The 56,012-nt window shown below is 65.1% G+C and carries 50 protein-coding genes and 1 riboswitch (1 of these 51 cut by a window edge); of the genes, 28 read left to right on the top strand and 22 right to left on the bottom strand.

All coding sequences use genetic code 11. From position 1 onward, the window contains the following. Positions 1–316: 316 nt before the first annotated feature. From QM470_RS09840 to QM470_RS09830, 3 genes are read right to left on the bottom strand one after another with little or no spacing between them, the layout of a single operon-like run. Positions 317–745, bottom strand: coding sequence for a VOC family protein (locus QM470_RS09840; RefSeq protein WP_283339132.1), 429 nt, complete (start codon positions 743–745; stop codon positions 317–319). Between the two features lie 22 nt (positions 746–767). Further along, on the bottom strand, positions 768–1,556 hold the full coding sequence (locus QM470_RS09835; RefSeq protein ID WP_502846823.1) for a carboxymuconolactone decarboxylase family protein: 789 nt from the start codon (positions 1,554–1,556) through the stop codon (positions 768–770). Next, on the bottom strand, positions 1,553–2,128 hold the full coding sequence (locus tag QM470_RS09830; RefSeq protein ID WP_283339131.1) for a (R)-mandelonitrile lyase: 576 nt from the start codon (positions 2,126–2,128) through the stop codon (positions 1,553–1,555). Before QM470_RS09830 ends, QM470_RS09835 begins: the two co-directional genes overlap by 4 nt. 124 nt (positions 2,129–2,252) lie before the next feature. Between QM470_RS09830 and QM470_RS09825 the strand changes: the two genes are divergently transcribed. Continuing rightward, positions 2,253–3,149 (top strand): LysR family transcriptional regulator, encoded by an 897-nt coding sequence (locus QM470_RS09825; protein WP_283339130.1) that lies wholly within the window; start codon positions 2,253–2,255, stop codon positions 3,147–3,149. A 72-nt stretch (positions 3,150–3,221) separates the two neighbouring features. Here the strand turns inward: QM470_RS09825 and QM470_RS09820 are convergent, their stop codons facing one another. Continuing rightward, the gene (locus QM470_RS09820) at positions 3,222–3,860 is read right to left on the bottom strand and encodes a CDGSH iron-sulfur domain-containing protein (protein WP_218332523.1); all 639 of its coding nucleotides are present in this window, start codon (positions 3,858–3,860) and stop codon (positions 3,222–3,224) included. Between the two features lie 327 nt (positions 3,861–4,187). On the opposite strand from QM470_RS09820, the gene QM470_RS09815 reads away from it, so the two are divergent. Both QM470_RS09815 and QM470_RS09810 read left to right on the top strand, forming a co-directional pair. Next, positions 4,188–4,709: a DsbA family protein gene (locus QM470_RS09815; protein WP_283339129.1), complete on the top strand. Its 522-nt coding sequence runs from the start codon at positions 4,188–4,190 to the stop codon at positions 4,707–4,709. 236 nt (positions 4,710–4,945) lie between these two features. Further along, positions 4,946–5,542: a hypothetical protein gene (locus QM470_RS09810; RefSeq protein ID WP_218332521.1), complete on the top strand. Its 597-nt coding sequence runs from the start codon at positions 4,946–4,948 to the stop codon at positions 5,540–5,542. 179 nt (positions 5,543–5,721) lie between these two features. Here QM470_RS09810 and QM470_RS09805 read toward each other — a convergent pair whose 3' ends face one another. Beyond that, the gene (locus QM470_RS09805) at positions 5,722–6,342 is read right to left on the bottom strand and encodes a flavin reductase family protein (RefSeq protein WP_283339128.1); all 621 of its coding nucleotides are present in this window, start codon (positions 6,340–6,342) and stop codon (positions 5,722–5,724) included. Between the two features lie 639 nt (positions 6,343–6,981). Here QM470_RS09805 and QM470_RS09800 point away from each other — a divergent pair. Then, on the top strand, positions 6,982–7,212 hold the full coding sequence (locus QM470_RS09800) for a hypothetical protein (protein WP_283339127.1): 231 nt from the start codon (positions 6,982–6,984) through the stop codon (positions 7,210–7,212). 70 nt (positions 7,213–7,282) lie between these two features. Here the strand turns inward: QM470_RS09800 and QM470_RS09795 are convergent, their stop codons facing one another. Continuing rightward, positions 7,283–8,488: a voltage-gated chloride channel family protein gene (locus QM470_RS09795; RefSeq protein ID WP_283339126.1), complete on the bottom strand. Its 1,206-nt coding sequence runs from the start codon at positions 8,486–8,488 to the stop codon at positions 7,283–7,285. A 121-nt stretch (positions 8,489–8,609) separates the two neighbouring features. Further along, positions 8,610–8,675: riboswitch (Fluoride riboswitch) on the bottom strand. Positions 8,676–8,729: 54 nt separating this feature from the next. Then, positions 8,730–9,212 carry a methyltransferase family protein gene (locus QM470_RS09790; RefSeq protein ID WP_283339125.1) on the bottom strand — a complete coding sequence of 161 codons (483 nt, stop codon included), beginning with the start codon at positions 9,210–9,212 and terminating at the stop codon, positions 8,730–8,732. 274 nt (positions 9,213–9,486) lie between these two features. Between QM470_RS09790 and QM470_RS09785 the strand changes: the two genes are divergently transcribed. The 5 genes from QM470_RS09785 to QM470_RS09765 all read left to right on the top strand — a co-directional run bounded on the left by QM470_RS09785 (position 9,487) and on the right by QM470_RS09765 (position 13,868). Then, positions 9,487–10,947, top strand: coding sequence for a cryptochrome/photolyase family protein (locus QM470_RS09785; protein ID WP_283339124.1), 1,461 nt, complete (start codon positions 9,487–9,489; stop codon positions 10,945–10,947). A gap of 186 nt (positions 10,948–11,133) precedes the next feature. Beyond that, on the top strand, positions 11,134–11,562 hold the full coding sequence (locus QM470_RS09780) for a sigma factor (protein ID WP_283339123.1): 429 nt from the start codon (positions 11,134–11,136) through the stop codon (positions 11,560–11,562). Then, on the top strand, positions 11,559–11,861 hold the full coding sequence (locus tag QM470_RS09775; RefSeq protein WP_283339122.1) for an iron uptake protein: 303 nt from the start codon (positions 11,559–11,561) through the stop codon (positions 11,859–11,861). The genes QM470_RS09780 and QM470_RS09775 overlap by 4 nt, the downstream gene beginning before the upstream one ends. An 11-nt stretch (positions 11,862–11,872) precedes the next feature. Continuing rightward, a complete protein-coding gene (locus tag QM470_RS09770; RefSeq protein ID WP_283339121.1) occupies positions 11,873–13,546 on the top strand; it encodes a PepSY-associated TM helix domain-containing protein in 1,674 nt (557 codons plus the stop codon). After that, positions 13,539–13,868 (top strand): DUF3325 domain-containing protein, encoded by a 330-nt coding sequence (locus tag QM470_RS09765; protein WP_283339120.1) that lies wholly within the window; start codon positions 13,539–13,541, stop codon positions 13,866–13,868. Before QM470_RS09770 ends, QM470_RS09765 begins: the two co-directional genes overlap by 8 nt. 320 nt (positions 13,869–14,188) lie before the next feature. Here the strand turns inward: QM470_RS09765 and QM470_RS09760 are convergent, their stop codons facing one another. Together QM470_RS09760 and QM470_RS09755 are read right to left on the bottom strand one after the other, a co-directional pair. Beyond that, positions 14,189–14,884: an aspartate/glutamate racemase family protein gene (locus QM470_RS09760; protein WP_283339119.1), complete on the bottom strand. Its 696-nt coding sequence runs from the start codon at positions 14,882–14,884 to the stop codon at positions 14,189–14,191. After that, entirely contained in the window at positions 14,881–15,735 is an 855-nt protein-coding gene (locus QM470_RS09755; protein ID WP_283339118.1) for a glutamine amidotransferase, read from the bottom strand. The genes QM470_RS09760 and QM470_RS09755 overlap by 4 nt, the downstream gene beginning before the upstream one ends. Positions 15,736–15,769: 34 nt before the next feature. Between QM470_RS09755 and QM470_RS09750 the strand changes: the two genes are divergently transcribed. Continuing rightward, positions 15,770–16,654 (top strand): LysR family transcriptional regulator, encoded by an 885-nt coding sequence (locus QM470_RS09750; RefSeq protein WP_283339117.1) that lies wholly within the window; start codon positions 15,770–15,772, stop codon positions 16,652–16,654. A 109-nt stretch (positions 16,655–16,763) separates the two neighbouring features. On the opposite strand, the gene QM470_RS09745 is transcribed toward QM470_RS09750, so the two are convergent. Next, entirely contained in the window at positions 16,764–17,210 is a 447-nt protein-coding gene (locus tag QM470_RS09745) for a winged helix-turn-helix transcriptional regulator (protein ID WP_283339116.1), read from the bottom strand. Between the two features lie 110 nt (positions 17,211–17,320). Here QM470_RS09745 and QM470_RS09740 point away from each other — a divergent pair, with 110 nt between their 5' ends. Next, positions 17,321–18,607, top strand: coding sequence for an MFS transporter (locus tag QM470_RS09740; RefSeq protein ID WP_283339115.1), 1,287 nt, complete (start codon positions 17,321–17,323; stop codon positions 18,605–18,607). A 33-nt stretch (positions 18,608–18,640) separates the two neighbouring features. Beyond that, positions 18,641–19,999 carry a pyridoxal phosphate-dependent decarboxylase family protein gene (locus QM470_RS09735; protein ID WP_283339114.1) on the top strand — a complete coding sequence of 453 codons (1,359 nt, stop codon included), beginning with the start codon at positions 18,641–18,643 and terminating at the stop codon, positions 19,997–19,999. A gap of 84 nt (positions 20,000–20,083) precedes the next feature. Here QM470_RS09735 and QM470_RS09730 read toward each other — a convergent pair whose 3' ends face one another. Together QM470_RS09730 and map are read right to left on the bottom strand one after the other, a co-directional pair. Beyond that, entirely contained in the window at positions 20,084–22,699 is a 2,616-nt protein-coding gene (locus QM470_RS09730; protein WP_283339113.1) for a [protein-PII] uridylyltransferase, read from the bottom strand. 207 nt (positions 22,700–22,906) lie between these two features. Then, the gene (map, locus tag QM470_RS09725; protein ID WP_283339112.1) at positions 22,907–23,719 is read right to left on the bottom strand and encodes a type I methionyl aminopeptidase; all 813 of its coding nucleotides are present in this window, start codon (positions 23,717–23,719) and stop codon (positions 22,907–22,909) included. Between the two features lie 178 nt (positions 23,720–23,897). On the opposite strand from map, the gene purL reads away from it, so the two are divergent. Beyond that, on the top strand, positions 23,898–27,908 hold the full coding sequence (gene purL, locus QM470_RS09720; RefSeq protein WP_283339111.1) for a phosphoribosylformylglycinamidine synthase: 4,011 nt from the start codon (positions 23,898–23,900) through the stop codon (positions 27,906–27,908). A 128-nt stretch (positions 27,909–28,036) separates the two neighbouring features. On the opposite strand, the gene QM470_RS09715 is transcribed toward purL, so the two are convergent. Continuing rightward, the gene (locus QM470_RS09715) at positions 28,037–28,822 is read right to left on the bottom strand and encodes a class I SAM-dependent methyltransferase (protein WP_283339110.1); all 786 of its coding nucleotides are present in this window, start codon (positions 28,820–28,822) and stop codon (positions 28,037–28,039) included. Between the two features lie 441 nt (positions 28,823–29,263). On the opposite strand from QM470_RS09715, the gene QM470_RS09710 reads away from it, so the two are divergent. The 4 genes from QM470_RS09710 (at position 29,264) to QM470_RS09695 (ending at position 33,763) form a co-directional block, all read left to right on the top strand. Further along, positions 29,264–30,136 (top strand): MurR/RpiR family transcriptional regulator, encoded by an 873-nt coding sequence (locus QM470_RS09710; protein ID WP_283339109.1) that lies wholly within the window; start codon positions 29,264–29,266, stop codon positions 30,134–30,136. A gap of 275 nt (positions 30,137–30,411) precedes the next feature. Beyond that, a complete protein-coding gene (locus tag QM470_RS09705; RefSeq protein ID WP_283339107.1) occupies positions 30,412–31,851 on the top strand; it encodes an MFS transporter in 1,440 nt (479 codons plus the stop codon). 62 nt (positions 31,852–31,913) lie between these two features. Further along, positions 31,914–32,594, top strand: a complete 681-nt coding sequence (locus tag QM470_RS09700; RefSeq protein ID WP_283339106.1) for an aspartate/glutamate racemase family protein — start codon at positions 31,914–31,916, stop codon at positions 32,592–32,594. Between the two features lie 125 nt (positions 32,595–32,719). Beyond that, positions 32,720–33,763 (top strand): porin, encoded by a 1,044-nt coding sequence (locus QM470_RS09695; protein WP_283339105.1) that lies wholly within the window; start codon positions 32,720–32,722, stop codon positions 33,761–33,763. A gap of 159 nt (positions 33,764–33,922) precedes the next feature. Here the strand turns inward: QM470_RS09695 and QM470_RS09690 are convergent, their stop codons facing one another. After that, a complete protein-coding gene (locus QM470_RS09690; RefSeq protein ID WP_283339104.1) occupies positions 33,923–34,144 on the bottom strand; it encodes a hypothetical protein in 222 nt (73 codons plus the stop codon). 141 nt (positions 34,145–34,285) lie between these two features. Between QM470_RS09690 and QM470_RS09685 the strand changes: the two genes are divergently transcribed. Next, on the top strand, positions 34,286–35,299 hold the full coding sequence (locus QM470_RS09685; RefSeq protein WP_283339103.1) for a DUF808 domain-containing protein: 1,014 nt from the start codon (positions 34,286–34,288) through the stop codon (positions 35,297–35,299). Positions 35,300–35,511: 212 nt separating this feature from the next. Then, positions 35,512–36,120 carry an OmpW/AlkL family protein gene (locus QM470_RS09680; protein WP_283339102.1) on the top strand — a complete coding sequence of 203 codons (609 nt, stop codon included), beginning with the start codon at positions 35,512–35,514 and terminating at the stop codon, positions 36,118–36,120. A 210-nt stretch (positions 36,121–36,330) separates the two neighbouring features. On the opposite strand, the gene QM470_RS09675 is transcribed toward QM470_RS09680, so the two are convergent. From QM470_RS09675 to QM470_RS09665, 3 genes are read right to left on the bottom strand one after another with little or no spacing between them, the layout of a single operon-like run. Next, complete coding sequence (locus tag QM470_RS09675; RefSeq protein WP_283339101.1) at positions 36,331–37,074, bottom strand: sulfite exporter TauE/SafE family protein; 744 nt, start codon at positions 37,072–37,074, stop codon at positions 36,331–36,333. After that, on the bottom strand, positions 37,074–38,627 hold the full coding sequence (locus QM470_RS09670; protein WP_283339100.1) for a M81 family metallopeptidase: 1,554 nt from the start codon (positions 38,625–38,627) through the stop codon (positions 37,074–37,076). The genes QM470_RS09675 and QM470_RS09670 overlap by 1 nt, the downstream gene beginning before the upstream one ends. A 15-nt stretch (positions 38,628–38,642) precedes the next feature. After that, the gene (locus tag QM470_RS09665) at positions 38,643–39,635 is read right to left on the bottom strand and encodes a Bug family tripartite tricarboxylate transporter substrate binding protein (RefSeq protein ID WP_283339099.1); all 993 of its coding nucleotides are present in this window, start codon (positions 39,633–39,635) and stop codon (positions 38,643–38,645) included. A gap of 115 nt (positions 39,636–39,750) precedes the next feature. Between QM470_RS09665 and QM470_RS09660 the strand changes: the two genes are divergently transcribed. After that, the gene (locus QM470_RS09660) at positions 39,751–40,653 is read left to right on the top strand and encodes a LysR family transcriptional regulator (protein WP_283339098.1); all 903 of its coding nucleotides are present in this window, start codon (positions 39,751–39,753) and stop codon (positions 40,651–40,653) included. 114 nt (positions 40,654–40,767) lie between these two features. Here the strand turns inward: QM470_RS09660 and QM470_RS09655 are convergent, their stop codons facing one another. Next, positions 40,768–41,460: a Bax inhibitor-1/YccA family protein gene (locus QM470_RS09655; protein ID WP_283339097.1), complete on the bottom strand. Its 693-nt coding sequence runs from the start codon at positions 41,458–41,460 to the stop codon at positions 40,768–40,770. Between the two features lie 211 nt (positions 41,461–41,671). On the opposite strand from QM470_RS09655, the gene QM470_RS09650 reads away from it, so the two are divergent. Beyond that, positions 41,672–42,079: a GlcG/HbpS family heme-binding protein gene (locus QM470_RS09650; RefSeq protein ID WP_066534622.1), complete on the top strand. Its 408-nt coding sequence runs from the start codon at positions 41,672–41,674 to the stop codon at positions 42,077–42,079. A gap of 336 nt (positions 42,080–42,415) precedes the next feature. On the opposite strand, the gene QM470_RS09645 is transcribed toward QM470_RS09650, so the two are convergent. After that, positions 42,416–43,693, bottom strand: coding sequence for an O-acetylhomoserine aminocarboxypropyltransferase/cysteine synthase family protein (locus QM470_RS09645; RefSeq protein ID WP_283339096.1), 1,278 nt, complete (start codon positions 43,691–43,693; stop codon positions 42,416–42,418). 237 nt (positions 43,694–43,930) lie between these two features. Between QM470_RS09645 and QM470_RS09640 the strand changes: the two genes are divergently transcribed. Next, on the top strand, positions 43,931–45,121 hold the full coding sequence (locus QM470_RS09640; RefSeq protein WP_283339095.1) for a GGDEF domain-containing protein: 1,191 nt from the start codon (positions 43,931–43,933) through the stop codon (positions 45,119–45,121). Between the two features lie 283 nt (positions 45,122–45,404). Continuing rightward, positions 45,405–46,613, top strand: a complete 1,209-nt coding sequence (locus tag QM470_RS09635; RefSeq protein WP_280011569.1) for a GGDEF domain-containing protein — start codon at positions 45,405–45,407, stop codon at positions 46,611–46,613. A 92-nt stretch (positions 46,614–46,705) separates the two neighbouring features. On the opposite strand, the gene QM470_RS09630 is transcribed toward QM470_RS09635, so the two are convergent. Together QM470_RS09630 and QM470_RS09625 are read right to left on the bottom strand one after the other, a co-directional pair. Further along, positions 46,706–47,533, bottom strand: a complete 828-nt coding sequence (locus tag QM470_RS09630) for a 3'-5' exonuclease (RefSeq protein WP_283339094.1) — start codon at positions 47,531–47,533, stop codon at positions 46,706–46,708. A gap of 135 nt (positions 47,534–47,668) precedes the next feature. Then, positions 47,669–49,681 carry a peptidase U32 family protein gene (locus tag QM470_RS09625; protein ID WP_283339093.1) on the bottom strand — a complete coding sequence of 671 codons (2,013 nt, stop codon included), beginning with the start codon at positions 49,679–49,681 and terminating at the stop codon, positions 47,669–47,671. 398 nt (positions 49,682–50,079) lie between these two features. On the opposite strand from QM470_RS09625, the gene tadA reads away from it, so the two are divergent. The 4 genes from tadA to QM470_RS09605 all read left to right on the top strand — a co-directional run bounded on the left by tadA (position 50,080) and on the right by QM470_RS09605 (position 54,151). Further along, positions 50,080–51,498, top strand: coding sequence for a tRNA adenosine(34) deaminase TadA (gene tadA / locus QM470_RS09620; RefSeq protein ID WP_283339092.1), 1,419 nt, complete (start codon positions 50,080–50,082; stop codon positions 51,496–51,498). A 241-nt stretch (positions 51,499–51,739) separates the two neighbouring features. Then, entirely contained in the window at positions 51,740–52,804 is a 1,065-nt protein-coding gene (locus tag QM470_RS09615) for an LD-carboxypeptidase (RefSeq protein ID WP_283339181.1), read from the top strand. A gap of 88 nt (positions 52,805–52,892) precedes the next feature. Next, on the top strand, positions 52,893–53,627 hold the full coding sequence (locus QM470_RS09610) for a sterol desaturase family protein (RefSeq protein WP_280011265.1): 735 nt from the start codon (positions 52,893–52,895) through the stop codon (positions 53,625–53,627). A 65-nt stretch (positions 53,628–53,692) separates the two neighbouring features. Continuing rightward, positions 53,693–54,151 carry a hypothetical protein gene (locus QM470_RS09605; protein WP_283339091.1) on the top strand — a complete coding sequence of 153 codons (459 nt, stop codon included), beginning with the start codon at positions 53,693–53,695 and terminating at the stop codon, positions 54,149–54,151. Positions 54,152–54,216: 65 nt separating this feature from the next. On the opposite strand, the gene QM470_RS09600 is transcribed toward QM470_RS09605, so the two are convergent. After that, positions 54,217–55,176 (bottom strand): DMT family transporter, encoded by a 960-nt coding sequence (locus QM470_RS09600; RefSeq protein WP_283339090.1) that lies wholly within the window; start codon positions 55,174–55,176, stop codon positions 54,217–54,219. An 87-nt stretch (positions 55,177–55,263) separates the two neighbouring features. On the opposite strand from QM470_RS09600, the gene QM470_RS09595 reads away from it, so the two are divergent. Continuing rightward, positions 55,264–56,012 carry the 5' portion of a LysR family transcriptional regulator gene (locus QM470_RS09595; protein ID WP_283339089.1) on the top strand. Its footprint extends 124 nt past the window's final position, so the window shows 749 of its 873 coding nt (coding positions 1–749); it begins with the start codon at positions 55,264–55,266; its stop codon lies off the right edge, out of view.

Below are 56,012 nucleotides of genomic sequence, written 5' to 3'. Positions count from 1 at the left end.
CAACGGCTCCTGTGAACCCTCCGCACTGACTCGGCCAGAGTTGTGCAGCTGGTTCAACGCTCCTGTTTCCATCAGCACCGCAGTCTTGATGCTTCGTTGGCGCTACGTCGAACAGATGGCCTGGCCTTTGGCGAGCCAATCCAATCCGGAAAGCAAGCGCGCCGTTGGCAATCGCTGGCCGCATGGCCCGCGCCGAGCATCACCGGGGCGTGGTGGTGCCAGTGGATGGCCGTTTCAGCGCGCGCAGACGCGGTCACCGGTACCGCCATGGTGGCGGGTGGATTGAAGCGCTGGAATGGGCCTTTACGGGTCCGCGCTAGAAATCGATGACCACCGATGGTGCGCTGCGCCGTGCCTCGCCGTGGTACACGGCTTCGATGTTGTTGCCATCGGGGTCCAGCACAAAGGCCGCGTAGTACCCGGGGTGGTAGGGCCGCTCGCCTGGAGGGCCGTTGTCGCGTCCCCCATGCGCCAGCGCCGCTCGGTGAAAGGCCTCCACCATGGCCTTGTCTCTGGCCTGGAAAGCCAGGTGGCAGCGCCCCGTCAGCACCCCCAGCGCGGCCGGGCTGCCGGCCGAGGACACCACCAGTTCGTCCGCCCAGAAGAAATCATCACTGGTGCCGATGATGGGGATCTCCAGCACAGCCAGGACAGCGGTGTAGAAATCCTGGCTGGCTTTGAGGTCGCTCACCACCAACTGGATGTGGTCGATGAGGCGTCCGCGGTGCAGCTGGTTGGTTTCCATGGTCATCCTTTCACATTCAAGGTCAGGGTTGCACGCGCAGTTGCCGGACCAGCGCCGCCTGTGCGCGCGCGCCGGATGCGGCATCGACCTGGCTGGTCAGCACCTGCACCACCTGCTGCAGCTGGCTGGGCGTCAGTCCGGTGTTCAGGCTGATGCGCATATGGGCCTGCAATTGGCTGTCGACACCGGGCATGGTCGCCAGCATGCCGACGGTGGCGATTTCGCGGCTTTGCCAGTCGAGGTTGTCACGCGCAAAGATGTCGCCGAACAGGTGTGATTTTAGGAACACATCGATGGCCGGTGCAAAGTCAAACAGCGGGCCGGTGACCGGGCTTCCGGCAAGCCGGGTCTGGTTGGCGGTGCCCAGAGCCAGCAGGGCGTCGCCCGTGGGGACCGCTCCGGGCTCTTGGCCCGCGGCGTCTTGCACGCCGCGCTGCCTGCGGGCATCAACCAGCTGCATCAGCTCACCCAGGGCGTTCAGACTGCGTGGAAAGCCGGCATAGGCATAGACCTGCACCAGCAGTTCCTTGGCTTCCTGGATCGACATGCCGGCATCCAGCGCCTGCTCCAGTGCGGTGCGAAGTCGGGGCATGTCGCCCACTGCCGCCCAGGCGGTGACAGGCGCTATGGCCAACTGGCGGGCCGTCAGGCTGGTGCTGGGGGGCGCGTGCTGGGTGGTGGTTGGTTGCATGGAGGTCTCCTGTGCGTGGGAGGGGCTGGCCGATAGCGCCAGCACGGTGTCCAGCGCTACGACCAGCGCCATCACCAGCGGGGCTGCATGCAGGCGGGGGATGGGGTGGCGGCGCTTCATGGTGCAGCGGTGCCGTGGTTTGTGCCAGCAGGGGCATCGGCAATGGTGTCGGCACTCTGGTGCGTCTGTGCTTCTCGGTACTGTGCGTCGGTGACGTGCTCCATCCAGTCCACATTTTTGCCGTTGCTGTCGGCCGGAGTGACGGCCAGGTGCGTGAGCGCCGTGAACAGGCCCGCACCATGCCAGTGTTTGATGCCCGGCGGGCACCACACCACATCGCCCGGCTGGATGCGCTGGGCGGGCTTGCCCCATTCCTGGGTCAGTCCCACGCCGCCTGTCACCACCAGGTACTGGCCCTTGGGATGGGTGTGCCATGCCGAGCGGGCTCCGGGCTCGAAGGTGACGTAGGCACCGGAAGCGTTGACCTGTTCGTTGGCGGCATACAGGGGGTCAATGCGTGCCCGGCCCGTAAAGAACTGGGCAGGCCCTGCCATGGCGTGCTGGCTGCCCGCTGCTGCAATGCGCTGGGCCGCCGGCAGGACGGCGGAGGTGGCAGCGGCGGCCGGCGCGGGCTCTGCGCTGGCCAGTGTGCTCAGGCCGGTGGCCAGCAAGGCGGTGGCAATGGGTTTCATGGAGCGTTCCTTTCTCAGTGCGGTCTGCGTGCAAACCTTGAACATCGTGCGATTCACTGTAGAAGGTGCTGACTTGATTGAATAGACGGCAAAATCTGCATGAACTAGTGAAACTGGCTCAACAATGATGTCCGAGAACCTGAATGACCTGCAGGCCTTTGTGGCCGTGGCGCGCGCGCAGAGCTTTACCAAGGCGGCGGCGCAGATGGGACTGTCGCGTTCCGCGCTGAGCCACAGCATGCGGACGCTGGAAGAGCGGCTGGGGGTGCGCCTGCTCACCCGCACCACACGCAGTGTGTCGGTCACGGAGGCGGGCGAGCGTCTGCTGCACACGCTGGCGCCCCGGCTGGACGACATCGATGCCGAGCTGGCCGCGCTGGCGGCATGGCGTGACAAGCCGGCGGGCACGGTGCGGATCTCCACCCACGACCACGCCATCACCACCGTGCTCTGGCCCAGGTTGCTGCCGCTGTTGCATGCCTATCCCGATATCCAGGTGGAGTTTGCGGTGGACTACGCCATGACCGATATCGTGGCCGAGCGCTTTGATGCCGGGGTGCGCTCCGGCAACCAACTGGACAAGGACATGATTGCCGTGCGCATCAGCCCGGACCTGCGCATGGCGGTGGCGGCATCGCCGGCCTATCTGGAAGGCCGCCAACTGCCACTCAGTCCCGCTGATCTGACCGGGCACCGCTGCATCAATCTGCGCCTGCCCACCTACGGAGGGCTGTACGCCTGGGAGTTTGAAAAAGGGGGCCAGGCACTGAATGTGCGGGTGACGGGGCAGGTCACGGTGAACAACACATTCTGGCTGCTGCGCGCCGCACTGGATGGCATGGGGCTGGCCTATGTGCCACTGGATCTGCTGCAGCCCCATTTTGAGCAGGGTACCCTGGTGCCGGTGCTGCAGGACTGGTGGCCCAGCTTCCCGGGCTACCACCTGTATTACGCCAACCGCAGGCAACCCTCCCCGGCGCTGACGCTGGTGATCGAGGCGCTGCGGATGGAGAGCCGTTGACCCCATCCCGGATCCAGCCTGGGCACGTCATCGCTTCGGGCTGCCGGGGCATGCCGGCCGGGCCGCGCCTGTTCAATCCCCGCTGACAAATCCCGCCTTCGCATGACTGCCGTCACAAAACGGCTTGTTCGCGGAGTGCCCGCAGCGGCACAGCCAGGTGTCGGTCACCCGGGTGATGGTGCGGCCTGTGCCGCTGACCACTTCGAGCGGGCCGCTCACCTGCAGCGGGCCGTTGGTGGTGGGGTCTATCTGCAACGGACCGTTGCGTCGGGGCAGCGGGTTGGATTCCTGTGTGGACGGCTCCCCCGTGGCGGTGAAGCCGGCGGCAGTGTGGCTGCCGTCACAGTAGGGCTTGAGCTGCGACGCGCCGCAGCGGCACAGTGTGGCGCGCAGGCCGTCGGGTCGGCCGGCCACCACCAGTTCCGCATGGAAGGCCAGCGGCCCGTTCTCGCGCACGCGCACGGTGTTGACCAGCGGCGGCAGCTCCATGGCCGTGCCGTCCGGGTGCTGGCACTGGATGGCTCCGGAGGGGCAGTTGTGTGCCAGCTCCAGCACTTCATCTGGGGTGGCACGTTCGGGGTGGATCCAGGCGCCCTTGACATTGGGCACAAACACGTCCGGGCGGTCCAGCACGCAGTGGCGCGAGTGGATGCAGCGCTGGCCGTCGAAGGTGACGGTGACGTTGGTGGAGGAAACGGTTTCGCGGCCCATGGTGAGCTCCTGTTCTGGTCGTGGGGTGTGCGCTGCCGGCCCGTCCCGCGCCATGTCGCCCGGGCAGGCGCGAGTGCACCTGTCCATCGTAGGCAGGCACGCGCTGCAGCAGGCGTAGGCCTGTGCCGCAGCGTGCAGCCCGATGTGGCACCAGCCTGCACCGGCCTGCAGCGGTGGCAGACGGATGGCGGACGGGAGTGAGGGGAAGTCCCCAAGCTCTGTGGGTGCCCGCCCATGCCAGCATGGCGGCTGTGCGGCAGGTGGGGCCTGTTGTGTTCTGCCCTGTCCCATTTTTTCCTGCTGCCGCTGTGATGGAGGAGCTGGTTCATGTCTGCACTGCAAGTCCCTGTTTCGGCCCATGACCATGTCCATGGCCCGCGTGATGCCGCCGTGGTGCTGGTGGTCTATGGCGATTACCAGTGCCCGTACTGCGGCATGGCGGAGCCGTCCTTGCAGCGCATTCGCCAGGAGCTGGGGGACCGGGTGGCGGTGGTGTTCCGCAACTTTCCACTGCCTATGCACGCCCAGGCGCTGCCGGCGGCCTTGGTGGCGGAGTTCGCGGGCCAGTACGACAGCTTCTGGAAGGCGCACGACTGGCTCTACAGCCACCAGGCGACCCTGGGGCCGCCGCTGTACGGGCGCTTGCTGCAGACGCTGCAACTGAATGCGGAGGAACTGGGGCCGGCCATGGCCGGCGGGCACCTGGAAGCACGCATCCGTGCCGATATCGACGGCGGGGAGCGCAGCGGGGTGGATGGCACGCCGGCCTTTTTTCTGAACGGCGAAGCCATTCATATCCAGCACAGCCATGATGAGCTGTACGAGCTGGTCTTGCGCGCACTGCGCTAGGGGAGCAGGTTACGCACGCAGCCTGGTGCCAGGAGCCACACGCAGTGTCTGGCAGTGTCTGACATTGCCTGGCCGTATGGAGCGCGCCGCGGGCGGAAGATGGCTTCGTCTCTGGCGCCCCACATGGACCGGTTCCGAGGTCAAGACGCCTGCCGTGGACAGGGCTGCACTGTGGCTTTTGCCCTGGGGGCTGTCAGGCATGGCACCATGCGGGTTTTGGATCTGGAGTGAGCGATATGAAGTTCTGGCTGGCAGGGGTGCTGGGTGCCCTGGTGGTGGCAGGGTGTGCAAGCAAGCAGGCACTGGTGCCGCAGGTGCAGCAGGGTGTGGATGCCAAGGGCGTCAAGACCGTGACCGTGGCCCCCGAGAAGGTGCAATGCAGCCGCCCGCAATGCCCCACGCTGGCGGCATCCTGGACCGCCGCCAAGAAGGGGCAGGCCGTGCTGAGCATTGGTTTGCCCAACCAGCAGGCTGCAGTGACGGGGGCGGATTTCCACTTTGGCAGCGGCGAAGTGCTGCGCGTGCGTTCGCGCTCGCAGACTGCAGCCATGCAGCAAGGCTATCCGGCCACGGCGTTTGACGTACCGCTGCGCACCATGGAGCGCCTGGCCTATTCGCCACGTACCTGGGTGCGCGTCTATACCGAAGGCGGCAATGTGGATGAAACCATCAACAGCGGCGAAGAAACCAGCCGCGCCTTCACGGCCATGAACTATTTCATGGGCGGCGTGGAGGCAGCTACCGGCCAGGGCCCCAGCGCCGATGTGAACACGGGAGGGCTGATGGACCGTCTGGGCCTGGGTGAAGACAAGGACAAAGAGCGCAACCGCTGAGCGGTGCCGCCTTCCGCTGCGGTACAAAAACATGGCGCCCTGTGTGGGCGCTGTGTGTTTCTGGAGGGTGGTTGTGCCAACTGAAGCGATTGCCCTCACTTCAACGGCCATGACAATGGCAATGGCACCGGGGAAGCCACTGCGCATGGCCCGCAGGGGCGACCCGCAGCCGCCGCGCCTTACTCCGGCATGCTGCTGGGCAGTTGCAGGCTGTCGCCGGTGACATAGAACTGGCCGCCCGCCACATAGTGCAGGGTGCGCAGATCGTCCGGCGCGGTGTCGAATTTCCAGCGGCCCTGCTGGAACACGCGTTCATCGGCCCAGGCGGCCGTCACTTCGCCAATGAACAGGTCGTAGGCCTGCTGGTTGTGCGGCTCGGGAATGAGGCGACACACCAGCCAGCCGGCGCAGCCGGCCACCAGCGGGGCGCCGGGTGCGGCGGGCGCGCGGAACAGCTCCACGCCGTGGCGCTGCAGCTTGTCCGGGTGCTGCAGGGCGCTGTCGGTGCCCACATCCAGTGTCAGCCGGGCCTGGGCGCGGGTGGGCAACTGCAGCACGAACTGGCCGCTGGCCTCCACCAATGCCCGGGTGCGGGTCTGCTTGTCCAGCACCACCGTTACCTTGGGTGGAGCAAAGTCCAGCGCGCAGGCCCAGGCAGCGGCCATCACATTCGCTTCGCCAGCGTGCGCAGCCGACACCAGCACCGTGGGCCCGTGGTTCAGCAGGCGGTAGCACTTGTCCAGTGGCACGCTCTGGCAGTGGGTGGGCAGGTGCAGCGGGAGATCGGCAAAGGAAGTCATGGCGGTGCAGGAAAAGGTGACAAAGCCAGCAGTGTAGGCGGCTGCCCCTGGTGTGCTGAGGGGGGCGGGCAGGTGCTGGAGAAGAGGCGGTCTGTCAGACCGGCAGCACAGCGCACTGGCGCATGGAGCGCAATGGCAGGCACCATGCGGGAATACTCCATGGTGGCGTAGCCCGTTCGGAGCGGCTATCCCTCATATTCAGGAGAAGCAGGGTGTGGGGGAGACTATGCTGATGCCCATATTCATAGGGCTGCACGGTGCCTGATCACCTGCGGGTTCTGATGCACCACGAGAATCTGCATGGGGCTGTGAAATTTTCCGGTAAATCCGCAAACCGTGTCGTTTCGCCACACCCGAATACCTTGCGCCTCGCTCCAAGTTGCGCACGTTATAGTGCTTTCACAGGTTCATGCTCGGACCTTTTTCTTCCCTGTGGTGTGCCATATAGGAGAGCGGATAGATCTTCAGCTTGAAAATGGCCCCGTATGGGGTGCCGTGTTTGGCATTGCACACCGGCAGCGAAACCAGGAAGTCAGCCCGTTGCGGTATCTGGACGGCGCACAGGACGAGTTTGAGCGTGGCATGATTTCATGGCGCTAGATTTTTTATTTTGAAGACCCATATTCAAGGAAAAGTATTTTGGATACGTCCATTTCGCACACACTCATCAGCCTGATTCCCATGATGCTGATTCAGGGGATTTATGCCATCTTTGCAGCGCAGGTTGCAAAAAGAACCCAAAGAAGCGTACCGCTGTTTGTCATTCTCACCCTGATTCCCTTTTTGGGCATGCTCCTGTTTGTTTACGTCATCTGGTCTACGACTTTGTACGTACTGGATTCAATCAACGAGCTCAAAGAAAAATCGTGAATGTGCTGGCATGCGGTCTTGGAGGGGCCAAGATCGCATGCCTTGGCAGAACCGGGGTGCCCACAGGTGCTCATGGCTGCCCGGCTTGCCGGTGCAGGCGGTGCTTGCTGCGCCCGATGCGCTGCGCCTGGTAGATGCCGGCATGCCCGGAGCACAGATAGGCTGCCACACAGGCGATGGCGGCAAATGGACCGATCTGCGGGCCGAACAGCTCCAGCGCCATCAGGATGGTGGCGATGGGGGTATTCGCCGCCCCCGCAAACACGGCGACAAAACCGAGGCCAGCCATCATCGCCAGCGGCATGTGCAGCAGCGGGGCCAGCGCATTCCCCAGCGTGGCGCCGATGTAGAACAGCGGCGTGACTTCACCGCCCTTGAACCCGCTGCCGACGGATGTGGCTGTGAACAGCAGCTTGCCCAGGAAGTCCCACGGCCGGACGGGGGCGTGGAATGCCTGCAGGATGTCGGGGATGCCCAGGCCGATGTAGCGGTAGGCATCCAGCCCCCACACGGCTGTTGCAATGGCGATGCCGCTGATGAAGGGGCGCAGCGGCGCATACGGCACGCGGTGTTTCATGAAGGCGCCGATTGCGCGGGTGGTCTTTGCAAACAGCATGCCGACGAGCCCGAAGAGGACCCCGGCGATGGCAACGGCCAGCACGCTCCACCAGCCCACAGGCACGACGTCCAGCACCGCATAGTGGGTATGGTGGATGCCCCAGGCAAGCCCCACCTGGTCGGCCAGAATGGCAGCGACCACGCACGGGAACAGCGCGTCGTAACGCATGCGCCCCATCGTCAGCACCTCCAGGCCAAAGACGGCGCCCGCCAGCGGTGTGCCGAAGACCGAGGCAAAGCCTGCGCTCATCCCTGCCATGAGCAGGATGCGCCGGTCGTGCGGTGCCAGCCGGAAAACAGTGGTCAGCTGGTCGGCGAGTGCGGCGCCCATCTGGACGGCGGTTCCCTCGCGGCCTACTGAGGCGCCGAACCCATGGGACACCACCGTGCTGGCCAGCACCAATGGCACCATGCGCAGCGGCACCACTTTTTTCGGCGTGTGGATCTCATCGAGGATGAGGTTGAGGCCACCATCGACCGACTGGCCCACCTGGCGGTAGAGCATGCCCACCGCCAAGCCGGCGAATGGCAGCAGCCATACCACCCCACGGTGGGCATCACGCCAGGTGGTGGCATGGTCGAGTGCAAAAAGAAAAAAGGCGGAGGCGGTGCCGGCAAGTGCGGCCACCACGCTGGCCAGGGCGAGCCACATCCCCATGCGGGGCAGCAGTGCGAAGGAGACGGTTGGGAAGAGTTTGGGCATTGGTCAACAGCTCGAAGGAATCGGCCTGACCAATGGGGGACGTATACGCGAACGCCTACAGCCCCGACCCAGGTCAGGTTCTGTAGACGTCATTAGCTGCATGCCGCAGCGGTTGAGGAGGAACGTCATCTCCTTGACCGCCAGTATAGCGGTGCCAGCGGTGTGTGCTGGCTGTCGTTTTTTTGAGGTCACTGGCTCACAGCCAGCGGCGCACCTGCTGGCAATAGCGATCGAACGCGGGGCCGAAACGCGCGCGCAGCGCGGCTTCTTCAGGGCGAATCTGGAAATGCTGCAGGTAGGCCATGAACACTGTGACTGCAAGCAGCCCGGACAGCTTGCCCAGCCCTAGGGCAAAAGCCAGCAGCAGCAACGCAAAGCCCAGGTACATGGGGTTGCGTGTCAGGCGATAGACCCCGCGCACCACCAGTGCTGAAGATGAGGCTGGGTTGACCGGGTTGACAGTAGTCCGTGCACGGCGGAATTCCAGCACGCCAGCCAGGCAGAAGCCTCCGCCCACGGCTGCCAGCACGGCGGCGACCATCCCGGCGCCAGGCAGCCGGATGGGCAGCAGGTCGGGCAGCAGCCAGATGGCAGCGGCGAACAGCGCAAACAGTGCCAAAGGTGGCACGCGCAGAGAGAGCCAAGAGGACGGCTGGGGTGAGGGAGGGCGGGTGGGCATGGGGGAGTCGACGAAGTGGTGGTGAAGTCTTTATGGTGCAAGCGTAAAGATTAAAGTCACTTCAATGTCAACGGACGTGATGACTACACAAACCTGGGGGGAAGCCCTGGAACGGGCATGGTCGCCAGAGCATGCGCAGCTGAGGCCGGCGTGCTGGGCATGCAAGCCTTCACCAGGATGAAGCCAGGCGCACGGCGGCGCTGTCGTGGACTTTGGCTGCAGCCCGCGCCCTGTTGTGCTTCAATGCTCAGCCCAGCTTTCGTTTTCTTCTGCCATGGCGAATTCCTGCGCCCTGGTGTGGCTGCGGCGCGATCTGCGCTGCGATGACCATGCCGCGCTTTATCACGCGTTGCGCCGCTTCGAGCGGGTGTATTGCGCCTTTGTCTTCGACACCGACATCCTGGACGCGCTCCCCCGCAAGCAGGACCGGCGCGTGGAGTTCATCCACGCCAGCGTGCTGCAGTTGCACGGTGCGCTGCAGGCCTTGTCTGCCGGTGCGGGCGTCCCGGGTGGCGGGCTGATCGTGCGGCATGGCAGCGCTGCTCAATGCATTGTGCAACTGGCCCGCAGCCTGGGCGTGCAGGAAGTGCTGGCCAACCGCGACTATGAGCCTGAGGCCATTGCACGGGACCAGCGGGTGGCCCAGGACCTGGGGGGAGTGGGCATCGCTTTCAGCGACTACAAGGACCAGGTGTTGCTGGACCGGGACGAGGTGCTGACGCAGCAAGGCCAGCCCTACAGCGTGTTCACGCCCTACAAGCGGGCATGGCTGCAAAAGCTGGACGCCTTTCAGCTCAAGCCCTACCCGGTAGCGCGCTACGCCCACCATCTGGCCCCGATCCCTGCGGAGGAACGCTTGCCGGCGCTGGAGCAGCTGGGGTTTGAACGCACCAATCTGCAGACCTTGCCCATGCCGGCGGGCATGGACGGTGCGCAGCAGCTGTTGCAGGATTTTCTGCCGCGCATGCATGCCTACCAGGAGGCACGGGACTTTCCCGGCCGCAAGGGCGTGTCCTATCTATCCGTGCACCTGCGCTTTGGCACGGTGTCCATCCGGGCGCTGGCAGGTCTAGCCCTGGAGCGTGCCGTGCAAGGGGATGAGGGCGCGCAGACCTGGCTGTCCGAGCTGGCCTGGCGTGATTTCTACTTCATGATTCTGTGGCACCACCCGCATGTGGTCACCCAGTCCTTCCGCCCGGAATACGAGCGCGTGCTGTGGGACGACGCGCCGCAGCTGTGGCAGGCATGGTGCGAGGCCCGCACCGGCTACCCTTTGGTGGATGCTGCCATGCGCCAGCTGCACCAGACCGGCTATATGCACAACCGCTTGCGCATGGTGGTGGCCAGCTTTCTGACCAAGGACCTGGGCATCGATTGGCGCCGGGGCGAGCGGCACTTTGCCGAACACCTGAACGACTATGACCTGTCGGCCAACAATGGCGGCTGGCAGTGGGCGGCGTCCACTGGCTGCGATGCGCAGCCCTGGTTCCGCATCTTCAACCCTGTCACGCAGTCACAGCGGTTTGACCCGGATGGCCGCTTCATCCGCCGTTACGTGCCGGAGTTGGCCAGGCTGCCGGACAAGCACATCCATTTCCCGGCGGGAATGAAGCCGCTGGAGCTCCAGGCCTGCGGCGTGCAGCTGGGCGTGGACTATCCGCACCCTGTGGTGGACCATGCCAGCGCCCGGCAGCGGACGCTGATGCGCTTTCATTTTCTGCAAAGCGATCGGTAAGGCGAACGCGAACCCTGCGCAGAGGGAGCGTCAGTGCGCCGCGGCGGTGAAACAAGATGCAAAACAAATCTTATACAATGAGATTAATTCTCATTAACTATTTGTACGTGGCAGATCTTGGATCACAGCTGCGCGAAGGGCATTGTGGGTACCGCAGAGTTCACGCTTCAAGAGCAGGTCAAGACCTTGTACACCGACCACCATGGTTGGTTGCACGGCTGGCTGCGCTATCGCCTGAATGATGCGACAGATGCCGCAGACCTGGCGCACGACACCTTTGTACGGCTGATTGCCCGCCCCCGCAGCTTCAACACCGGGCTGGAATCACCAGCCTGTCTGCGCACGGTGGCCAACGGCCTGTGCACTGACAGGCAGCGGCACAGTGAGATCGAACGGGCCTGGCTAACCTTGGACATCAGGCCGCAGGAATATGCGCCGCCCCGAGAAGCACAGGCCAGCGTGCTGCTGACGCCGCATGAAACCGACGCCTTGCTGCGGCAGCTGCCACCCAAGGTCGATCGTGCCTTGGTGCTGGCCATGGACCGCGGCGTGGCACACCAGGACGTCGCACGCGAATGGCGTGTGTTTTCTCGCAGGGAACCCATTTTGATATGAAGTCCACTTTGACATCTCGCACTCCTTGGCATGCCGTGCTGCGCATTGCCGCTGCGGTCCTGGGCGGCTACATGCTGACCTGGGGCTTTATCGCGTTGACGACAGCCGGCATGTTCGCGCTGGGCATGGAATTTCACGATGCAGAGCACCTCAGCTACCTGCTGGGGATGCTGCTGTATTTGATCGTCTTTCTCTGGGCGTTCGCGGCGCCACGGCTGTCGCGCGTGTGGTTGGTTCTTGCTGGTGGTGGCGCACTCATGGCCGTGCTGGCTTCGCTGCTGCAATCGCAGTTGATTTAGGAGTGGAGCTGATGTTTCAAAGTTTTCGCCATGCCATGACCTGGCTGCACACATGGTTTGGTCTGGCCCTCGGATTTGTGCTGATGGCGTGTTTCTTTTTCGGATCGCTGTCGGTGTTCGATCGGGAAATTGACCGCTGGGCCATTCCTGCCTCGCGTTTCGCACCGCAGCCCATGCCGTCTTTTGACAAGGTGCTGCGGCCGGTGTTCGAGGACATGAAGCCCAGCCAGCAAAGCCTCGAGTTCATGCGGGACAAGGTGAACGGCCCCATGCCCGAGCGCTTCGATACCGTGCGCAACTGGGGGGCCTACACCACGCACCGGGACCCGATGCTGAGCCTGTTTGCGGGCTATGTGGTGCCCAATGCCAAGAATCCCGATGACGGGGTCCGGGGCAACCGCACCATCGACCCGCGCAGTGGCAGCGCATTGCCGGATGACCAGCTCAAGATCGGCAGCGGTTTCCTCTATCCCCTGCACTACAGCCTGACCTTCTACTGGAAGGGGCTGGGCTTCTGGATTGTCGGATTCGCGGCCCTGATGATGCTGGTGGCACTGGTGACCGGCGTGGTCATGCACCGCAAGTTCTTCCGCGAGTTTTTCACTTTCCGTCCCAAGAAGGCAGTGCAGCGCAGCGTGCTGGACCTGCACAACATGATGGGCGTGCTGGCGCTACCGTTTCACTTCTTCTTCGCCTTCACCGGGCTGGTGATCTTCGCGGGGATCTATTTCCCGGTGTCGCACACCCAGCTGGAGCCGCTGCACGAGTTGCACGAGCAGCATGAGGCGCAGACCACAGGGCTGCCGCATGACCGTGCCGGCGTGGCGGCGCCACTGGCGTCGGTGGATGAGATGGTGCGTGAAGCCCAGCGGCGATGGGCCGCCAAGGGCATGGCCGGCGAGGTGGGGCTGCTCTCGCTGCGCCACGTGGGCGATGCCAATGGTTATGTCAGCGTCTTCCGTGCCGGTACGGACCGCATCGCGCTGGTGGGCGACGGCATCCATTTCAAGGCCAGTACCGGGGAGGTACTGCGTGAAGACCCGCCCCGTACCGCGGTGGACAGCCTCAACACCTTTCTGACAGGGCTGCACCTGCAGCACTTCCGCCACTGGCTGCTTCGCTGGCTGTACGTGCTGGGTGGGCTGATGGGCTGCGTCTGCATTGCCACGGGTTTCATTTTCTTTGTCGAAAAACGCAAGAAGCAGCACGCCAAGCAAGGCCGGCAGGGCAGCCGCATTGTGGATGCCCTGGCGGTGACCACCGTCACGGGCATGTTGATTGCCACCTGCACCATCCTGATTGCCAACCGCCTGCTGCCCGTGTCACTGCCCAGCGGATGGCCGCCCCGGGGCGATCTGGAGCAATACCTGTTCTGGGTCGGATGGGTGGCAGCGATGGCGCACGCCTTCTGGCGCAGCGCACCCGTTGCCAGCGGACAGCCGAACCCTGCCTGGCGTGAGCAGTGCTGGGCCGTTGCCGCCATGGCGGTACTGGCCGTGGGGCTGAACTGGATCACGACAGGAGACCACCTGTTGAAGACCGTGGGCGAGGCCTACTGGCCGGTGGCGGGCGTGGACCTGAGCCTGTTGGTCTGCGCGGCCTTGGCCGTGGTGGCTGCCCGCAAGCTGGCGCTGCGTGCAGCGGCCGTGGGTTCGGTGAACCGTCTGGAGGCCGCCCATGCTTGAAGGACCGACGGCTGCGCTGTTTTTGCTGGCAGCCTGCCTGGCCTGCTGGGCAGGCATGGGCTGGCTGGCCCTGGCGATGGACGGGCATTGGGAACAGGTTTTCCAGGCAGAGCAGCCACAGAGCGTGGTGTGGCGGCTGCGTGCCCAGGGTGCGGCTGGGCTGGCGCTGGGCTTGGTGCTGTGCCTGCAGGCTGACCATGCATCGATGGCCGCCTTGGTGTGGGTGATGATGCTGGCCGCTGCGGCCTTGTCTGTGGCGATGACGTTGTCATGGCGCCCGGCCTGGATGGCATGCCTGGCGTGGGGGACGCGCAAGGCGTAAGTGCATGCCGTGCAACCGGTTGCTCCGTGGTTCGGCTGCCGGTTGCATGTGCTCCGTGTGCTCCGTGTGTTCCATGTGTTCCATGTGCTCCATGCTCTTTCAAGAGCGGTTTGATGGAGTGGACGTGTGCTGTCCGCGCGCCCATTGCTGGGGCAGGACGCCGGGCTTTCTTGCACCGCAGCGTGGGTGAGCCCAAGTGCGCATTCGGTTGAGACTCCTCTGCCGCGCATGCGGGCAGGGGCGTTCGGCACGCCGTCACAGGCAAATGCCCACAGCCTTTGTCTGCGGGCGTGAGCCACCGTCCTTGGATGGCTGTTCGCTCAGCTGGAAACCACGGCCCGGATCAACGCCGCTACGTGGATGTCGACGGTGTCCAGGCAGGGAACCGGGCTGTTGTCGTCCCCCAGGATCAGCGGCAGCTCGGTGCAGGCGAGTGCGACGTGATCGATCCCTTCGCGCTGCTGCAGGTCCTGGATGATGGCAATGAACTCCTGGCGCGTGTCCTCTTTGACAATGCCGTGTTCCAGTTCTGCCTCGATCTTGGCCTGGATGTGTGCGATCTGCTGCGCGCTGGGCACAATGACCTGGATGCCCCGGTCTTCAAAAGGCGTCTTGAAGAAGGTGTTCGTCATCGTGAACACGGTGCCGAGCAAGCCGACTCTTCGTGCCCCGCGCTGCTGGGCTGCGTGGCACGTGGCGTCGATGGCGCTCACGATGGGGATGGGTGACAGCGGCAGGATGCGCTCCATGACGATGTTGGGCGTATTGCCTGTCAGGGCTGCCATGTCCGCGCCTCCTGCGGCCAGGCTGCGGATGGCGCTGAGCACGTAGTCGGCCAGCTGGTCGAATTCGCGTGCACGGCAGAGGCTGAACACCGTGAAGGCGTTGAGGCTTTCTATCGAGAGGCGCGGCAGGTTCTCCTTGCCCGCCTGTGCCTGCACGCCATGGATGATCTTGCGGTAGTACGCCACGGAGGATTCCGGGCCGATGCCGCCAATGAGGCCGAGTTTCTTCATGTCGCTGCTCCTTGAGCGTGTTCGTGGTGATGGGCTGCGGCGGCATGCGCCGAGGCCATGGCCTTGCCCGTGGGAGCCAGGCCGGCATGGGATGCGACAAAGCGCCGGAGCAGCTCCAGCGGCACCGGGGTGGTGCCAACGCTTTGCAGCATGGCCCTGGGGTCCAGGCCTTCGGAGCGCAGTACATCGGCTCTTGCGTGAATGCAGGTGGCCATGATTTCCGGGGTGAATTCCGGATGGAACTGCATCGACACGGCCGTGGGCGTGTAGCGCACGACCTGGTGAGAATCGTGGTCTGAGCGTGCCAGTGCCTTGGCGCCCACGGGCAAGCGCAGAATGGTCTGCAGGTGCGTCAGATGGGCCTGAAAGCGTGGTGGGCAACCGGCCAGCCAGGGGTCGGGTTCGGCACCGGTGATTTGCTCCACCTCCAGGCTTCCCATCTCTCTGCCGCCCGCGTGGTAGCCAACGGTGCCCCCCAGTGCATGGGCCATTAACTGGTGTCCATAGCAAACGCCCAGCAAAGGCATGTCCCGTGCCACCGCCTGCCGTATCCATTGGGCGGTTGTTTCGCTCCACGGGAGCTGATCGGTCACCATGGACCACGATCCTGTGATGACCGCTGCGCGGTGGCGGCCTGGCTCCGGCAAAGGAGCGCCTGCATATACCTTCACGATCTCCACGTTCTGAGGTGTGCAACCGATGGCGGCCAGAAACCATTGGGAAAGATCGCCGGTGATGGCGCGAATGTCCTCGGGCGGCGTGCCGGCCTGGATCAGTAGCAAAGGAGGTGTGCCCACAGAAGATGGTGGAAGTGGTGAAGAGTCTGCACTGTAGAGAAACATAATCATCATGAATACTGAATTTTGATGATGAAGGAATCTCAAAATGAGAAAGATCGATCTGGAATCGCTGGCTTGCTTCAAGTCGGTGGTGGACACCGGCAGCGTCACCCGGGCCGCCAGGCAGATGAACCGTGTGCAGTCCAACGTCACCACGCGCATTCGCAACCTGGAGGAGCGCCTGGGTGTGCAGCTTTTTCTGCGGCAAGGCAACCGGCTCAACCTTTCCGCCGAAGGAGAGGTGTTGCGCGGCTATGCGGAGAGGTTGCTGCGGCTGTCGTCGGAGGCCGAGTCCGCCATGCTGCAGCGGGGTCCCCAGGGCACGCTGCGCCTGGGAACGCTGGAAAGCACGGCCGCGGCCCGGCTGCCACCGGTGCTGTCCCGGTTTCACGAGCGTTATCCGGATGTGTCCATTGAGCTGGTCACTGGGTCCACCTCGCGGTTGATCGACATGGTGCAGCGGTATGAAGTGGATGCGGCATTCATCTCCGATCCCTTCCATGCCCCGGAACTGGCTGCCCAGGAAGCATTCGATGAAGAGCTGGTACTCATTGCGGCGCGCTCGGCGACCGGCGTGCTGGACCCGACCCAGCTGTCACGCTGTACCGTGGTGGCCTTCTCCAGCGGCTGTTCGTATCGGCGCATCCTGGAAGAGTGGTTCGCCAGCACCGGCGTTGTCCCTTACCGCATCCTGGAGCTGGCGTCGTACCACGCCATCGTGGCCTGTGTTGCTGCCGGCACGGGGATTGGCATCATGCCGCGCTCCATCCTGAAGGCCGTGCACGCCGAGCCCCAGCTGCAGGTGCTGCCGCTGCCCAGGCGCTACGCCGACGTGACGACGCATCTGGTCTGGCTGCCCCCGCATGAATCGGCCTCCAGAGAGGCATTGAGGCAATTGCTGGCCGACGAGCGCCCGCAGAGCGAGGTGTAGCCTCTTCGCAACTCTTGGCATGGGAGGTCCGGTGTCGGCGGGTTTCACCGCTGTGTCCGATGGCTTGCACCTTGCACAGACGGAGTGGTTCCCACATCAGCGCATGGGCTCAGTTCACTTTGCGCACCTCGGTGGCGGCAGACTGCAGGACCGTGCCATCCGGGGCGTGCGGTGCCATGGGGGGCACCGGCTGGCCCGTGCGCTTGTCAATCAGCACCGAATGGCGTTCGCTGGGCGCAAACAGGTGCTGTTCGCCCCATTGGCGCAGCGCCACCACCACGGGAAACAGACTCTCGCCCTGCGGTGTCAGCACATATTCCTGGTAGGCCGAGCCATCCGATGCGTCTTGCATGGCCAGGATGCCGGCATCGACCAGCTTGCGCAGCCGGTCGGACAGGATGTTTTTGGCCATGCCCAGGCTGCGCTGGAAGTCGCTGAAGCGGCGCATGCCGTCGAAGGCATCGCGCACGATGAGTAGGGACCAGCGATCCCCGATCAGGTCAACAGAGCGCGCAACGGGACAAGGTTGCTCGTTCAAGGATTTACGGGCTGGCATGGTGTCTCCTGCAGGGTGGGCGGCAGCGGGTTGTTTGGTTGCATTTTAAAACTACATGCTTTAGCATCGTTCTGGTTTTATTTTGAAACCAGATTGATTGAGCTTGGACCATGAAGACCTGCACCGCACCACCATCGCCCCCGCCGTTGCCACAGCGCTGTGCACCGGCGCTGTCTGCAGACATGCCCCGCAGCCTGGTCTGGCTGTTTGCCGTGGCCAGTGGCCTGAGCGTGGCGAATGTCTATTACGCGCAGCCCTTGCTGGACGCGCTGGCGCAGGACTTTGACATCAGCCATGCGGCGGTGGGCGGTGTGGTTACGGCCACACAAACCGGGTGTGCGCTGGCGCTGCTGCTGCTGGTGCCCCTGGGCGACCGGGTGGAACGCCGCCGCCTGATGGCCCTGCAGCTGCTGGCGCTGGCCGCGGCGCTGGTGGCCGTGGCCATGGCCCAATCGGTTCCCGCATTGCTGGTGGGCATGCTGGCAGTGGGTTTGCTGGGGACTGCGATGACGCAGGGGCTGATCGCCTATGCCGCCAGCGCGGCAGCGCCCCAGGCGCAGGGGCGTGTGGTCGGCGCGGCACAGGGTGGGGTGTTCATCGGCCTGCTGCTGGCCCGGGTGTTTGCCGGGGGCATCAGCGATGTGGCGGGTTGGCGCGGCGTGTACCTGTGCGCTGCGGTGTTGATGCTGCTCATTGCCTTGCCGCTCTGGAGGCGGTTGCCTGTGTTGCCTGCAGCGCCCGATGCGTTGGGCTACTGGCGCCTGATTGCGTCCATGCTGACGCTGCTGCGGGAAGAGAAGGTGCTGCAGGTGCGCGGGGTGCTGGCGCTGCTGATGTTTGCGGCATTCAACATCTTCTGGAGTGCGCTGGTGTTGCCGTTGAGTGCGCCGCCCCATGGCTTCTCCCACACCGCCATCGGCGCGTTGGGGCTGGTCGGTGCGGTGGGGGCGCTGGCCGCCACGCGCGCCGGGCAATGGGCGGACCATGGCCATGCGCAACGTACCAGTGCCGCAGCGCTGGTGGTGTTGCTGCTGGCCTGGTGGCCGCTGTCGCTGATGGAGCGTTCGCTGGGTGCGTTGCTGGTGGGCATCGTGCTACTCGACATGGGAGGGCAGGCGCTGCACGTGACCAACCAGAGCATGATTTTCCGCACCCGGCCCAAGGCCCACAGCCGGCTGGTCGGCCTTTACATGCTTTTCTATGCGATTGGCAGCGGGCTGGGGGCGATTGGCACGACGGTGACCTATGCCCGCGCGGGCTGGCAGGGCGTGTGCCTGCTGGGGGCAGCAGTCAGTGTGTTGGCGCTGCTGTTCTGGTGGGTGACGCGGCGGGTCACCCCGCAGGAAATGCAGCAGGGATCGCCGCAGGCGCCGCTGCCGACCACGAAGCAGGAATGAAGCAGGTATGAAACAGGAAGGGGAGATGCTCCAATGAACGAACTGGAACTTTTGGCCCATGCCGATGTGCGCGGGCGTCGCTACACTGAAGGCAACGGCCAGCGCCGCGTGTTTCCGTCGGAAGAAGCGATTGCCGCCTTGGCGGCCTTCGATGAGCCGCTGCCCGAGCAAGGTGTGCCGGCGGAGTCCACGCTGGAGTTGCTGGACGATGTGGGATCCCCAGCGACCACGGTATCCAACGGGCCGCGCTATTTCGGGTTTGTGGTCGGCGCGGCATTGCCCGCCGCTGCGGCGGCGGAACGGCTGATGCTGGCGTGGGATCAGTGTGCGTCGACCTTCGACAATTCCCCGGTGTCGGCCACGGTGGAGCGTGTGGCCGCCCGCTGGGTGCTGGACGCCCTGGATCTGCCGCGGGACAGCGCCGTCGGCTTTGGCACCAGCGCCACGGCCTGTACCTTGACCGCTCTGGCCGCGGCACGGCGCGAACTGCTGGCACGGCAGGGTTGGGATTTCGACGGCCAAGGGCTGCATGGCGCGCCGGAGATCCGGGTGGTGGTGTCCGCGCTGGTGCACACCACGGTCAAGAAGGCGTTGCGCGTGCTGGGCTTCGGGCTGAACCAGATCGTCCATGCGCCGGTCGATGCCCAGGGGCGGGTGGACGTGGCGCAACTGCCGGCGCTGGATGCACGCACCATCCTCTGCCTGCAGGCCGGTGAGGTGAACACCGGCGCCTTCGACCCCTTCGCGCAGATCCTGCCGCATGCCAGAGCGGCGGGGGCATGGGTGCATGTGGATGGCGCTTTCGGCTTGTGGGCGCGGGCCTCCTCGCTGGCCCACCTGACCCAGGGCATCGAGCTGGCCGACAGCTGGACGACCGACGCGCACAAATGGCTCAACACCCCTTACGACTGCGCCATGGCGATTTGCCGTGATGCGCGGGCCCTGGCCGAAGCCATGAACAGTGATGCGGCCTATTCCAGCGCCAGCGTGGATGCCCAGAAAAATCTGACGCTGGAGTTTTCGCGCCGGCCCCGCGGGATTCCGGTGTGGGCGGTATTGCGCAGCTTGGGCCGCCAGGGCGTTGCCGAGCTGGTGGAGCGGCATTGTGCGCAGGCGCGCCGCATCGGGGAAGGCCTGGCGCAGGCCGGGTTCGAGGTGCTCAATACCGTGACGCTCAACCAGGTGCTGTTCCGCTGCGCCACTGACGCACACACCCATGCGGTGCGCGCTGCAGTGCAGGCCTCCGGCGAGGCATGGTTCGGCGGCACGCTGTGGCAGGGGCGGCCTGCCATGCGCATCAGCGTGTCGTCCTGGCGCACGCGGGACGAAGATGTAGAGGCGCTGCTGGCCTTGCTGGAGAGGGTGGGCCGGGAAAGCGCTGTGGGCCGGTGAACGGCCGTGGTGTGCCGCCCGGCCAGTCAGTTCCAGGCGCTGCGGCAGGGCAGGCCGGGGCTGGGTGCCCCGGCTGTCCCTTTGCTACTCCGCCAGTGCGTTCACCAGGTCGGTTTCCAGCTCCAGCTGGGCAGTGTTGTTGCCCAGCGTGGGGCCCTGGATCAGAAAGCTGTCCTCCACCCGTTCGCCCAAGGTGCTCACCTTGGCCAGCTGCACGCTGACTCTGTGCTCGGCCAGCACGCGGGCCACGGTGTAGAGCAGACCGGCGCGGTCGCTGGCGGAGATTTCCAGCAGCCAGTGCTGTGATTTTTCGTCCGGCTGCAGCACCACGCGCGGCGGCATGGGGAAGCTGCGCACTCGGCGCGAGACGCGGCGGCGTGCCGGCGGGGGCAGGGGGCCTTCGGCCTCGATGGCATGGGGCAGACCTTCCTCGATCAGCGCGGTCAACTCGCGCCAGTGCACTTCCAGCGGTTCGCTGGTGATGACCTGGAAGGTGTCCAGCGCATAGCCGTTGCGTGCGGTGTGGATGCGTGCGTCCAGAATGGAAAAGCCCGAGCGGTCGAAGTAGCCGCAGATACGGGCGAACAGGTCGCTGCGGTCGGGCGTGTAGACCATGACCTGCACGCCTTCGCCGGCCAGCGACTGGCGCGCCCGCACGATGGGGGTGGGCGTGCCCACATAGCGGCCCAGGTGGCGGGCGTGCCAGGCGATGTCGGCGGCCTCGTGGCGCATGAAGTAGCTCACGTCCAGCGTGTTCCACAGCAGCTTGTGCGATTCGTGCGGCTGTGCGCTGAGTGCCAGCTGCACCAGGGCTTCGCGCTTGCGCGCTTCCACCAGGGCCTCGGCGTCGGGCGCCCGGCCGCCCAGCATGCGCACGGTGGCGTGGTACAGGTCTTCCAGCAGCTTGCCCTTCCACGCGTTCCAGACCTTGGGGCTGGTGCCGCGGATATCGGCCACGGTCAGCAGGTACAGGGCGGTGAGGTGACGCACCGAACCCACGCGGGCGGCAAAGGCACGGATCACATCGGGGTCGGTGGTGTCCTGCTTTTGCGCCACCTGGCTCATGGTCAGGTGTTCGCGCACCAGGAACTCGACCATCTGCGCGTCATCCGCGTCCACGCCGTGCTGGCGGCAGAAACGCTTCACCTCGATGGCACCGATCTGCGAATGGTCGCCGCCCCGGCCCTTGCCAATGTCGTGGAACAGGGCGGCGAGGTACAGCAGCCAGGGCTTGTCCCAGCCGCTGGCCAGCTGGGAGCAGAAGGGGTATTCATGCACATGCTCGGCCATGAAGAAGCGCCGCATATTGCGCAGCACCATCAGCGTGTGCTGGTCCACCGTGTAGACGTGGAACAGGTCGTGCTGCATCTGGCCGACGATGCGACGGAAGGCCCACAGGTAGCGCCCCAGCACCGAGGTCTGGTTCATCAGCCGCATGGCGTGGGTGATGCCGCTGGGCTGCTGCAGGATCTGCATGAAGGTGGCGCGGTTGACCGGGTCGCGGCGGAAGGCGCCGTCCATCACGCCGCGCGCCGAGTACAGCGCGCGCAGCGTGCGCGCGGACAGGTCGCGCAGGCCGGGAGAGGTCTCGTAGGTCAGGAAGGTGGCCAGGATGGCCTGGGGGTCGCGGCGGTACAGGTCGTCGCTGGCGACCTCGACCAGGCCGTCCTTGTCGAAGAAGCGGTCATCAATGCGCACCATGGCGCCCTGGCTGGCGGGGTACAGGCGTTCCTCAATGTTCAGCAGCAGGATCTGGCTGAGCTGGGTGACGGCCTTGGCAGCCCAGTAGTAGCGGCGCATCAGGCCTTCGCTGGCGCGCACCGGCATGCGCTGGCCGGGGCGCTGGTGGCTGTGAAAGCCCAGCTGTTCGGCCACGGTGGTCTGCAGGTCGAACAGCATGCGGTCTTCGTGCCGGCCGGTGGCCGCGTGCAGGCGGGCGCGGATGTGGCTGATCAGCGCCTCGTTGCGCTCCAGCTGCTGGGCTTCGAAATGCGTGGCGATGCCGCTCTGGGCCAGTTCCTTCCAACTGCTGCCCAGGCCGGCGGCCTTGGCCACCCAGAGGATGGTGTGCAGATCGCGCAGGCCGCCGGGTGATTCCTTGCAGTTGGGTTCCAGCGCGTAGGCCGTGTTCTCGAACTTGTTGTGGCGCTGGCGCATCTCCAGCATCTTGGCGGTGAAGAAGGCGCGCGGGTTGAGCAGGGCGCGAAAGCGCTGCTGCATCTGGGCGAACAGGGCCAGATCACCGTCGATCAGGCGCGATTCCAGCAGCGCGGTCTGGATGGTGACGTCGGCCGCGGCTTCGTCCACACATTCCTCCACGGTGCGCACGCTGGAGCCGATTTCCAGCCCGGTGTCCCAGCAGGCACCGATGAACTGCTCCAGCTGGGCCTTGAAAGGGCTGTCCTCACCGGCGGGGTGTTCGGGTACCAGCACCAGCACGTCCACATCGGAGGCGGGAAACAGCTGCGCACGGCCATAGCCGCCCACGGCGATCAGGGCCACGCAGTCCGGCAGGCCGGTCAACTGGCGCAGGGCCTGCAGCTGCTGGTCGGTGCGCTCGGACAGCTTGTGCAGCAGCGGCCGCACACTGCGTTTGGCGGGGGCGGGCTGCTTGAACTGTTCTACCAGCGCGGCCTTGTCATGGCGGTAGGCGTTGCGCAAAGCGGTCAGATCGGAGGGGGCGGGGGCGAGCGTGGTCATGTTGGCAATGCAAGCAAAAAACGTGCGCAAATGGTGCGGTGCTGGGCAGGCGTGCACCGCACACGTGCACTGTAGCGGCTCTGCGGGGCGGCGGGTCTTTGGCGCGGGCGCCGGCCGGTCTGGCGGCGCAAAAAAGCCGCTGGACCCCGAAAGGGTGCAGCGGCGGGCGGGCAGCGCAGCAGAGGGGCTGCGCGAAACCGGGCTGGATCAGGTGCGCAGCGCGGTGATGAAGTCCGGCGGCGTGGGCGAGCCATCCGACCAGGTCAGTATGTCGTAGCCCGTCTTGGTGACGGCCAGCATCAGCTCCCACTGGGCGGTCAGGCTGTGGTCCTTGGTGATCACGGTCCAGCCGTCGGGCATGGCCTTGATGTCCTTCTTGCCCAGGTTGAGCATGGGCTCGATGGTGAAGACCATGCCTTCTTCCAGCACCACACCGGTGCCGGGACGGCCGTAGTGCAGCACCTGGGGCTCGTCGTGGAACACCTTGCCGATGCCGTGGCCGCAGTATTCGCGCACCACCGACAGGTTGTGGCCTTCGGCAAAGGACTGGATGGCGTGGCCGATGTCGCCCAGGGTGGCGCCGGCCTTGACCTGCTGGATGCCCTTCCACATGGCTTCAAACGTCAGCTGGCACAGGCGCTTGCCGGCAATCGTGCCGTCGCCCACGATGAACATGCGGCTGTTGTCGCCAAACCAGCCGTCGTCGGTGATGATGGTCACGTCCACATTGACGATGTCGCCCTTCTTGAGCGGCTTGTCGTTGGGGATGCCATGGCAGACCACGTGGTTGACCGAGGTGCAGACATAGGCCGGGTAGGGCGTCATGCCCGGCGGCTGGTAGCCCAGGCAGGCGGTCTTGGTGCCTTGCTGGGCCATGCGTTCGGCGCACAGATCGTCGATCTGCTGGGTGGTGATGCCGGGCTTGATGTGGGGGGTGATGTAGTCCAGCACATCCGAAGCAAAGTGGCCTGCGACGCGCATGCGCTCGATGTCTTCGGGGGTCTTCAGTGTGATGCTCATGCTGCCAATTATCCCATTGCGGGCTTGAACCTGCAGGGGCAAGGGGCGGGAGTGCTTCGGGTTAGTGCTAGGCACGGTAAAATCAGAGGCTCACCGATTCAGCGCTTTGGTCGGCCCCCTCGCAACAGGGGGCGGGCCAGGGCGCCCTTCACCAGCCTTCACATAAACAGGCCGCCACGTGACATTGCATCTGACACAGTTTGAGGGTGGAAACGCCCTGAGCTCGTTCCGCGCCCAACAGCTTCTGACCGACCTGGTCGCCATCCACCCCAAGATCACAGGCGTGTCCGCACGTTTTGTGCATTTGGTGGCTACCGAGGGGACGCCTGTGCCCGCATTGCAAGAGCGCCTGTCGGCGCTCTTGACATATGGCGAGCCCTTTGAAGGCAGCGCCGATGGCGTGCCCTTCATCGTCACCCCCCGCATGGGCACGATTTCGCCCTGGGCTTCCAAGGCCACCGACATTGCCCGCAACTGCGGCCTGGAAGTGTTCCGCGTGGAGCGCACCACCGAGTACCGCGTGACCCTGAAGTCGGGTCTGCTGGGCGGCACGCCCGAGCTGAGCACCGAGCAGACGGCCCAGATCGCTGCGCTGCTGCACGACCGCATGACCGAGTCGGTGTTTGCCACCCGTGCCGAGGCCGAAAAGCTGTTCTCCGCCCTGCAGGCCGCTCCGATGGAGTTTGTCGATGTGCTGGGTGGCGGTCACGCTGCGCTGGAAACCGCCAACAAGCAGTGGGGCCTGGCCCTGGCCGATGACGAGATCGAGTACCTGGTCAACGCCTTCAACGGCCTGAAGCGCAACCCCACGGACGTGGAGCTGATGATGTTCGCCCAGGCGAACTCCGAGCACTGCCGCCACAAGATCTTCAACGCCAACTTCACCATCGACGGTGTGGCGCAGGAGAAGTCGCTGTTCGGCATGATCCGCAACACCGAAGCCGTGTCGCCCCAGCACACGGTGGTGGCGTACTCGGACAACGCCTCCATCATGGAAGGCCACCAGGTCGAGCGCTTCATCGCCAAGTTCGATGCCGCCACCGGCGCGGCACAGGCCCCCAGCTACCAGAAGCAAAGCGCCACCAACCATGTGCTGATGAAGGTGGAAACGCACAACCACCCCACGGCCATTTCGCCCTTCCCCGGCGCATCGACCGGCAACGGCGGTGAAATCCGTGACGAAGGCGCGACCGGCCGTGGCTCCAAGCCCAAGGCCGGCCTGACCGGTTTCACGGTGTCCAAGCTGTGGGGCAGCGAAGTGGGCAAGCCCGAGCACATTGCCAGCCCGCTGCAGATCATGATCGAAGGTCCGCTGGGTGGCGCGGCTTTCAACAACGAATTCGGCCGTCCCAGCCTGACCGGCTACTTCCGCGAGTACGAGCAGCAGGTCGGCGATGTGACCCGCGGCTACCACAAGCCCATCATGATCGCCGGTGGTCTGGGCGTGATCGACGCCGAGCTGACCCAGAAGATCCTGTTCCCCGCCGGCACGCTGCTGATCCAGCTGGGCGGCCCCGGCATGCGCATCGGCATGGGCGGCGGTGCGGCCAGCTCCATGGCGTCGGGCACCAATGCCGCCGAGCTGGACTTCGATTCGGTGCAGCGCGGCAATCCCGAGATCGAGCGCCGTGCGCAGGAAGTCATCAACCACTGCTGGCAGCAGGGCGCGCAGAACCCCATCCTGGCCATCCACGACGTGGGTGCCGGTGGCCTGTCCAATGCCTTCCCCGAGCTGACCAATGACGCGGGCCGTGGCGCGCGCTTTGACCTGCGTGCGGTGAATCTGGAGGAATCCGGTCTGGCGCCCAAGGAAATCTGGTCCAACGAATCGCAAGAGCGCTATGTGCTGGCGATTGCGCCCGAGTCGCTGGCCCAGTTCACCGCTTTCTGCGAACGCGAACGCTGCCCGTTTGCCGTCATCGGCACGGCCACCGAAGAGCGCGAGCTGGTGCTGGAAGACACTGCCGTCGAGTCGGGCGACCAGAAGTTCCCGGTGAACATGCCCATGAACGTGCTGCTGGGCAAGCCGCCCAAGATGCACAAGGACGTGAAGACGGTGGAGCGCGAGCTGCCCGCCATCGACCTGACCGGCGTTCCGCTGGAAAAGGCTGTCATCGAAGTGCTGGCCCACCCCACGGTGGCTTCCAAGCGCTTCCTGATCTCCATCGGTGACCGCGCTGTGGGCGGCATGACCCACCGCGACCAGATGGTGGGCCCTTGGCAGGTGCCTGTGGCCGACGTGGCCGTGACGCTGGCGGATTTCCAGGGTTTCAAGGGTGAAGCCATGGCCATGGGCGAGCGCACGCCGCTGGCGGCCATCAATGCGCCCGCATCGGGCCGCATGGCCGTGGCCGAAGCCATCACCAACATGTTGGCGGCGCCGATCGAGCTGTCCAAGATCAAGATGTCGGCCAACTGGATGGCCGCCTGCGGCGAAGCCGGTGAGGATGCTGCGCTGTACGCCACGGTCAAGGCCGTGGGCATGGAGCTGTGCCCGGCGCTGAACATTTCCATTCCCGTGGGCAAGGACAGCCTGTCCATGCGCACGCAGTGGAATGACAACGGCGTGACCAAGAAGGTCACTTCGCCTGTCAGCCTGATCATCACCGGCTTTGCATCGATCGACGATGTGCGCAGCACGCTGACTCCGCAGCTGGACGCCACCGAAGACGACACCACGCTGGTGCTGATCGATCTGTCGCGGGGCAAGATGCGCATGGGTGGCTCCATCCTGGGCCAGGTGCTGAACCAGTCCGGCAACGAAACGCCCGACCTGGACCAGCCCAAGGACCTGATCGGCATGGTCGATGCCGTGAACGCCCTGCGCGCCAAGGGCCAGATTCTGGCCTACCACGACAAGGGTGACGGCGGCCTGCTGGCGACCGTGGCCGAAATGGCCTTTGCCGGCCATGTGGGCGTGGCGCTGAATGTAGACATGCTGATCACCGAAGGCGACGGCATCAGCGACAGCCGCATGGACAGCGGTGAGGGCAAGAACTGGGGCAACCAGGTGTCCGGCCGCCGCGAAGACCTGACACTGCGCGCGCTGTTCAATGAAGAACTGGGTGCGGTGTTGCAGATCAAGACCGCAGACCGTGCCGAAGTGCTGCAAACCCTGCGCGAGCATGGCCTGGCCACCTGCAGCCACATCATCGGCAAGACCCGCCCGGTGTCGTCTGCCGTCGACATGGGCAAGGGCGAGCTGCAGGTCTGGCGCGATGCCAAGAAGGTGTTTGGCGCCACACTGAGCGATCTGCACCAGGTCTGGGATGCCGTGAGCTGGAAGATTGCCCAGCAGCGCGACAACCCCGCCTGCGCCGACAGCGAACACGCTGCGGCGGGTGTGCCTGCAGACCCCGGCATGCACGTGCACCTGACGTTTGACCCGCAGGACAACGTGGCGGCGCCGTTCATCAACGTGGCGGCCAAGCCCCGCGTGGCCGTGCTGCGCGAGCAGGGCGTGAACTCCCATGTGGAAATGGCCTATGCCTTCACCGAAGCCGGTTTCGACGCGGTGGACGTGCACATGACGGACCTGCAGACCGGCCGTGCCCAGCTCAAGGACTTTGCGGGCGTGGTGGCCTGCGGCGGCTTCAGCTATGGCGACACCCTGGGTGCCGGCATTGGCTGGGCACGTTCCATCACCTTCAACGATCGCCTGTCGGCCGAGTTCCAGCAGTTCTTTGGCCGCACCGACACTTTTGGCCTGGGCGTGTGCAACGGCTGCCAGATGTTTGCCGAACTGGCCGACATCATTCCTGGTGCACAGGACTGGCCGCGTTTCACGCAGAACCAGAGCAACCGCTTTGAAGCGCGTCTGTCGATGGTCGAGGTGCTGGAGTCGCCCAGCCTGTTCTTGCAAGGGATGGCGGGTTCGCGCCTGCCGATCGCCGTGGCACACGGTGAGGGCTATGCCAACTTCAAGTTCCGCGGCAATGAAGCCCAGGTGCTGAAGGCCATGCGCTACGTGGACAACCACGGCCAGGCGACTGAGCAGTACCCGTTCAACCCCAACGGCTCGGCCGGTGGTCTGACGGCAGTGACCACGGCCGATGGCCGCTTCACCGCCATGATGCCCCACCCCGAGCGCGTGTTCCGCAATGTGCAGATGAGCTGGACGTCGGGTGACAAGGCCGAGTTCAGCCCCTGGATGCGTGTGTGGCGCAATGCGCGCAAGTGGCTGGGTTGATCTGATCGGCGCCTGTCCATGAAAAAGCCCCGCAGCGTGAAAGCTGCGGGGCTTTTTTGTTGCCACGAGCATGCGGCGAAGCATGCTGTGTTTGGGACGTGCAGTGTTTGTTGGATGAGCGCGAGCGGCTATTGCATTGGGCGCGGTGGTTTGGCATACACCAGCAAACGCCCCTTGTAGCCTGCTTGCAGTTCGGTCTCCGTGCGGTCCAGCCGGGTTTCCGTCACGCCATAGCCGCGTTCGGCCATCTGGCGGCTGAAGGCGGCGCGGTTGCCACGGTCAGGGTCGATGATCCAGATCTGCGCGCTGGCGCTGGCATGCTCGCAGATGTAGTTGGGCAGGCGTGCAAACTGATCCCGTTCGTACAGCAGGTCGCTGCCGATGATGAGATCGAAAACCCCGTGCACTGGAAGATCTGCCACAGGTGCAACAAAGCCGCCCGGCGAGCCACCCGCCAAAGCGGTGGCCTGGGCAGCTGCATCGAAATGGGCGGTTGCTTCGGCTGCTGCGGCAATCGATTCCAGCGCCCCCCATTGGCCCGCGCGGTATTTCATGGGCGGCAGGTCGTTCAGGCGCAAGTTCTCTTTCAGAAAGTCGCTTGCCAGCGGGTGGCAATCGCTGGCCGTGATGTCCGCCCCCATACGGTGGCAGACCAGGCTGGCCAGTCCCAGGCCACAGCCCAGCTCCAGAATGCGCCGGCCTTGGATCACGGGCTGCTGTGCCATGTGGTTGGCCAGCTCGCTGCCGGAGGGCCATAGCAGACCGAACAGCGGCCAGATGGCATCCGAGATGCCCAGGCGCAGCGCGGCGCCGTCGGGGTCGAAAAATTGTTGCCGGTCCAGCAGGGAGCGAATTTGCATGTCCTGCGCGCCATCGATGTGAATGGACTCTTGTTTGGTCAGATAACCGGGCATGGGGTGCGGCGCGTGAAAACGGCAGCCGCTCAAGTGAAGATGTCTGCAGTATGCGGTGTGAATGGCAAAACCGGACACCTGGCAGCGAATGTCCTTGGTGCCGGGAAAACACCTGGCGAAATATGTCACTTGCTCCGCAGCCGGCAGTCGCCTTGAAAAACACACCATGGCCGGTTCGGGCTTGCCCATGCTGTTCACGGAGCCAAAGCCTGGTACGGCCGGGCGATCACTCCATTAGGAAAGTCCAACATACGCCCGGGCTTTCCGAAGCCTGCCCGGCGGCTCCTCTGCCGGCCTTGAGAGGCTTCTGGGGCACGGGACTGTAGGATCGGCCATAAGGCCAACCCGGTGTACCCGGCCCGCACTCGATGCCGCATCCAGAGTCGCTTTTCGAGACAGGCTGCGTCAGACACCGACCGAAAGTAGCCTCTAGAATCCGGCATGCCTTCAGACCCTAGCGCCGCATCTTTTTTGGGGCAAATCCGCCATCTGATCGATACATTGCCGCGCTCCGAGCGCAGGCTGGGCGAATTCATCCTGGATTTTCCCGGGGATCTGGCCAGTTACAGCGCCTCAGAGCTGGCCACGCTGGTCCAGGTTTCCAACGCCACCGTCACCCGCTTCATTCGCCGCCTGGGCTATGCCAGCTACGAGGAAGCCCGCCGCCATGCGCGCGAAGAGCGCTCCACGGGTTCTCCGCTGTTTGCGGCACAGCCCAACGTCAATGCCCCCGAAGGCTCCATTGCTGCCCATATCCAATTGGCCAGCGACAACATTGCCGCCACCTTTGGGCACATCGACGAAGCGACGGTCAATGCCATTGCCATGGCCCTGTGCAGTGCACGCAAGGTGCTGTTTCTGGGCTATCGCAACAATCGCAACTTCGCGGCCTATCTGCGCTGGCAACTGGCCCAGCTGCTGCCCAACACCCAGGTCATTCCCGGCCCGGGAGAGACACTGGGCGAATATGCGGTGGACATGGACCCGCAGACGGTATTGGTGGTGTTTGCACTGCGCCGCAGCTTGCCGATTGCCGCACAGTTTGCGACCCGTGCCACACGTGCTGGTGCACAGGTGCTGTATGTCACCGACCAGATTTCCAGCGCCCATGTGGATGCGCGCTGGGTGCTGCGTTGCTATTCGGCGGCGCCAGGGCCTCTGGACAACCATGTCGCGCTGATGCTGCTGTGCGATCTGTTGGCCACGCGCGCCATGGCACACGCAGGGGGGGCAGGGCGCAAACGGCTCTCTGGCGTAGAGGCCGAGCACGAAGCCCTGTCTGAGCTCATCGAGCGGCCGGCAGACCGCAGATAGCGCGCCACGGTTCACCGGTCGGGGTTCTTGCCGATCTGGTGCATCCAACCCTGGGGCATGCACTTTTTGTGTGCCTTGCAGCCTCTTGCTTCCATTGTTCTTCTTGAAAGCGATGCCGTCTTTCAAAGGGTTTGCCTGCATTACAAAAGAAAAAATATTTTCATAAAAGCTGTGGCATGAAAAATGCTTTTCTCAGAACAGACAAGAAATCGCTCCGCAATGAGCGGGTTCTGTCGGATACCCCGCCCCAACCGACAACTAACTGAGGATTTGCCATGGCCGGAAGCCCCGCCGTTTCATCGACCGCCCCCCAGTCCGCCCAGATGCGCCAGCTTGAGACGGCGCTGGACGATATTGGCGCCACCCGGTCGCACAAATACATCATCTTTCTGGTGGTGTGCGGTGTGCTGTTTGATGTGTTCGAACAAAACGCCGTGGGCCTGGTCGGCCCGCTGCTGCAAAAACAGTGGGGCCTGAACGGCACCGACATCGGGCTGCTGAACACCATCACGTTCATTGCCGCAGCCATCGGCCGGCTGGGCTCCGGTTTCCTGGCCGACCGGCTGGGCCGCCGCTTCATGCTGAACGTCAATCTGGCTGTGTTCACCTTCGGCGCGGTGCTGTGTGCCCTGGCGCCCAACTATGGCGTGTTGCTGGCGGCACGTTTCATTGTGGGCCTGGGCCTGGGCGGAGAAATCACGACAGCGGTGACCATGCTGGCGGAGTTCTGCTCTGCCCGCTTGCGCGGCACGGCCGTGGGGCTGATCAATGTGGGCGGTGGCGGCCTGGGTAATATGCTGGCCCCGGCATTCGCGCTGGCGGTGTTTGCCATCTTCCCCGGAGACAACGCCTGGCGCTGGCTGTTTGCCTGCCTGGTACTGCCTGCCTTGTTCATCGTGTTCTATCGCCGCTTTGTGCCTGAAACACCGCGCTACCTGCTGTCGCAAGGCCGGGTGCAGGAGGCGAACCAGGTGCTGTCCATGCTTGCAGCGGGCAAGCTGGCCAACGGCCAATATGCGTACCGCGAATACATCACCGCCGACGCCTCCGCATCGGCCGATGAGACTGCGCCCGCCCGCAAAGTGCAGCTCAAGGATATCTTCACCGGCGGCTATGCACGCCGTACCCTGGCCGTGGGCGTTGCCTCGTGGATGACTTTTGGCGCACAGCTTTCGGTGCTGACACTGATGCCCACCATCCTGGTGGCACAGGGCTACTCCATCACCAAAAGCTTTGTATTCACCATCGTGATGCAAAGCGGCAGCTTGCTGGGCGCCATCACGGCATCGGCCCTGGGCTACAACTTTCCACGTAAACGCGTGCTCACCGTGGGGGCCATTGCGGCCTGCCTGGCCGCAATGGCCTTTGGCCACTTTACCAGCAGCGTGGCCATGGTGCTGGCCTGCGGTGCACTGTTCCAGTTCTGCGTGCTGACGCTCAACACCTCGATCTGGATCTTTGCGCCCGAGCTGTATCCGACCCGCATGCGCGGCCTGGGCACCTCCTTTTTGCTGGCCCTCGGCACCGTGGGGGGCGCTGTATCCCAGCTGGCTGCCGGCAAGATGTTTGACTTGCACGGTGTCGCCGGCATGTTCGGAATGATTGCGGTGATGTATGCCATCTTCGCCATTGCCGTGCAGTTCGCCCCCGAGACGTTCGGCAAGTCGATCGATACCCACGATGCCCACGATGCCGAGCAGCCCGCCGGCGCTTGAGTTCGCTGCCTGCTCCATTTGCACCTCGCTGCACCTTGCCTACCACCATCTATTCGCTTGCCATGACGCAGACCGTGCTCTTGATCAACCCCAACACCTCCGAGGCCACCACAGCGATGATGCATCGCCTGGCTCGCAAGGCCTTGCCGCAGGACATTGCGCTGCGCAGTGCCACAGCCCAACGGGGCACCACCATGATCACCAGTGCAGAGGAGCTGGCGACATCGGTGGAAGAGGTCCTGGAGATCGGCCAGCGCCTGGCAGGCGAGGTGGATGCCATCGTCATCGCCGCGTTTGGCAATCCGGGTCTGCAACAGCTGCGTGCGGCGGTCGCGCTGCCGGTGGTGGGGATCGGCGAAGCGGCCATGCGGGAAGCGGCCCTCGGCGGCAGGCGTTTTGGCGTGGCCACCACCACCCCCGAGCTGGAGGCGTCGATCGCCGCCTCTGCTGACGCACTGGGCCTGTCGTCTCTTTTTGCCGGCAGCCGCATCCCGGTGGGCGACCCGCTGGAGCTGGCTGGCCAACCCGCGCTGCAGGACGACAGCCTTGCGCAGGCGGTGCACGACTGCATGGCACTGGATGGCGCACAGGCCGTGGTCATTGGCGGCGGTCCGCTGGCCGAGAGTGCCGAGCGGATTGCACCTCGCTTCTCGGTTCCGGTGATATCGCCTGTGGCTGCCGCCATGCGCGACATTGCTGCGCTGCTGCGCATGCAGCGACGCAGCACCACGCACAGCGGCTGAACCACCGCTTCCAAAAGCCTGCCCCTTTTTGACCGATGTGAGGTGCCTTGCCCTGTGCAAGACACCCAGGGATGGCTGCACCCTTTTTTCTGACCCTCAACCTCATCTTGCCCCAAGGACACACCATGAAAGCCTTCACACCCTTGTGCTGCGCAGCCGCAATGGCCGCATGCAGCTTCAGCGCCTCGGCACAGTCCTCGCGCAGCCTGCCCTCCGGCAATGCGGGCGTCACCGTCTACGGTGTTGCCGCCACCGAAATGGTGCACGTCACCAACTTCAGCGACGGCACCCACGTCGGTAGCTCCAACCGCCTGGAAAACAGCAAGGTCACCGCATCGCGGCTGGGCTTTATCGGATCCGAAGATCTGGGCGGAGGTCTGTCCGCCGTGTTCAACCTGGAAATGGGCTATGCCCTGGACACCGGCGCACAGTCGAACGCCACGGCAACGTTCAACCGCAGCAGCCTGGTAGGGCTGCGCGGCGGCTTTGGTACCGTGACCGTAGGCCGCCAGTGGGATGTGGAGGACGACATCCTGAGCCGCTACTTCATCTTTGGCGGCTATGGCGTGTTCCAGTTTTCCGAGTTTGCAGCCATCAGCGACACCGTCATCAACTCGGTCAAATACGTGTCACCGAACTACGGTGGTGTGACGGTGCGTGGCCTGTACGGATTTGGCGAGCGCGTGACCGGGCGCATCGCCGAACTGGCCGTCAACTACGCTGCGGGTGGACCGTTGGAGATGGGAGCCACCTACCGCACGCAAAAGGACATCAACGGCTACAACACCCAGTTGGCCACCGTGGGGGCTAGCTACAAGCTGCCCAGCACCACATGGGGTGAGTGGCGCGTGCATGGTGGATATGCCTGGAGCAAGCCGCAGCTGCCTGGAAGCCACAGAACGGCTGCCTACGATGTGGGCCTGGTGTGGTCGCCTGAATCGAACACCAATATCGCGCTGGACTATGTGGCCCGCGACCAGAAGGGTACACCCGACGACAGCCGCTTTGTGCGCCTGGGTGGCGAGTATTTCCTGTCCAGGCGAACTTCGGTGATTGCCAACCTGATTGCCCTCCAGAACAAGGGCGTGGCCAGCCAGCGCTTTTATGGCGTGGGGGCCGCAGGTGAAGACCAGAGCGTTGTCAGCATAGGCCTGCGCCACGCGTTTTGAGCACGGGGTCACCGTCTGCTGAACAAGAGGACCAGAAGCGCCGAAAACGTCACAAGGAGGAACTGCAAGTGGGTATCGAACCAGCGCTTGCTGTTCCTCCACCGTTTCCTGTTCGGGGCCCGTTGGTCGACGCTGCACCCGACAACGCAGCGCCCGGCATCACTTGGAAGCGATGTCGTTGACGTCCACCCCGAGCTTGGCGAGCTTGGCCGCCAGCACATCGCGGCGGCGGGCGGCTTTGGCAGCGGTTTCGCTGACGGCGGCGATGGTTTTGGGGCCTTTGGCGGCTGCCGCTTTCACCAGTTCCACCTTTCGGGCGGCTTCAGCCGCAACTTTCCGGTAGCTGGCAATCAGCTCTGCGTGTGCAATGGGTGGGGTCACAGGATTTCCCGTTCAATGAGGGCGCCCATTGTCATGGCAAAACGCCAGGAGCGTTGGGGAGGGGTTGGCCGCACGGCGTCCGGCCGCCGCAGGGCGGTTTGAAGGCATGATGGCGGACATCGAAACCAATGGGGGCATGCGATGGCTGGTGCGGGTCTGTTGATGTTGCTAGACGATATTGCGACGCTGCTGGATGACGTGGCGCTGATGAGCAAGACGGCGGCGGGCAAGAGCACGGCCATCCTGGACGATGTGGCCACGCAGACCAAGGTGGCCATGCAGAAGACGGCGGGGGTGCTGGGCGATGATCTGGCGCTGAATGCCGAACAGGTGACCGGCGTGCGGGCCAACCGCGAACTGCCGGTGGTCTGGGCCGTGGCCAAGGGTTCGCTGATGAACAAGGCCATTCTGGTGCCTGCGGCACTGCTGATCAGCGCATTCGTGCCCTGGCTGATCACGCCGCTGCTGATGGTGGGCGGCGCCTTTCTGTGCTTTGAAGGTGTGGAGAAGGTGCTGGAGATGCTGCACAAGCGCCGGCAGCACGGTGTGCAGGATGCGGTGCATGATGCCCGGGAGGCGGAGGAGAAGGGGGTGGCTCCGTCATCGGTGCAGGCCGCCCGTGCCAAGGCCATGGACCCGGTGGCCTATGAGAAGGAAAAAGTGGCGGGCGCCGTGCGCACGGACTTCATTCTGTCCGCCGAAATCATGGCCATTGCGCTGGGTACGGTGTCGGCCAAGCCGCTGTGGGAGCAGTTCACGGTGCTGGTGGCCGTGGCACTGGCCATCACGGTGTTTGTCTACGGCATTGTGGCCTGCATTGTGCGCATGGACGATGTGGGCGAATGGCTGATGCGCAAACCCGGCGCGGCCCTGCAGTCGCTGGGCCGGGGACTGATTGCCTCCACGCCGTGGCTGATGCGCGGCCTGTCCATTGTGGGCACGGTGGCCATGTTCCTGGTGGGCGGCAGCCTGCTGGTGCATGGCATGGCTCCCATTGAGCATTGGCTGCACACCCAGATCGAGCCTTTGGGCGGTGCTGCGGCGGCCATCGTCCCTTTGCTGGTGCATGTGGGGGTGGGGGCCGTGATCGGAGGTGTGGTGGTGGCAGCGGTGCATCTGTGGCACCGGCTGCGCGGTACCCAGCCTGCGCACTGAACCCGGGCCTGTGCTGTGGCCCTGCTGTGGGAGGCAGGAGGCGCTTGGGCGTTGCACTGTCTTGGAGTGTTGCGGCTGTGCAACGCACTGTGCGGGTGCAGCACAGGGCTGGAAAAAGCTTGAGCTAGGGCAAATGCCAGTTGTCAGCACTTTGTTTCAATCAAGTCCAAGGGGAAACCACCCCGATTCAGTGACCCAAAGGAAACACCAAGATGAAGAAGACTCTGCTGGCAATTGCCGCTCTGACTGCCCTGACCTCCGGTGCTGCAATGGCGCAGCAGCAAGACGGCAACTGGATGGTGCGCTTGCGCGCTGTGCATATCGACAGCGCCAACAAGGGTGCCGCTGCTGATGCTGGCGTGAGCATCAACAACAAAACCATCCCCGAGCTGGATATCTCGTATTTCTTCACGCCTAACATCGCTGCCGAGCTGATCCTGACCTATCCCCAGAAGCATGATGTGCGCTTGAATGGCGACAAAATTGGTTCGCTGAAGCACCTGCCTCCCACTCTGCTGGCACAGTACCACTTCACCAACTTTGGCGCTTTCAAGCCTTATGTGGGCGCTGGTATCAACTACACCCGTTTTTCGAGCGTAGATATCGCTGGTGGTGCTGTGAAGGTTGATAAGAACAGCTGGGGCGGTGCTCTGCAGCTGGGCTTTGATTACGCTCTGGACAAGAATTGGTCCCTCAACTTTGACGTCAAGAAGGTGTACATCAAGACTGCAGTTGATGCCCGCGGTGCAGGCTTGGGTAAGCTGGGTGACCTTAAGGTTGACCCCATCCTGGTCGGCGTGGGTGTGGGCTACCGCTTCTAAGCTGTACGCTGGATCCCGCCAAAAACCGCTGCCTTGGCAGCGGTTTTTTTACGCCTGTGCGGCAGCTTTCAGTCGGAATTCCTGAGCCCGTAGAAATGGGGCACCACGGTTTGGCGGGCAGTCCAAGTGCTGGTGATGGATGGGGGAACGGCTGGTGGCGTGCAAATCCGACTATTGCTTTGGGCGAGGTTGCCGGAAACATCGCCAGCGTCAACCGCGCAGCGCCTGACCGACCAGGCACAGCCCGCTGACCACCAGCAGGCCGCAGATCACCCGGCGCAAAGCGCTGGGGGAAACGCGCCGTGCCAGGCGGTTGCCCAGCAGCACGCCGGCGACGGCCACGCCCATCAGCAGCAGCCAGCGCTGCCACAGCTCGGGCTGTGACAGGCGCCCGGATGCGCCCATGGTCAGCAGCACGGTGCAGGCGCTGGCAGCAATCACCACCGGCGTGGTGGCACGCAGGGCCTGCATATCGGGCAGTCGGCGGCTGAGCCAGGCGACAACCAGGGGCCCGGCCGTGCCAAACAGCATTTCCACAAAACCGATGGCGCCACCCATGGCTGCGGCCCACGGGGCACGGCCTGCGCTGGCCGTGCGCCGAGGCACTGGCGCTGCGCGCAGCGCTTGCAGGCCCACGGCGGCCACATATGCCCCCAGTACCAGCAAAGGCCAGCGGGCCGACAGCACCTGGCTGAGCCACAGGCCAGCCAGGGCGCCGGCGACCAGGCCCGGCAGCAGGCGGCGCAGTTCGGTCCTGTTCACCTGGCGCAGATTCAGGCTACCTTGCAACAAGGATGCAGGCACATCCAGCAGCAGGGTCAGGGCCACCACCTCCGGCAGCGGCCAATGCCAGGCCAGCAAAGGCACGATGACCAGGGCCGAGCCAAAGCCGGTGATGCCCAGCACCACATAACCCGCCAGCACGACGGCGGCGGGGTAGAGCAGCTCGGGCATCAGGCCGCAGTGCCAGAGGTCATGGGGGGCATCGCCGCGGGCCAGCTCTCAGCCTGCTCCAGGCCGGCATCGGCATCCAGCGGGTACATCGGTCGGGGCAACTGCTGGAAGGGGAAGAGGCTGTAGTCCGAGCTGCAGACGCCCGGACCGCTGACCAGCACGATGTGTCTGGCAAAGGGCTCGAAGCCGGCGCGGAAATGCTGGCGCGACTTGAGTAGCACGTACCTGGCCTGGGCCGGATCCACGCCGGCATGGGTGAAGACGCCGGTGTCGTAGGGTTCCTGCGGGCGTTCGGAGATGAAGATGCGCACCGTGCCCACACGCAGCACGGCCGTGCGGCCCAGGCTCAGGCGCATGCCGGTGTACATGGGGCCGGTGACCGTGTATTCGCCATCGGTCAGCCGCTCCACCACGCCGCACAGCCGCAGTGGCTGGCCCTGCAGCTGCAAGGCGGGCATATCGGTCTTGCCACCCACATCCAGCGTCACTTCGGCACCCACGCCGGCATCAAACAGCGTGGCCACGCTGGCGGGGTCACTGAACGGGCCCGCCACCACATCCTCCAGGCCTTGTGCCAGCACTTCCTGCAGCACCGCCATGATGTCGGTGGTGCCGCCGGCGCCGCAGTTGTCGCCGTGGTCCACCAAGATCACCGGGCCCTGCGGCAGGCGCTTGGCCTGGGCAATCGATTCGGCCACTGACGCGGCGGGAAAGACGAAGTCTGCGCGGCGTGCCCAGGCCAGGCTGCACAGTTCGTCCAGCAGTTGCTGGCCTTGCGCCAGGCGATCACGCTCGGCCACGATGACCACGGAGAAGCCGGCGCAGGGAATGTCGGACAGCGGAAAGCCGCCAAACACCGAGGCGTTGCAGACCTCGCCGTCGCGCTCCGCCTGCATGGCGCGGTCCATGATGTCTTTCATGGGCTGCATGGCCGGTGTCTGGCGCAGCATATGGGTCAGCATGGGCAGGCGGCGCCACAGCAGCACCGGGGCGCTGCGGCGCTCCAGCAGCGCGCGGATGCTGCGGCCCACGCGGGCCCCGGTTTCGTACACATCCACGTGTGGGTAGGTGCAGTAGCCGGCGATGGCCGTGGCGTGGCGGATGAGTTCGGGGCTGAAATTGGCATGGAAGTCCAGCGCCACTCCAATGGGCAGGCCTGCCGGGGTGCAGGCGCGCAGGCGGCGCAGCAACTCGCCTTCGGCGTCGGCATAGCCATCCACCACCATGGCGCCGTGCAGGTCCAGCAAGATGGCATCGCAGCCTTGCTGGGCGCTGCGGACCACGGTGTCGCACAGATGCTCGAAGGCTTCGCGTGTCACCAGACCGCTGGGCACTGCGTTGGCGCAGACGGCGAAGTCCACGTCAGCGCCCATGTCGCGGGCCAGGTCCAGGTAGGCGGCGGCAGCGCTGTTGGTGCCTTCGCAGGCCAGGCGGGCGGCATCGCCGTAGGCGGGGCCATTCAAGGTGGTACCCCGGCGAAAGTCGCTCAGCAGCGTGGGTACGGGCGAGAAGGTGTTGGTTTCGTGGCGAATCAGTGCAATGACGAATTTCATGTGTCTGCCCGTTGCTTATTGTTTTTCCAGGCCCGATTTCTCGACCAGCGCGCCATAGCGCCTGGTCTCCTGCTGCAAGAAGGCCTTGGCCTTGACGGGCTCCAGCAGCACAGCGTCCAGGCAGAGCATGTCCATGGTCTTGGTGAAGTCCTCGTCCCTGGCGCCGGCCTTGAGGATGTCGTAGAGCTTGTCGATGACGGACTGGGGTGTGCCGCTGCGCATGACCACTGACAGGTTGGACTGCACGTTCAGTGCCTTGGGGTTCTGCTCGCTTTGGGCGGTGGCCTTGGGAAATTCCTTGAGTGCACGGCCTTGCAGCACGGCCACGGGCAGCACACGGCCGCTGCGGGCATGGGCGACGGAGGAGCCGACCACGTCCACATGCGCATCGGTATGGCCGCCGATCAGGTCGGCCACGGCAGGAGGCGATCCGCGGTAGGGCACGATCTCGAACTTCAGGCCGTTTTCCCGGCGCCAGCTGTCCAGGGCCAGATAGGCGGCTCCGCCGATGGTGTTGACGCTGATGGAGACCTTGCCGGGCCGGGCATGGATGGCCTGCACCAGGTCGTCCAGGCTCTTGTAGGGCCCCTGGCCATTGACGATCAGCCAGTGCGGGTAGGTGTTGAGCACGGTCACCGGGGTGAAGTCGCGGTCGCCGTCATAGCGTGCGTCCTTGAGCAGCCAGTGGTTGATGTTCAGCGTGTTGTCGCTGGCCAGGAACACGGTGTGGCCGTCGGCCGGCTCGCGCATCACGGCCAGGGCGCCGGGCACGGTGGCGCCACCGGTGACGTTCTCCACCACCACGCTCACCTTGGGAAAGGCTTTGCCCAGCTTGTGGGCCACCAGGCGGCCCATGACGTCGGCCGTGCCGCCTGGCGGGTAGGGCACCACCACCTTGATGGTGCGGCGGGGCCAGTCGGTTTGCGCCTGGGCGGCGGACATGCCCAGCACGGGTGCGAGGCAGGTGGTGAGGGCCAGGCCAACAATCTGGCGGCGAGAGGGGTGCATGCGTGTCTCCTTGTTATGTATTGCCGGTATGCGAGGCAGGCAACGCGGCGGAGTATAGAAACGCATGTCGATAAGGTCTAATATATATAAGGTCTATTGTTTATATAAAAACTATATGGATGAACACCGTCTGAAATGCTTTGTCGCGGTTTACGAGCAAGGCAGTGTGTCGGCTGCGGCTGAGCGCCTGCACATGACCCAGCCGCCCTTGAGCATCCTGCTGCGCAAGCTGGAGGAAGAGCTGAACGTGAGCCTGTTCGACCGCAGCGGCCACCGCCTGGTGCCGACGGCCACGGGAGAGCTGTTCTATCTGCGTGCCAAGGCGTTGCAGGCCAGCTTGCAGGCCGTGCGGCGTGAGCTGCGCGAGGCGGAGCAGGGGTCACGCGGGACGGTGCACATAGGCTGTGCCACGGCGGCCAGCCTGTTTCTGATGCCCCGGGTGATGGAGCAGCTGATGGCCTGCGATCTGAAGATCACCGTGCATGTGCACGAGGGCGAGACGGGCTACATGCTGCAGCGTTTGCGGGAACGCAGCCTCGATCTGATCATCTGCCGCAGCCAGTACACGGCGCCGGAGCTGCAGAATCTGGAGATCATGAACGAGCCGCTGCGGGTGGCGTTGCCCCCGCAGCACCCGCTGTGCGAGCACGCGCAGGTGCCGCTGGCGGCGCTGCGCCACGAGCGCTTTCTGTTGCACAGCTCGCTGCTGGGCACAGGCATTTCGGACATGTTGCTGCGCGCCTGCCAGCAGGCCGGATTCACCCCGGAAGTGGCGTACTGGGGCGTGGAGACCTTGCCCATGCTGCTGATGGTGCAAAAAGGACTGGGCGTGGCGTTTGCCCCCGAAAGCTTTGCCCAACTGGGCATGCAGGGTCTGCCCGCGCTGGTGCCGCTGCAGGATGCCGGGCTGTGCACGCACCTGAACATGATCTGGCAGCGCGCGCATGCACTGCCGCCCGCGGCCGAGCGGCTCAAGGCGCTGATTCTGGCGCAATGCGGGGTGCAGCCGGCAGGGTGAGTGGCGTATTTCGCAGACTGCCGGCGCATGGGCTGCGTGCCCATGAAAAAGGCACGCCGTAGCGTGCCTGGGTGTGGGCCCCTCTGCGCATGCAGAGGGTGGCCGGTGTGGCGCTTATTCGCGTTCGCCGCCCATGATGCCCAGCAGGGCCAGCAGGCTCTGGAACACGTTGAAGATGTCCAGGTACAGCGACAGCGTGGCGCTGATGTAGTTGGTTTCGCCGCCGTCGATGATCTGCTTGAGGTCATACAGCATGTAGGCGGAGAAGATGCCGATGGCCAGCATCGAGATGGCCATCATGCCGGCGGTGGAGCCCACGAACACGTTGATGACCGAGCCCACCAGCAGCACCATGGCGCCGACGAACAGCCATTTGCCCATGCCCGACAGGTCGCGCTTGATCACGGTGGCCAGCGAGGCCATCACGAAGAACACGCCGGCCGTGCCCGCAAATGCGGTCATGATCAGCTCGGAGCCGTTCTTGAAGCCCAGCACCATGGCAATCATGCGCGAGAGCATCAGGCCCATGAAGAAGGTGAAGGCCAGCAGCACGGGAACGCCGGCAGCGGAGTTCTTGGTCTTTTCGATCGCGAACATGAAGCCGAAGGCGCCGACCATGAACACAACCAGGCCCAGGCCGCCAGACAGCGAGCGGGTGATGCCGGTGGATACGCCGATCCAGGCGCCCAGCACGGTGGGCAGCAGGCTCAGCGCCAGCAGCCAGTAGGTGTTGCGCAGCACCTTGTGGCGCTGCTGCTGCGAGATGGCAACGCCAGCAGTGTCCCAAGTGGTGACGTGATCATTCATGGATAGGTTTCTCCTGTGGGTGACTGCCGTTCAGGCAGTCCAGTCAATATGAGGGTGGAGGAAGGAAAGCGCAAGGGCCATGCGCTGGCACCCGTGGATGGACCTGGGCATTTTTAGGTTGTAATGTTTTGCGCTCAGGGTCGCTTTCGGTCCGGGTTTGCACATTATGCTGGTTGCTTCCTACTCAGCGCAAATTTCTGCCTTACAGACCATGAAGACCAAGCACGAACTCGAACTCTCCGACGTCAAGAAGATCGCCGCCGCCGCCGAGGCCGAGGCCCTCAAGAACAAGTGGGCTGTGACCATCTCCATCGTCGACGATGGCGGCCACCTGCTGTGGCTGCAGCGCATGGACGGCGCTGCCCCCATTTCCTCGCACATCTCGCCTGCTAAGGCCCGCACGGCCGCCGTGGGCCGCAAGGACACCAAGGCGTTTGAAGACATGATCAACAATGGCCGCACCGCTTTCCTGAGCGCGCCGTTTGTCGACGGCCTGCTGGAAGGTGGCGTGGCCATCGTCAAGGATGGCCAGGTGCTGGGCGCCGTGGGCGTGTCCGGTGTGAAGGCCAGCGAAGACGCACAGGTGGCCAGCGCCGGTATTGCGGCCCTGGGGCTGTAAGCAGCCTGGGTTTCCGTTTCACAGGCTGCGGCGCGCTTTCAGGCGCACCGGCGGCCACTCAAAAAAGAGCGCTTCGGCGCTCTTTTTGTTAGTGGAGGCATCTGGGAGGCAGTGACCATGGCCGGCTGGGGCCGGGGTGGTGGGCATGGCCGGAAGGCCGCCCGATGCCCACTACATGCCGTACAAGCCCGCGGCAGCTTCATCCGGCAGTCCGCAGGCGAGCCTGACTGGCGTGGTTGGCGTAGACGGTGTGGCGGTGCCAGCCTTAAAGCACGATCAAGCATAAAAAAGAAGAGCGCCGAAGCGCTCTTCTTTGGAGGGTGGGGCGGGGCGCTCTCAGACCTGGGCCAAGGCCTGCTCCAGATCGGCCAGCAGGTCGTCGATGTGCTCAATGCCCACGGACAGGCGCACCATGCCTTCGGTCACGCCGGCCTTGGCCAGCTCGGCGGCGTCCAGCTGGCGGTGGGTGGTCGAGGCCGGGTGGGTGGCCAGCGACTTGGCATCACCAATGTTCACCAGGCGGGTGAATAGCTGCAGGGCGTCGAGGAAGCGGGCTCCGGCGGCACGGCCTTCGCTGCCCTTGAGGCTGAACGACAGAATGCCCGAAGCGCGGCCGCCCGACTGCTTTTGCACGATGGCGTGGTCGGGATGGTCTTTCAGGCCGGCATAGCGCACCCATTCCACCTTGGGGTGGTTTTGCAGTGTTTCTGCAATCTTCTGCGTGTTTTCGCAGATGCGGTCCATGCGCAAGGCCAGCGTCTCAATGCCTTGCAGGATCTGGAAGGCGTTTTGCGGCGAGATGGCGGCGCCCATGTTGCGCAGCGGCACCACGCGGGCGCGGCCGATGAAGGCCGCGGGGCCCAGGGCTTCGGTGTAGACCACGCCGTGGTAGCTCACGTCGGGTTCGTTCAGGCGCTTGAAACGGGCTTTGTGCTCGGCCCAGGGGAACTTGCCGCTGTCCACGATGGCGCCGCCCACGCTGGTGCCGTGGCCGCCCAGGTATTTGGTCAGCGAGTGCACGACGATGTCGGCGCCATGCTCGAACGGGCGCAGCAGATAGGGCGAGGGCACGGTGTTGTCCACGATCAGCGGCACGCCATGCTGGTGGGCCACATCGGCCAGTGCGCGGATGTCGGTCACATTGCCCAGCGGGTTGCCGATGGATTCGATGAACACGGCCTTGGTCTTGCCGTCGATCAGCTTGCCGAAGCTGGCCGGATCGCGTGGGTCGGCAAAGCGCACCTCGATGCCTTGCTGCGGAAAGGTGTGGGCAAACAGGTTGTAGGTGCCGCCATAGAGCGTGCTGGCGGACACGATGTTGTCGCCGGCTTCGGCCAGGGTCTGGATGGCGGCAGTGATGGCGGCCATGCCCGATGCCACGGCCAGTGCGGCAATGCCGCCTTCCAGCGCCGCGACGCGCTTTTCCAGCACGTCGGTGGTGGGGTTCATGATGCGGGTGTAGATATTGCCCGGCACCTTCAGATCGAACAGGTCGGCGCCATGCTGGGCGCTGTCGAATGCGTAGGCCACCGTCTGGTAGATGGGCACGGCCACGGCCTTGGTGGTGGGGTCGGGGGCGTAACCGGCGTGAACGGCAAGGGTCTCGAGGCGCATGGATGTCTCTTTCTGGTGGTCTGCGAAAAAGGGAAGGACCCGGGGATCGCACTGGCCGCGAGGGCCTGCTGTGACCGCCGGTCCGGCATAGCTGCGGCGATTATGCAAGGGGCCTTGCGCAGAACGAACCAAGCTTTAGCTATGTGCTTATGGGGTAGCGCGCACGGCCTTTGCGGATGGGTGGCGGCACTTGGATACACTTGTTTACCTTCTTCCTTTGGCGCAGGCCCTGCATCGGTGTTCTCTCTGCCCGACCGCTATTTCGCACTCCTGGTGCCGCTGTGCGTGCTGCTGCTGGCAGCGGCGCTGGTGGTGTGCTGGGGGGTGTTGCGCCAGCAACGCCAGCAGCGTTATTTGCTGTGGCTGGCAGCAGGCTATGCGCTCAGCGCCATCGGCCTGGGTTGGCAGAGCCTGCTGGACAGCACGCAGTTTGCCCTCTGGGCCCCTGTGACCGGGGTGCTGTACCTGGGCGGCGCGTGGTCGCTGGCGCGGGGCATTGCGGGGCGCTACGGAAAGTCGGCCCACCCGCGCGTGGCACTGGTGATCGCGGTGGCGGTGCTGTCGGCCCTGTATTACTACGGCCATGTGCAGGACCGCCTGCTGGTGCGCATGCACTGGCTCAATGCCGGGCTGGGACTGATGCAGATCCTGCCCATGCGTGGGATTCTGCGCAGCCAGTTGCCGGACAACCGGCTGGAGCGGGCCCTGCGCATGTCCTTTCTGGTGTTCGCCTGCTACACCATGGTGCGCCCCTTGCTGATCCTGATGCTGGCGCCGGGCATGCAGGGTAATGACATTCCGCGTTCGGTTTACTGGCTGATCACGCTGGCGGGGTCGTTGCTGTTCGCGCTGTGGTTCACCATGCTGGTGGTGGCGTGTTCGGTGCGTGATGTGTTTGCCCAGCTGCATGAGGAGCGCAACCGCGATCCGCTGACCCGGCTGCTCAACCGCCGCGCGTTCATGGAGGCGGCCAACGGCGTGCTCCGGGACCGCCGTAGCGGCCCCTGGGCCGTGGTGGTGGGCGATATCGACCATTTCAAGCAGGTCAACGACAACTGGGGCCATGCCTGCGGTGACCAGGTGCTGCAGCAGACCAGTCTGGTGCTGCAACAGCAGGTGCGCCAGGGCGATCTGGTGGCACGCTTTGGCGGAGAGGAGTTTGTGCTGCTGCTGCAGCGGGCCAGCCTGGACGATGCACAAGGGGTGGTGCAGCGCATGCGCCAGCAGCTGGAGTCGGCCGATGTGGCTGGCCTGCCCAATGGCCGGCGGGTGACGGTCAGCTTTGGCATTGCCCCGGTACAGAGCCTGGAGCAGCTGAGCAAGGCCCTGTCGCGTGCCGACGCCCTGTTGTATGAGGCCAAGCAGGCCGGCCGCAACCGGGTGCGGGTGGCCGCCGAAGCCCGAACTGCCGGCATGGTGGCGCCGTGATCGGACTGACGGCGCAGCGATGAATGGCGGTGGCGATCGCTCTGGAAACAAGAGCGGCCTGTGCTTGGCTGCAGGCCGCTGAGGTGCCCAAAGCCTGCAGATTCTTGGCGCGCTGACAGGGGCTGCGGCCGCGCTGGAATCGCACGGGGAATGGGCGCCGACGCCAATGTGCACTTGCACAAGATCAAAGGCAGATACGGCAGGGCACTCTTGCGCAAAGATACACTCAGATACATAGAGCTTACAAAGCCTGTGCTCCCCTTTTTCCACGCCCGCATTGCCTGTGAATCTGCCCGCCGACCAGTACTTTGCCTTGATTGCACCCGCCTGCGTGATCTTGCTGGGTGGCGTGCTGCTGGCCTGCTGGTGGGTGCAACGCAACCAGGCCAGTGCGCGGTTTCTGCTGTGGATGGCGGCCGGCTATGTGTTGCCGGCGCTGGCGCTGGGCGCGCAAAGCCTGATGACCAATGCCCAGCTGGGCCGGTGGGCGCTGGCCACCGCCGTGCTGTACCTGGCGGGAGCCTGGGGGCTGGCGCAGGGTATGGCGCTGCGCTGCGGCCAGGCGCACATCAACCGCTGGCTGGGGGGGCTGGCCGTGGTGGGTACGCTGGCTGTGCTGTATTACTTTTCCTATGTCGATGACGACCTGTGGGCACGGGTGCAGTGGCTGAACGTGGGGACGGGCGTGTTGCAGTTCCTGGCCATGCACAGTCTGCTGCGTGGCCAGCGCGCACGGGACCGGCTGGAAACCGCGTTGCGCTGGACCTATTTCTTCTTTGCTTCCTACACGCTGCTGCGCCCGTTGGGGGTGTGGCTGGTGGTGCCCGTGGAGCAGGTGGGCGAGCTCACGCGCTCGGGCTACTGGCTGTTGACACTGGCGGGCACCTTGCTGTTCACGCTGTGGTTTTCGCTGGTGCTGCTGGCCTGCGTGGTGCGCGATGTCTTCACCACGTTGCGCGAGGAGCGGAACCGCGACCCGCTGACCCGCCTGCTCAACCGCCGGGCCTTCATGGAGGCGGCCGAAGGTGTGCTGAATGATCGCCGCGTGGCGCCCTGGGCCGTGGTAGCGGGGGATATTGACCATTTCAAACGGGTGAACGACAGCTGGGGCCATGCCTGTGGCGACCAGGTGCTGCAGGCCGTCAGCCAGGTGATGCTGCAGCAGGTGCGTGCGGGCGATCTGGTGTCACGCTTTGGTGGCGAAGAGTTTGTGCTGCTGCTGCAGCGTGCCAGCCTGGACGATGCGGAAGGGGTGGTGCAGCGCATCCGCCAGCAGATGGCCTCGCCCCAGGGGCCCTGCCTGCCCAACGGCCAGCAGGTGACGGTCAGCTTTGGCATCGCCCCTGTCCATAGCCTGCTGCACCTGACCAAGGCCTTGTCCCGCGCCGATGCCTTGCTGTATGAGGCCAAACAGGCCGGCCGCAATCGCGTGCATGTGGACCGTCTGCTGCCGCCTTCGGTGCTAAACGATTTCCAGGCGCTGAAACGCTGACACCACGGCGCGGAGGCTGCCCATATCGGCTCCAAGGTCTGCAGGGATGCTGGCAGGCTGCAGCGCGTGCAGTCCTTGGGCGTCGGCCTGGCTCAGCCTCGGCGTGGCTGGAAAAGCGCTGCGATGCGGCTGCGGGCGGGCGCTGCACCTTGTGTGCTGTGCGGGTCTTGTGTGCCAGATGGCGCTGCCAAGGCGGCGGGCTGTGGCACGTGCGACGGCTGCGGTGTGGGCGCTGGTGGGGCGGACTGCAGGGGGTCCGACCCGGGTGCGCGGGGTGTGCGAGGGGGCCGGGGTGGCCGGGCCGCGGCAGGCGCGGGCTGGCGGGCCTGCCAGGCGGGCAGGGCGGCATGGACCACGGCCGGACCGTGGGCATCGTTGGCCGCATAGCGCAACTGGCCTGGGCTGTACTGGCGCGCCGCCCAGTTGGAGGTGGACATCTTCTTGGACTTGTGGAAGTTCTGCCCCAGCACCAGCGCCACGGCCGCACGCACGCCGGTGCTGTTGCCATAACCGTACTGCTTGAACACCCGATCCAGGTCCACCACGTTGTGCAGTTCACAGCCCAGGCGGCGCGGCAGGGTGGCTTTGTCGTTGTCCAGGCCAAAGCCCACCTTGCAGATGCCGGGGTGGGCCAGCAGTTCGCGGGCCAGCTCCAGCGCCTGTGGGTGGTGCAGCTGCAGCAGCCAGGCCGCATCCGGGGTCGCCAGCTGCACCAGGTGCGGGCCGGTGTCGACCTGCTGGGTGCTGAAGATGGGCTTGCTTTCCGTGTCAAAACCCAGTGCGGTCTGGGCCAGCAGGGCCGCGCGGGCGGCGGCAAATTCGGCCTCGGTGGCGGGCAGGTGAATGGCGCTGTCCGGCAGGGCTGCGAACGCGGGCAGCAACTGGCTTTCTTCTTTGGAGGGCGGCTTGAGGCGGGGCATGGTGCGCAATTGTCGCAGCTGCAGCGGGTCGCCGCCGCGCAGATGCGCGGGCGGCCGGGTTGCATGGGGTGGTGGCGTTGTCGCCCGCAGAGCCGCTTGCGCGCCCCGTTGTGGTGTCACCGGAATAGGCCAGGCTCAGGCCTGGGGCTTGGGCAGCGGCGTGGGGCGTGTGCGGTAGAACTGCATGGGGTGTTCCTGCATTTCCTTGGCATGCTGGTTCAGCACCGATTTCTTCATCTTGCCCACTACGTGCATCTCGCAGGGTTTGCAGTCAAAGCGCAGCGTCAGCTTTTCCTTGCCGTTGATCAGCTGCAGCGGCTCGGCCTTGATGGTGCCCTTGACGCCGATCACGCCCTTGGCCTGCTTGGGGCACAGGCTCATGGAGAAGCGCACGCAGTGCTTGGTGATCATCAGCGAGACTTCGCCTTCTTCTTCCTTGCTTTCGTAGGCGGCGTCCACCACCTTCACGCCATGCTTCACATAGAAGTCATGCGCCTTCTGGTTGAACACATTGGCCAGATAGCTCAGCGTGTCCTCGGGGAAGGGCGCGGGCGGTTCCACCGGCTTGGCACGCGGCAGGCGGATCAGGCCGTCGGCGCGGGCCTGTTCCAGCCCGGCCAGTGCATCGCGGCGCAGCTGGTTCAGGGCCGAGGCGGGCACAAACCAGGGCTGGCTGACGCTCAGCGCGATGTCGTTGACCGCGAAGATGCTGGCGCCAAAGCGGCCCAGCTGTTCGCGCAGCGTGGCTTCGGCCTTGGCCGTGTCCGTGGCGGCCTGGTGGGCCTGTTCGATGCCGGCGGTGGCGGTGAACCCGTCTTCGTCGGTCAGCGTCAGTGCAAAGCCCGCCGCGGTTTCCTTGAATTCGGCCCACAGGCCGATGCGGCGTTCGCTGGACTTCTTCTCCAGTGTGCGCACCCAGTCCATGTCGCGGTTGCGGTTGATTTCCAGGCCCTTGCGCAGGTCCTTGAACTCGGCAATCTCGTTCTTGGGGAAGACGCGCCAGATGCCTTTCTTGGCATGCACGCATTCGGCACGGTTGATGTGCACGCCCACCAGTTCCTTTTGCAGGTCGTAGTAGCACAGGCCGTCGCCGTTGTGCAGCTCGGTGGCCTTGTCGCTGGCTTCGATTTCAAACCACTTGTCGCCCACCAGGGTGACCCAGCCAATGGCACGGCCGGGGGTCTTGGGGGTGTCGAAGGCGCCGATGTCGTCCTTGCGGCCATTGACAAAGTAGTCGGTGAACTCGCGGTTGAAGTTCTGGTCGGGATCGGGCTCGAACGTGAACGTGGTGCGGCCCGAGGAGGAACGCGCCAGCGGCTGGTCGGAGAATTCGCGTTCTTCGATGATCTCGTCCAGCAGCTTGCGGTAGTGGGCCGTGATGTTCTTCACATAGCCCATGTCCTTGTAGCGGCCCTCGATCTTGAAGCTGCGCACGCCGGCATCGATCAGGGCGCGCAGGTTGTCGCTCTGGTTGTTGTCCTTCATGGACAGCACATGCTTTTCGTGCGCAATGATGCGGCCGCCGGCATCCGTCACCTCATAGGGCAGACGGCAGGCCTGGTTGCAGTCGCCACGGTTGGCGCTGCGGCCTGTGTGGGCGTGGCTGATGAAGCACTGGCCGGAATAGGCCACGCACAGCGCACCGTGCACAAAGAATTCGATCGTGGTGCGGGCCGGGTCGGTGGCGGCGCGCACGGCGGCAATCTGCTGCAAGTCCAGCTCGCGCGCAATCACGATCTGGGACAGGCCCGCATCCTGCAGAAACCGCGCCTTTTCGGGGGTGCGGATATCGGTCTGGGTGGAGGCGTGCAGCTGGATGGGGGGCAGATCCAGCTCCAGCAGACCCATGTCCTGGATGATCAGCGCATCAGCCCCTGCGTTGTAGATCTGCCAGGCCATGTCGCGCGCGCCCTGCAGCTCATCGTCGCGCAGGATGGTGTTGAGCGTGATGAAGATGCGGCTGCCAAAACGGTGGGCATGCCGGATGAGCCGCTCCAGGTCGCGGATGTCATTGCCTGCCGTGGCGCGTGCGCCAAAGGCCGGGCCGCCGATGTAGACAGCATCCGCGCCATGGTTGATGGCTTCAATGCCGATATCGGCGTCGCGGGCCGGGGACAGGAGTTCGAGCTGGTGGGGCAGGAGGGACATAGGGCGCGGATTATCCCAGGGCCATGCCGGGAGCGGGCGAAAGCGGGGAATTGACCGTTCATCGGCAAAAATACCAAAAACCAGGGATGTGCACGTGTACGAGATTTACCTACAGTGGCATTGCCACCTTCGCGGGTGGAGTGGTGCCGGCCGCAGCCGCTGACAGGCGGTGCCCGGTGCGTCCAAGAGAGCCCATTGCGGTGTTGACGGTCTGCTTGCCTGGTCTGCAGACCGTCTCTGTCCAGGGGGAGGGGAGGCGCACTGAGGACATTGCCTGTCAGGGGCCGCGGCCGGACCACTGTCTCTTTCAATAAGCTTGACGGGCGCCTTCGGGCGCCCTTTTTTTGTGTCCCCCGGCACATGCAGGCTCGAGGCCTGGCGGGGATAATTGTCGGCACATGCCTGCTTCGCCTCCGCTCTCTCCCGACGCTTCTGACGCCGCCGCCGATCACGCCCACTGGATGCGCCATGCCCTGCGCCTGGCGCAGCAGGCGGCGGAGGCGGGCGAGGTGCCTGTGGGCGCCGTGGTCGTGCACCAGGGCCAGATCGTGGGGGAAGGCCGCAATGCCCCGATTGCCAGTGGCGACCCCACGGCCCATGCCGAAGTGCAGGCGCTGCGCGATGCGGCACGCCGCCTGGGCAATTACCGGCTGGAAGGCTGCACCCTGTATGTGACGCTGGAGCCATGCACCATGTGCAGTGGTGCCATGCTGCACGCGCGCGTGGGTCGGCTGGTCTATGGTGCAGCCGAGCCCAAGACCGGTGCGGCGGGGTCGGTGCTGAATGTGTTCGGCTACCCCGCCATCAACCACCAGACCCAGGTGCTGCGCGGTGTGCTGGCCGAGGAGTGTGCCGCCTTGCTGGCCCGGTTCTTCCAGCAGCGGCGCCAGGCGCACCGGGCGGCGGCCGTGCACCCGCTGCCGGATACCGCGCTGCGCGTGCCCGACCGTGCGTTTGCCGATCTGCCCGACTGGCCCTGGCAGCCCCGCTACCGCAGCGACCTGCCCAGCGGGCAGGGGCTGCGTCTGGCCGCCGTGGACGAGGGGCCGCACGACGCCCCGCTGACCTGGCTGTGCCTGGCCGCCAGCCCGGGTTGGGGCTGGGCCTTTCGCCACCTGATTCCCGCTTTCCTGGCGGCAGGCCACCGTGTGGTCGTGCCGGATCTGCCGGGCTGGGGCCGCAGCGACCAGCCCAAAAAGCCCCAGGCCCACAGTGCCACCTGGCACCAGCAGCTGTTGCTGGAATGGGTGGAAGCGCTGGATGTGCGCCATGCCGTGCTGCTGGGGCAGGGTGATGCCGCCCGACTGGGGCTGGCCGTGGCCAGCCAGCAGCCTCAGCGCTTTGTGGGCGCCTGGCTGCACGATGCATGGCCGGCAGATGCCCTGCCCCCGGCCTGGGCCGACTGGCAGTTGCAGGCCGCCCGCAAACCCCGGTGGCCGGTGGGAGCGCAGCTTCAGCAGGCGTGGGGGCTGGCCCCCACGGCGGCGGAACAGGCCGCATTCGATGCCCCGTTCGCGACGGCCGGTCACCGTGCGGCACTGCAGGCGGCGCCACAGTGCCGCGCCGCCTTGCCCGCTGTGCCGGCCGGGTTGCTGCACGACTGGCTGGCGCAGGGCCGCTGCTGGGTCACCCGCACGCCACAGGCAGCGATGCAGTACCCGGTGTGCAGCGCATCCGAATACGACACCGCCTGGAAGCAGGTGCTGCCTGCGCTGGCCGGGCACTCGCAGGCCATGCCGTCCAACCCCGGTCTGGACTGGGGCGGGCCGCAGGCAGACGGCGGTGCACGCCGCGCTGTGGAATACTTCCGTCCGTAGCCCGCAGGCGGTGCCTGTGCGGCGTGGGTGCCTTGCTGCTGTGGCAAGCGCCCTCTCTCGCATTCCCCTTTTCACGGAGCGCGCCGCCTGCTTGCGGTGCGGACAAGCTTTGGCGACCACCCGCAAATCCACCGGAACCTCTCCCAGCCCATCCCCCCGCAAGACCCCGGCCAGAGTGGCTCCGGCCGCTGCTGCTGCCCCTGCCTATACCGCGGTGCAGACACCGGCACAGGGCCTGGGCATGGGGCATGCCTGCGGTGCAGACTGCTGCGGGCATGACAGCCATCACGACCACGGCCATGCCGACCATGTGCATGCGGCCGATGGCAGCTGCTGCGGCCACGACCACAGCCATGGTCCCAAACATATCTATGTGTACTCGCCCTCGGGCGCGGTGCGCGACAAGGCCGCATTCAAGCGCGGTATCCGGCAGCTGGAAGCCATGGGGCACCAGGTGGAAGTGGATGCCGATGCCCTGGCCAGCAGCCAACGCTTTGCTGGTGACGATGCCACCCGGCTGGCCGCCATCCACCGCGCGGCCGCCAGCGGGGCTGATGTAGCGCTGATCTCGCGCGGCGGCTACGGCCTCACACGGATCCTGCCAGGCATCAAGTACAAGACCGTGGCCAAGGCCATTGCCAAGGGCACGCAATTTGTGGGTTTGAGCGATTTCACCGCCTTCCAGCTGGCCATGCTGGCCCAGACCGGCGCCACGACCTGGGCGGGCCCGGTGGTCAATGCCGACTTCGGCGTGGACACCCGCGAGGGCGGCGAGGTGGATGACATCATGCTCGACTGCTTTGCCGATCTGCTCAGCGGCCAGGGCGAGGGTGCCGGCTGGCAGATGCCCAAGGTGGGCGAACTGCCCAATGGCAAGCCCCAGCTCAAGGACTTCTATGTGCCCGGCGGCGCCACGCTGTGGGGCGGCAACCTGGCGGTGCTGGTGTCTCTGCTGGGCACGCCATATTTCCCGCAGATCGAAGGCGGGGTGCTGTTCCTGGAGGATGTGGGCGAGCACCCCTACAAGATCGAGCGCATGCTGAACCAGTTGCTGTTGGCCGGGGTGCTGCAAAAGCAGAAGGCCATCGTGCTGGGGCAGTTCACCGAGTTCAAGCTCAACACCCATGACAAGGGCTTCAAGCTGCAGACCGTGATCGACTGGCTGCGCATGCAGCTCAAGCGCCCGGTACTGCAAGGCCTGCCGTTTGGCCATGTGCCGACCAAGGTGCTGTTGCCCGTCGGGGCGCAGGTGTCGCTGTCGGTGGAAGGGCGCGATGCACTGATCTACTGGGGGCATACCCACTGAATCGCTTCTGGGGCCGGCGTACGCGCGGTCCCAAGCAGGGTACCCGTTGGCGGGTGTGGGGTGATGGATGGTTCAGAGGGGGCAATCGATGTGGGAATTTGCGGCCTATCCGCTGCTGGCGCTGGTGTTCGTGGGAATCTTCAGCCGGGAAGTGATTGCCCCTGCATCGCGCAACCACTGTGACCGGCGTTGGCTGCTGATGTCCAGCGCGCTGGCCTGCAGCACGCTGCTGGTCACCTTGCTGGTGGGACATTGGTTCTCGGACAGCATCCGCGCCGTGGCGCTGTTCGATGTGGGCCAGCGCTGGCCCGCGCCGCTGGTGGGCCTGGCCAGCTTCGGGTTGACCAGCTTTGTCTTTTACTGGTGGCACCGTGCCACGCACCGCTGGGATCTGCTGTGGCGGGTGTTCCACCAGCTGCACCACAGTGCCCCCCGGGTGGAGGCCTTGACCGCTTTCTACGCCCACCCCATGGACACGGCAGCAGCGGTGCTGCTGAGCGCGCTGTCCAGCTACTGGGTGCTGGGCGCCAGCCCGCTGGCGGCGGCGTTCGCCATCGGACTGACTGGTGCCTTTGACCTGTTTCTGCACGCGGACATCCGCACGCCGCGCTGGGTGGGTTACCTGGTGCAGCGTCCGGAAATGCACACCGTGCACCACCAGCATGGCCACCATGCACAGAACTACGGCCTGCCGATCTGGGACCTGCTGTTCGGCACCTGGGCCAACCCGCCCGAGCGTGTGCAGCACCTGGGCTTTGACGACGAAAAAGCTGCGCGCATCAGCGACATGCTGCGCTGGCAGGATGTGCACAAGAAAAACTGAAGGGCGTTGGCGCATGGTGCGCCGTTCCCTTCGCTTTCCATTTTTCCAACCAGGACAGACACCGCATGGGCAAAGCCGCACTGCAATGGACTGACGCGATGCTGGCCCAGCTGGGCCAGGAAAAAGACGCCGTGCTGGCCGAGCGCTGGGGTACATCGGCCAAGACGGTCAACCTCAAGCGCAATGCGCTGGGGATTCCCGCTGCAGGGCATTTCCAGTGGACGCCCGCAGCCCTGGCGCTGCTGGGTCAGCAGCCGGATGCGGCCGCGGCACAGCAACTGGGCATCAGCAAGGCCAGCGTGGTCGCCAAGCGCACGGAGCTGGACATTGCCCCGGCCTCTGGCGCCACGGCTGCCACTGCCGCCTACGACTGGACATCCGAGGCCGTGGCCCTGCTGGGCACCGCATCCGACGCCAAGGTGGCCGCCCAGTTGGGAATCAGCCGGCTGACGGTCTACCACGCCCGCGTGCAACGGGGCATTGCGGCCAGCCAAGGGAGCCGCAAGCCGGCGGATGCCAGCTGATACCTGCCTGTCGGATTCTGCTGGATGCGGTGCGGTGGCGTGCCGCACCCGGCTCCTCGCCGGGGTCAGGGCTGGCGCGCGGCCTGCCGTTCGGCCCAGACCACGGCGCAGGCGATGATGCCCAGGCCCAGCCACTGCCTGCCATCCAGGCGCTGGCCCAGCAGCAGCCCGTCGATCAGCAGCGCCACGGCGGGGTAGAGGTACTGCAGCAGCGCCACACGGCTGGTGGGCAGGCGGGCCATGCCGGCGTAGATCAGCATATAGGCCAGGGCCGTGTGGACCAGCCCCAGACCGGCCAGCCACAGCCAGCTGGCGCCCGATGCGGGCCAGCCGTGCTGCAGCGGCCAGACCCACAGCAGCACGGTGCCCAGCAGGCACTGCCACCAGGCCAGGGTGCTGGCGGTGACCGGCTGGTGCCGCTGCAGCCCCTGGGCAATCAGCGTGACGGCAGCGGTGCACAGTGCGCCCAGCAGGCACAGGGCTACGCCCAGCAGGTAGGCGGGGTGGGTGGCGTGGGCCTGGTCTTGCCACAGTGCCGACAGCGTGCCCGTGGCCAGCACCAGCCCCAGCAATGCCAGCAGCACGGCCGCCACGCGCTGGCGGCTGATACGTTCCTGGCCGCGCAGGGCGCTCCACAGCAGCAGCCACAGCGGCTGCACATGGAACAGCACCACTGCCATACCGGTGGAAGTGGCGGGAATGGCGGCGAAGAACAGGACCCAGGCCAGCACCATCAAGGAGCCTGCAGCCAGCACCCCGGGCGCGGTCTGGCGCGTCAGCCGCAGCTGGGCGCCCTGGCGACGCCACAGCAGCCACAGCGTCAGTCCCAGCAGGCCGAAGGCGCTGCGTGCCCAGGTGGCGGTCAGCGCGCCGGCCTGGGCCTGGTGCAGGAACAGACCGATGCTGCCCAGCAGGGCGTTGCCCCACAGAAAAGGTGCCACCCCCGAGGCGCGGTGGACACTGGATGGGGTGGAGGCGGCAAGGGCTGTGGTGCAGGCCGAAGAAGGGGAGGAAGGTGACGACATGCCGCGCAGTGTGCGGTGCTGCATGCATGCCGAAAAGCGCATAATTTTGGCAGTAGTTATTCGAAAAACAAATGTAAGGAGGCGGCTGTGGCCCTGCGGGATCTGCAAATCGACTGGCTGCACTGCCTGGTGGCCGTGGTGGATGCCGGTTCGCTGTCGGCTGCGACGGTGCAGCTGCACCGTTCCCAGTCGGCAGTGAGCATGCAGCTCAAGAAGCTGGAGGATGCCGTGGGCCACCGTCTGCTGGAGCGCGGGGCGCGCAGGCTGGAGCTGACGGAGCAGGGCCGGACCTTGCTGGGCTATGCCCGCCGCATGCTGGACCTGCAGGCCGAGGCCCAGGCCGCGCTGCAGCCTGCGGTGCTGAGTGGCCGTGTGCGCCTGGGCGTGCCGGATGACTATGCGGCCACCTACCTGACCCCGGTGCTGCGCCGCTTTGCGCCCCGGCACAGCGGCGTGGAGATCGAGCTGAACTGCGAGCAGTCCACCGCGCTGATTCCGCGGGTGGAGCGGGGGGAGTTGGATCTGGCGCTCATCTCGCGCGACCACGCGCGGCGCGGGCGTTTGCTGTTCCATGAGCCCATGGTCTGGGTGGGCTCCCCCCAGCTGGAGTTGTGGCGGCGCGATCCGCTGCCGATTGCGGTGTACGAAGACATCAGCCTGGCGCGGCGGGGCGCCATCCATGCATTGGCGTTGCAGGGGCGGCGCTACAAAGTGGTCTACCACAGCTCCAGTCTGGCAGGGCAGCTGGCGGCGGTGGAAAGCGGCCTGGCCGTGGCGGCCCTCACGCAGTGCAGCGCGCCCGCGCAGCTGCAGGTGCTGGGGCGCGAGCAGGGTCT

Origin of the sequence: Comamonas sp. 17RB, from assembly GCF_030056555.1 — a bacterium.
Taxonomy (GTDB): Bacteria; Pseudomonadota; Gammaproteobacteria; order Burkholderiales; family Burkholderiaceae_C; genus Comamonas; species Comamonas terrigena.
Note: the sequence above shows the minus strand (reverse complement) of the source record. Positions and strands in the feature narration are given on the sequence as shown.

What these genes read in the sequence shown, in the direction of transcription:
- QM470_RS09840 (WP_283339132.1), bottom strand. Translation starts at nt 745, where the DNA reads ATGGAAACCAACCAGCTGCACCGCGGACGCCTCATCGACCACATCCAG.
- QM470_RS09835 (WP_502846823.1), bottom strand. Translation starts at nt 1,556, where the DNA reads ATGAAGCGCCGCCACCCCATCCCCCGCCTGCATGCAGCCCCGCTGGTG.
- QM470_RS09830 (WP_283339131.1), bottom strand. Translation starts at nt 2,128, where the DNA reads ATGAAACCCATTGCCACCGCCTTGCTGGCCACCGGCCTGAGCACACTG.
- QM470_RS09825 (WP_283339130.1), top strand. Translation starts at nt 2,253, where the DNA reads ATGATGTCCGAGAACCTGAATGACCTGCAGGCCTTTGTGGCCGTGGCG.
- QM470_RS09820 (WP_218332523.1), bottom strand. Translation starts at nt 3,860, where the DNA reads ATGGGCCGCGAAACCGTTTCCTCCACCAACGTCACCGTCACCTTCGAC.
- QM470_RS09815 (WP_283339129.1), top strand. Translation starts at nt 4,188, where the DNA reads ATGTCTGCACTGCAAGTCCCTGTTTCGGCCCATGACCATGTCCATGGC.
- QM470_RS09810 (WP_218332521.1), top strand. Translation starts at nt 4,946, where the DNA reads ATGAAGTTCTGGCTGGCAGGGGTGCTGGGTGCCCTGGTGGTGGCAGGG.
- QM470_RS09805 (WP_283339128.1), bottom strand. Translation starts at nt 6,342, where the DNA reads ATGACTTCCTTTGCCGATCTCCCGCTGCACCTGCCCACCCACTGCCAG.
- QM470_RS09795 (WP_283339126.1), bottom strand. Translation starts at nt 8,488, where the DNA reads ATGGGGATGTGGCTCGCCCTGGCCAGCGTGGTGGCCGCACTTGCCGGC.
- QM470_RS09790 (WP_283339125.1), bottom strand. Translation starts at nt 9,212, where the DNA reads ATGCCCACCCGCCCTCCCTCACCCCAGCCGTCCTCTTGGCTCTCTCTG.
- QM470_RS09785 (WP_283339124.1), top strand. Translation starts at nt 9,487, where the DNA reads ATGGCGAATTCCTGCGCCCTGGTGTGGCTGCGGCGCGATCTGCGCTGC.
- QM470_RS09775 (WP_283339122.1), top strand. Translation starts at nt 11,559, where the DNA reads ATGAAGTCCACTTTGACATCTCGCACTCCTTGGCATGCCGTGCTGCGC.
- QM470_RS09770 (WP_283339121.1), top strand. Translation starts at nt 11,873, where the DNA reads ATGTTTCAAAGTTTTCGCCATGCCATGACCTGGCTGCACACATGGTTT.
- QM470_RS09765 (WP_283339120.1), top strand. Translation starts at nt 13,539, where the DNA reads ATGCTTGAAGGACCGACGGCTGCGCTGTTTTTGCTGGCAGCCTGCCTG.
- QM470_RS09760 (WP_283339119.1), bottom strand. Translation starts at nt 14,884, where the DNA reads ATGAAGAAACTCGGCCTCATTGGCGGCATCGGCCCGGAATCCTCCGTG.
- QM470_RS09755 (WP_283339118.1), bottom strand. Translation starts at nt 15,735, where the DNA reads ATGATGATTATGTTTCTCTACAGTGCAGACTCTTCACCACTTCCACCA.
- QM470_RS09750 (WP_283339117.1), top strand. Translation starts at nt 15,770, where the DNA reads ATGAGAAAGATCGATCTGGAATCGCTGGCTTGCTTCAAGTCGGTGGTG.
- QM470_RS09745 (WP_283339116.1), bottom strand. Translation starts at nt 17,210, where the DNA reads ATGCCAGCCCGTAAATCCTTGAACGAGCAACCTTGTCCCGTTGCGCGC.
- QM470_RS09740 (WP_283339115.1), top strand. Translation starts at nt 17,321, where the DNA reads ATGAAGACCTGCACCGCACCACCATCGCCCCCGCCGTTGCCACAGCGC.
- QM470_RS09735 (WP_283339114.1), top strand. Translation starts at nt 18,641, where the DNA reads ATGAACGAACTGGAACTTTTGGCCCATGCCGATGTGCGCGGGCGTCGC.
- QM470_RS09730 (WP_283339113.1), bottom strand. Translation starts at nt 22,699, where the DNA reads ATGACCACGCTCGCCCCCGCCCCCTCCGATCTGACCGCTTTGCGCAAC.
- map (WP_283339112.1), bottom strand. Translation starts at nt 23,719, where the DNA reads ATGAGCATCACACTGAAGACCCCCGAAGACATCGAGCGCATGCGCGTC.
- QM470_RS09715 (WP_283339110.1), bottom strand. Translation starts at nt 28,822, where the DNA reads ATGCCCGGTTATCTGACCAAACAAGAGTCCATTCACATCGATGGCGCG.
- QM470_RS09710 (WP_283339109.1), top strand. Translation starts at nt 29,264, where the DNA reads ATGCCTTCAGACCCTAGCGCCGCATCTTTTTTGGGGCAAATCCGCCAT.
- QM470_RS09705 (WP_283339107.1), top strand. Translation starts at nt 30,412, where the DNA reads ATGGCCGGAAGCCCCGCCGTTTCATCGACCGCCCCCCAGTCCGCCCAG.
- QM470_RS09700 (WP_283339106.1), top strand. Translation starts at nt 31,914, where the DNA reads ATGACGCAGACCGTGCTCTTGATCAACCCCAACACCTCCGAGGCCACC.
- QM470_RS09695 (WP_283339105.1), top strand. Translation starts at nt 32,720, where the DNA reads ATGAAAGCCTTCACACCCTTGTGCTGCGCAGCCGCAATGGCCGCATGC.
- QM470_RS09685 (WP_283339103.1), top strand. Translation starts at nt 34,286, where the DNA reads ATGGCTGGTGCGGGTCTGTTGATGTTGCTAGACGATATTGCGACGCTG.
- QM470_RS09680 (WP_283339102.1), top strand. Translation starts at nt 35,512, where the DNA reads ATGAAGAAGACTCTGCTGGCAATTGCCGCTCTGACTGCCCTGACCTCC.
- QM470_RS09675 (WP_283339101.1), bottom strand. Translation starts at nt 37,074, where the DNA reads ATGCCCGAGCTGCTCTACCCCGCCGCCGTCGTGCTGGCGGGTTATGTG.
- QM470_RS09670 (WP_283339100.1), bottom strand. Translation starts at nt 38,627, where the DNA reads ATGAAATTCGTCATTGCACTGATTCGCCACGAAACCAACACCTTCTCG.
- QM470_RS09665 (WP_283339099.1), bottom strand. Translation starts at nt 39,635, where the DNA reads ATGCACCCCTCTCGCCGCCAGATTGTTGGCCTGGCCCTCACCACCTGC.
- QM470_RS09660 (WP_283339098.1), top strand. Translation starts at nt 39,751, where the DNA reads ATGGATGAACACCGTCTGAAATGCTTTGTCGCGGTTTACGAGCAAGGC.
- QM470_RS09655 (WP_283339097.1), bottom strand. Translation starts at nt 41,460, where the DNA reads ATGAATGATCACGTCACCACTTGGGACACTGCTGGCGTTGCCATCTCG.
- QM470_RS09650 (WP_066534622.1), top strand. Translation starts at nt 41,672, where the DNA reads ATGAAGACCAAGCACGAACTCGAACTCTCCGACGTCAAGAAGATCGCC.
- QM470_RS09645 (WP_283339096.1), bottom strand. Translation starts at nt 43,693, where the DNA reads ATGCGCCTCGAGACCCTTGCCGTTCACGCCGGTTACGCCCCCGACCCC.
- QM470_RS09630 (WP_283339094.1), bottom strand. Translation starts at nt 47,533, where the DNA reads ATGCCCCGCCTCAAGCCGCCCTCCAAAGAAGAAAGCCAGTTGCTGCCC.
- QM470_RS09625 (WP_283339093.1), bottom strand. Translation starts at nt 49,681, where the DNA reads ATGTCCCTCCTGCCCCACCAGCTCGAACTCCTGTCCCCGGCCCGCGAC.
- tadA (WP_283339092.1), top strand. Translation starts at nt 50,080, where the DNA reads ATGCCTGCTTCGCCTCCGCTCTCTCCCGACGCTTCTGACGCCGCCGCC.
- QM470_RS09615 (WP_283339181.1), top strand. Translation starts at nt 51,740, where the DNA reads ATGGGGCATGCCTGCGGTGCAGACTGCTGCGGGCATGACAGCCATCAC.
- QM470_RS09610 (WP_280011265.1), top strand. Translation starts at nt 52,893, where the DNA reads ATGTGGGAATTTGCGGCCTATCCGCTGCTGGCGCTGGTGTTCGTGGGA.
- QM470_RS09605 (WP_283339091.1), top strand. Translation starts at nt 53,693, where the DNA reads ATGGGCAAAGCCGCACTGCAATGGACTGACGCGATGCTGGCCCAGCTG.
- QM470_RS09600 (WP_283339090.1), bottom strand. Translation starts at nt 55,176, where the DNA reads ATGTCGTCACCTTCCTCCCCTTCTTCGGCCTGCACCACAGCCCTTGCC.